Consider the following 57,671-nt stretch of genomic DNA (forward strand, 5'->3'; position numbering starts at 1 on the left):
GTGGACAAGGCGGCGGCCGAGGCGAACGTGGCGGAGGCGCTGGAGAAGGTGCGGCAGTCCCTCAAGGAGGACTGAGCGGACCCGCTGGGAAGAACGGCCGGTCCCCCCGGGGGAGTGACCGGCCGTGCCCCGTGCCCAGTGCCGGACACGGCCCTGGAGTGCCGGGCACGGGCCCTGAACTGCGAGACCCGCGGTTCAGGGCCGTTGTCAGACCCTCCTGCGAGACTCGCAGTCATGACCGACCGGTGGGCTCTCGCGCCGGCCGAGGACGGCGGCGCCGAGCTCGCCCCCCTCGGCCCCGACGGGCTGCCCGCAGGACCGGTCCTGAGAGAGCCGGATCTCGCCGAGTCCGTACGGTCCCGGCCGGACGTCACACGCTGGGTGTGGCGGTCGACGGCCGAGGTCTATCCGCGGCTGCGCGAAGCGGGCGTCCGCGTGGAGCGGTGTTACGACATGGAGGCCGCCGAGACCCTCCTCCTCGGCCACGAGGGACGGCTCGGCGAGCCCCGCTCGGCCGCCGCCGCCCTGGCTCGACTGCGCGGCGGTCCCGTGCCGCCCGATCCCCCGCAGCGCTCCGCCGAGCCCGGTTCGCAGTCCTCCCTCTTCGAGCCCCGTCCCGTCCACGTACCGCTGGAACAGCTCATCGAGGTGTACGGGGACCAGCAGCGAAGACACGACGCGGCCGAGCACCCCGGGCGGATGCGGCTGCTGACGGCCGCCGAGTCGGCGGGCATGCTCGTGGCGACCGAGATGAACGCGTCCGGGCTGCCCTGGAGCGCGGACGTGCACCGGGACGTACTGCACGAACTGCTGGGCGAGCGGTACACAGGAGGGGGCGAGCCGCGCCGCCTCGCCGAGCTCACGGACGAGGTGTCGGCCGCGTTCGGGAGACGGGTGCGGCCCGATCTGCCCGCGGACGTCATCAAGGCCTTCGCACAGGCCGGGATCAAGATCAGATCCACTCGGCGCTGGGAGATCGAGACGATCGACCACCCGGCCGTGAAGCCGCTCGTCGAGTACAAGAAGCTGTACCGCATCTGGGTCGCCCACGGCTGGTCGTGGCTCCAGGACTGGGTGCGGGACGGGCGGTTCAGACCGGAGTACCTGCCGGGCGGGACGGTCACCGGGCGCTGGGTGACCAACGGCGGGGGCGCGCTGCAGATCCCCAAGGTCATCCGTCGCGCCGCGGTCGCCGACCCCGGCTGGCGGCTCGTCGTCGCGGACGCCGACCAGATGGAGCCGCGGGTGCTGGCCGCGATCTCCCGCGACCCCGGCCTGATGGAGGTCGCCGGGCGGGAGACCGACCTCTACCAGTCCGTGTCCGACCGCGCCTTCTCCGGCGACCGCGCCCAGGCCAAGCTCGCCGTGCTCGGCGCGGTCTACGGCCAGACGTCCGGCGACGGCCTCAAGAACCTGGCACTGCTGCGCCGCCGCTTCCCCAAGGCGGTGGCGTACGTGGACGACGCGGCGCGGGAGGGCGAGGAAGGGCGGCTCGTGCGGACCTGGCTCGGGCGGACGTGCCCTCCGGCGGTGGGATCGGATTCCTCCGGGGAGGAGGCGGGAATTCCGGAGAGCGAGCAGGCCGGCGTCGTGCCGGGCGAGGGCGCCGAGCCCGGGGACGCCCAGGACTGGGTGCCGGGGTACGCCTCGACCAACTCCCGTGCCAGGGGCCGCTTCGCGCGCAACTTCGTCGTGCAGGGCAGCGCCGCCGACTGGACCCTCCTCGTGCTCGCCGCGCTCCGCCGCACCTGTCGGGACATGGCGGCCGAGCTGGTCTTCTTCCAGCACGACGAGGTGATGGTGCACTGTCCGGCGGCGGAGGCCGACACGGTGGTCGAGGCCATCCGGGAGGCCGCGGAGCTGGCGGGGCGGCTGACGTTCGGGGAGACGCCGGTGCGGTTTCCGTTCACGACGGCGGTGGTGGAGTGTTACGCGGACGCGAAGTGAAGTGAGCGGGGTCATGGACCGAGCGGGGTCATGAGTACGGGCCGGGTCGCGAGCCCGAGCGGGAACAGGGACGCGAGCGGGAACAGGGGACAAGTGGGAGCGCTCCCCGCCCGTTCGTGGTGAGCCCTCGCTCAACTTCCCCGCGCGGAAGGTCCGTTGAGCCGGATCAGCAGTAGCTCCCGGAGTTCGTCGGTCACCGTGCTGTCGGTGCCGTCCAGGTCGTCGAGGGCCAGTTCCCACTGCTCGTACGCCTCGTCGGGGCGGCCCGCCGACCGGTGCAGCAGACCCTGCTGGTGCCGGGCGAGACCGGCGGTGTAGCGGTCGGCGCGCTGTTCGGCGCGGGCCAGCAGCAGGGCGCACTCGCGGGCGGCCCGCTCGGTGCGGCCGAGGCCGCGCAGGGCACGGACGAGACCGAGGCGGGTCTGGGAGCCGCTCTGCCAGTCGACCCCGTCCGAGACGCTCAGCGCACGGTCGAAGTGCTCCAGCGCACGGGCCGGTTCGCCGAGCGTGAGGTGGGCGAACCCGATGTTGCAGTGCCCGGACTCACGGACCCGGGAGTCGCCCATGGTCTCGCCGAGCGCGAGGCTCCGCTCGTGCCACTCGATGGCGGCACGCGGGTCGGAGTGCTCGTAGAGATTGCCGAGGTTGCTGTAGGCGACGGCCTCGCCGTCCAGGTCGCCCAGCTCCCGTGCCAGCTCCAGGCTTTCCCGCAGGGCGAGTTCGCACTCGACGTACCGGCCCAGGCTTTCCAGCAGCAGCCCGCGGTTGTTCAGGCAGCGCTGGATGCGCGGGACGACGCCGAGGCCGCGCCAGCGTATGAGGGCCTGGTCGGTCAGGACGAGTGCCTTGCCCGCATGTCCCTGCATGAAGTGGAGGCCCGCCAGGTCGGACAGCGCGATCGCCTCGGCGGCGTCGTCCCCGAGCCGCCGCGCCACCGTCAGCGCCCGCCGCCCGAGCACCGCCAGCTCGCGCAGCCGGCCGCGGCGCTGCAGATACGGGAAGAGGGCGCGTACGAGGACGGGGACCAGCGGGGACGCGGCGGCGCGGCCCTCGACCAGCGCGACGACGTTCGCCACCTCGCGGTCCCCCCAGGCGACGGCCTCGGCGGCCGACGCGAACGGCACGGCCTCACCGCCTCCGGCGCCCGCACCCTCCGACTCGGCCGTCGTCGCACCGAGCCGGTTGTCGCGGTCGACACCGGCGGGGATCAGGGCCGGTACGCACCGGCGGGCGGAGGCGATGTACCAGTGGAGGGCGATGTCGGTGGGGTCCGGGCCCGTGAACCCGGAGTTCGTGGGGCCGGAGTTCGTGGGGCCTGAGTTCGTGGGGCCTGCGTCCGTGAAACCGGAGCCCGTGGGGCCTGCGTCCGTGGGGCCGGGGGTCTCCCTCTCCATCACCTCCCGGGCGACCTCGCGGGCGAAGTCGCGTACGAGGTCGTGCGGGGTGTAGCGGCCGTACGCCGTCTCGTCGAGGAGGGCGACGTCGACGAGGCGGTCGAGGGCGGCCTCGGTGCGGCGTTCGCCGGTGCCCAGGAGCCGGGCGAGGAGCGGGACCCCGTACGTCGGCAGGTCGAGCGCGCCGATCCGGCGCAGGGCGAGGGCGGCGTCCCGGTCGGCCTCGCGGTCCGAGGCCCGCAGCGCGTCGAGGGCCACCGCGAGCGAGCGACGCACGCTGAGGTCGTCGTATTCGAGATGGTGCAACCGTCCGTCGCTGGCGGCCAGTTGACCGGCGAGCGCGTCCGGTGTGAGGACCTGGCGGGCGGCGAGCCGGGCCGCGACGATCCGCAGCGCGAGCGGCAGCCGTCCGGTGAGGCCGACGAGAGGGTGCGTACCGTCGAGTCCGTCCCGTCCGGAGACGGCCCGCAGCAGTTCGGCGCTCTCCTCGTCGGAGAGCGGGGCGAGCGGGAAGCGGGTCACGCCGTCCAGCGCGGTGAGGGGCGAGCGGCTGGTGACGATCACCGCGCAGCCGGGTCCCGCGGGCAGCAAGGGGCGGACCTGGGCGGCGTTCACCGCGTCGTCGAGTACGAGCAGGGTGCGGGTGGGCGCAAGGAGTGAGCGGAGCAACGCGCTTGCCGCGTCCGGGTGTTCGGGGACGCTCCGCGGTTCCACGCCCAGGTCGCGGAGCAGCGCGGCGAGGGCCTGCCCGACGGTGAGCGGCAGCACCCCTGGCGTGGCCCCGTGCAGCCGTACGTACAACTGGCCGTCCGGGAACTCGGCCCGCAGCCCGTGCGCCACCTGCACGCCCAGCGCGCTCTTCCCGACGCCCGCCATGCCACTGACCACGGCCACGCGGGGGTGCCCGCCCCCGGCCGGGACGAGCGTGGCACGCAGCCTGCCGATCGTCTCGGCGCGACCCGTGAAACAGACCGGGGCGGGAGGGAGTTGGGCGGGGCGGGGGACGGGGACGAGGGCGGGCACCTTCGGAGTGGTTGGAGCGCCTGGAGTGGTTGGAGCGCCTGCAGTCGCCGGAGTCGCCGGAGCGAGTGGGGCCGCCAGGTCTGCCGAGGCGGCCGGGGCGGCCTGGGCGGCTTCCGCAGAGGGCAGGTCGTCGGCCCCGCGCCGATCCGTACGGCTGGAGGCCGGCGCGGCGGACAGCGGGGCGGAGACGCCGTCGCCTCCGGCGCGCTGCCGCCCGGCGGAAGCCACTGCCTCGGCGGAATCCGCTGTCCCGGCTGCACCGATCCCATCACCGGCTGACACATCCGCGCCCGGGCCTGCGCCCGATCCCGGCCTTGTCGCTACCGCCCGCCCCGAACCCTCGTCCCGCAGGATCTCCAGGTGGGCCTCCCGGACCGTGAGCCCCGGTTCCACGCCGAGTTCACGGACGAGGGTGCGGCGCAGGTCGCGGTGGACGGCGAGGGCCTCGGCGCGGCGGCCCGTCCGGTGGAGGACCATCATCAGCTGGCGGTGAAAGGCCTCGCGGAGGGGGAACTCCGCGACCAGCGCGGCCAGTTCGGGCGCGAGCGCCGCGAGACCGGAGAGCCGTACGTCCCCTTCGGACATCCCGCGGCCCAGCTCCAGCTCCGCCTCGTACCGGCACTCCAAGGCGAACAGCCGTGCCTCCTCCAGCCGTTGGACGAGGGAGAGTCCGCCGAGGCCGGGAGGCATGCCGGTCAGCGGGGTGCCGCGCCACAGCCCTAGTGCCGCCACGGCCTCGGTCACGGCCCGTTCCCAGTCCCGCCGCGCGTGCGCCGCTCGGGCGGCGCCGATCCGGGTCTCGAAGAGGCGTACGTCCAACTCACCCTCGGAGACGCGCAGTTGATAGCCGGGCGGTACCGAACGCAGTCGGTCCGGGTCGTCCAGGAGGCGGCGCAGACGGGTCACGTGGTTCTGCAGCGACGCGTGCGCGGAGGCGGGCGGAGTCCCGCCCCACAGCGCGTCCTTGAGCACGTCGACGGAGACGACCCGGCCCGGTTCCAGCAGCAGAGCGGTGAGCAGTACCCGCCCCTTCGCGCTGCTCACCGGCCGTGGCACACCGTCGGCGTCGTACACGACGGTCGGTCCGAGAAGCCCGAAACGCAACCCGGGAGGCAACTCGGACCGCAGACCGGATCGCACTCCTGAACCCGGCTCGGGCGAGGACGCGGGCGGCGCTTCCGGCGGCGGGTCGGGTATCGCCCCGGGCGACGGCCCGCCCGGGCGGCCTGGCGATCGACCGCGGCGCAGCCCGGCGCCCCGCTCCGACCGCTGTCCGCCGCCCACCTGTCCGCCTCTTCCCATCGGCGGCCGTCAACGGCCTGAATCCGCCGCTCCCGCCACCTCCCAGGCGAAACTCTGTGCCTCGCCACACCGTTCGCCCCATGTTAGCGATCGGTTGGCGTGGCCTGATTTGATCACCGTTCGGATCCGGTCGTTCCGGTACGCGGTTGGCGTCGTAGGTCGCCGCGGCTCGGGGGAGTGTCGCCGTAGCGACCGGGTCCGGAAGCACACGTGGACACGTGGGTGAGGGCCCGGCTCAGACGACCGGTGGCCGCCCCAGGCGCGTGAGGCGCCACACGGTCCCCCAGCGCATCGGCCGCCGTTCCCCCGCCGACACCCTGAGCCCCTCCACGAAGCCGCCGAACCATGCCCGCAGCCCGCCAACGGAGCGTGTCCGCAGGAGAGTCAGCGCGATCCAGACCGCCAGGTGGACGGGGATGAGCGGGAGCGGCAGTCGGCGCCGGACCAGCCAGACGCGGTTGCGGGCGGTGACGCGGTAGTAGATGGCGTGCCGTGCGGGTGAGGTCTTGGGGTGCTGGAGCAGCAGCTCGGGCTCGTACCGGATGGTCCAGCCGGCGTCGGCGGCCCGCCATGCCAGGTCGGTCTCCTCGTGCGCGAAGAAGAACTCCGCAGGCCAGTCCCCGGTCTGCGCGAGCATCTCCATGGAGAGGGCGTGTCCGCCGCCGAGGAAGCCGGTGACCTCCCCGCCCCGCATCGGGTCCTTGGCACCGAGCCGGGGTACGTGCCGCCGCTGGGTCTCGCCGTGCTCGTCGGCGATGCGGAATCCGACGATGCCGAGGCGGGGATCGGCCGCGTACAGGTCCCGTACCCGCCGCAGGACGTCCGGGTCGACGAGCAGCCCGTCGTCGTCGAGGTCGACGACGACGTCCACGTCCCCGAACTCCCGCAGCCGGCGCAGCGCGACGTTCCGGCCGCCCGGGCAGCCGAGGTTCTCGTCGACCTCGATGGCGGTGACCTCGCCGGGCAGCCCCAGCCGGTCGGCGAACTCGGGGAGCGGACAGCCGTTCCCGACGATCACGATCCGCGTGGGCGCGACGTCCTGCTTGGCCACCGACGCGAGCAGCGCGTCGACCTCCTGGGGCCGTGTGCCCATCGTCACCACGGCCACCGCGATCCGCGGCTCCATCGGCACGGCGCCCACCCCCACCACTCGACCTCGTTCGACAACAAGGGGCGATGCTAGCCGTTCACGGTAAGGACTCTTTAAATACGCCGATTCTCCCTGCGGCGTACGAACTTCAGCCCCGACCAGTCGTCCCCGAGCGCGGCGACCTTCACATCCACGACACCGAGGGGCAGGAACAGCTCCCGCAGTCCGTTCTCGGTGATGTCGCTGACGTGGCCGGCGGCCTTCCGCGGCCAGGCGATCCAGAGCATCGCGGAGTCGGCGAGCGCCTCGACGAGCCCGGGTCCCTCGGCGGCCAGGACGGCCGCCTCCCGGTAGAAGGCCACGGTGACGTCCGCCTCCTTCGGCCCTCCTTCGGCGACCTCGCAGCCCTCGGGCAGCCCGGGGATCGCCCACCCCTCCCCCGGCGCGTGCAGCAACCGCACCCGCTGCCCGGCCTTGATCCCGATCTTCTTGGCCAGTGGCGTACCGGAGTACCCGCCGCCCGCCCCGCGCCCGGCACCCGTGCTCCCGCCACTCGCCCCGCTCACCCCGCTCGCCCCGCTCACCGCGCCACCACCGTCCACGCACCCATGCGTCCATGGTTACTCGCGGTTCGCCGTCGTGCCGCTCATTGCCGTCATGGCCCCGGTGGCAGGTAGCGTGTCCACCGCCGCTTCCCGAAGGAGCCCGCGACATGACCGTCCGCCCCGCACGGCTCACCGCCGTCCCCGCGACCACGGGCGGCACGTTCACCACGGCACGGCCGGCGGACGAGAGGTACCCCGCGACATGACCGTATCGATCTCCCTCCTCCTGATGGCGGTCGTCGCCCTGGCGGCCGCGGTCGCGGCGCCCCGTGTCCTGACCCGCGCACTCTGGCCCGACCGGGAGCCCGTGCTCGCGCTGTGGGTGTGGCAGTGCCTGGTCGCCACCGTGCTGCTGTGCTGTCTGACCTCGCTCGTGCTGAGTGCCTCGGCGGTCTTCCACACCGTCCGTGTCCATGTCTTCGCCCCCGCGCCGCCCAGGGTCACCGCGGCGTACGACCTGGCCGCCGCCCCGCCCTGGACCACCGCGCTGACGCTGCTGCTGGCCGGCGGTGCCGCCTGGACCACGGCCATGCTGGCGCGGGAGGTGACGGAGGCCCGCAGGAGGGGCCGGCTGCGCCGCGAGCACCTGCGCGAGCGCGCCCCCGAGCTGCCGGCCGGGCTCAGCGACTCCCGCGGCCCGCTCCTCGTGCTGGAGGACGAGTACCCGGACGCCTGGTGGATGCCGGGCAGCCCGCCCCAGCTCGTCGTCACCACGGGCGCGCTGCAGCGCCTCACCGACCACCAGCTGGACGCCATCCAGGCCCATGAACTGGGTCACGCCAGGGCCCGTCACGACTGGCTCCTGCACCTCTCCCAGGCGCTGGCCTCCGGCTTTCCGGGCATCCCGCTGTTCACCCACTTCCGCGACCAGACCCACCGTCTGGTCGAGCTCTCCGCCGACGACACGGCCTCCCGCCGCTGCGGGCACCTCACCACGGCCCTCGCGCTGATCGAGCTGAACCAGCACCGGGGCGTCCTGTCCTGCGCCACTCCCCGCCCCCTGCTCCACCAGCGGGTGGAGCGCCTCCTGGACCCGCCGCCCCGCCTGCCCCGGACCCACCGCCGCGGTACGACGACGGCCGCCGCCCTGGCCCCGCTGATCCCGCTGCTCATCGCCTTCGGCCCGGCCCTGGCGACGCTCGGCTCCTAGGGCCCGCCCGGCCGTTCCCACCCCCAACCCGCCGACGGCCCCGCACTGGACACCCCGGACCAACTCCCTTTCCCCAGGCTCCACTTGAGGCCCCCGCATGCCTCGGCCCGACGTCCACTCCGAGCAACCCTGTGGCCTCGATTCTCATCTTCTTCTCAGGGACGAGAGAGATGCCCGGGTCACCTGGGGCAACCGAGGTGCCCGGACGCAGGAGCCAACAGGAGGAGAAGGACGTTGATCCATGCCCGGCGCACATTGGTCGCCGCTGCGGCGTTGTTGGCGGTGGTGGTGGGGTCGCAAGGAGTGGCAGAGGCCCGGCCGGCCGCCGATCCCGCACCGCCCGCGGCCTCGGCCGACCCCGACGGCAGACTGCCTGAGGGCTGGCAGATCACCGGAACGAGATCCGGTCAGCAGCTGACCTGGCGTTCGGCCACACCGGTGCCCATGGGGGACGCCGCCGTCGAGTTCTACTCCGGCGACCGGCTCCTGGGCCGGCCCCTCGCCGCGAAGGACGGGCACACGTTCGGCCTCGACCTCCAGGGCGTGGCGCTCGGACCGGCGAAGGACCTGCAAGTGCGGGCCGCCGGCCGCCGCCTCGACGAGGCCGGCATCGAGGCTGACTCACGGCGGCGTTCCTCCAAGGCGCCGGTGAAGCCGTCGGCCCTGCCACCGGCCAACCCCGTGGATCCCGGCATCCCCGGCCCGTACCGCACGATCAGCGGCGAGTACGAGCTGAAGTCCGTGAAGCTGCCCGACTTCCCCGAACCGGTGGAGATGCGCGCGGCCGTGGTCGCACCGGCCGGGGCCCAGGGCAAGCGCCCGCTGGCCCTCTTCCTGCACGGCCGCCACCCCACCTGCTACACTGGGGGTCCCGAGGGCGAGTTCGTCGGCGACTGGCCCTGCCCCACCGGCTCGAAGGCGATACCGAGCCACCGCGGCTATCTGCACGACCAGAAACTGCTGGCGTCCCAGGGCTATGTGACGGTGTCCATCTCCGCCAACGGCGTCAACGGGCAGGACTTCGCGGCGGAGGACGGCGGGGCACAGGCCCGCTCGTCCCTCGTACGGCAGCACCTCGCCCGCTGGGCCAACTGGTCGGGCGCCGGACGGACCTCGGCACCGGAGATCGTACGGAAGGCCGCGCGGGCCGACCTGTCGCGCGTACTCCTGGTCGGTCACTCGCGGGGCGGCGAGGGCGTGAACCGGGCGGCGATGGACAGCCTCTCCAAGCCTCCCGCCGACCGGGACGGCTACCGGGGCCCGGTGCGCTGGAAGATCAGGGGGACCGTCCTCATCGGCCCCACCATCTTCGGGCAGAACCCGGCTCCCGAGGTGCCGTCGATGACGATCCTGCCCGGCTGCGACGGCGATGTGTCCGATCTGCAGGGCGAGATCTACGTGGACGGGACACGCGGTGTCAGCCGTGGTGCCGCCCTGCACAGCGCCGTCTACATGGTCGGCGCCAACCACAACTACTTCAACACCGAGTGGACGCCGGGCCAGGCCGAGGCGCCCGCCAACGACGACTTCTGGGAAGACGAGGGGTCGCCGGACGCGGTGTGCACGCCGGGCGCCGCGACACGCCTGACCGCCAAGCAGCAACAGGCCGCCGGCTCCACCTACACAGCCGCCGCGGCCCGGCTGTTCGTCGCGGGCGACGACCGGGTCAGGCCGCTGCTGGACAGCTCCGGCGTACGCGCGAAGTCCGCGGGCCCCGCCCGCGTCCTCACCCACGCCGTCGGTGCCCGTCGCGCCGGCGCGTTCCTTCCCGATCCCTCGGTGAAGGTGGACGGCGGCCGGCTGTGCGAGCAGGTCGACCCCGACCCGGCCACGGCCTGCCTCAACCCCGACGAGCCCGGCGCGTCACCGCACTTCGCCGGCTGGGAGACCGACCGGGAACCGGGCCGCAACGCCGTGGCGCTCGACTGGTCGACGCCGGGTTCCGCGGTACGGGTACAGCCGGAGCGAACGGTCTCCGTTACCGGAGCCAAGTCGCTGGCCCTGCGGGTCGTCGTGCCCCCGAACACCACCGGCACCCGCATGGACGTGTCCCTCACGGACACCGCGGGCCGACGGGCGACACTCGGCGGCATCCGCCTCGACGGACTGCCGGGCACCGAGCGGACGACGTCGTACTGGGGCCAGGAGGTACGCGTACCGCTGACCGCCGCGACCGCGGCCGGGCTGGACCTGAAGCAGGTGAAGTCCCTTGAACTGACCCCCCGCAGCGGGTCGGGGAAGGCGTGGCTGATCGACGCCTGGGGCTGGCGCCCCGGCATGGCCGAGGTACGGCCCGTCTCACTGCCCCGCGTCGACATCGGCCGGCTGACCGCCGACGAGGGCGACTCCGGAGTCAGGACCTACCAGGTGCCGGTACGGCTCTCCGGGCAGGGCAGTGGTCGGATCCGGCTCTTCGTCTCGGCCCCTGAGACGCGTGAGACCACGTCCCGGTTGGTGACCGTGCGCCCCGGCACCGAGAGCATCGACGTGCCGGTCGACGTCCCCGGCAACACCCGCTACAGCTACGGCACGGCGTACAACGTGTTCGCGAAGGCCGTCCACGACACGGTGGTCGGCAACCACCTCGGCGGCGTGACCGTGAAGGACGACGACCCGATGCCCACGTTCAGCGTGACGCCGGTCCCGAGCCGGGTCACCGAGGGCCAGAGCCTGACCTGGCGGATCACCCAGTCCGCGGTCGCCGACACGGAGATCTGGATCGACTCCGCGTTCGCGCCGGTCGACGGCGCCGAACTGTCCACCACCGACGTCGACCCGGCCTGGCTCGATGAGACCACCGGCGAGTCACCGGCCCCCGCCCGGCCGCTGTCCGAGCTGGAAGGGCTCTATCTGCCCCTCGCCGTCCCCCAGGGCGAGCTGAGCACTGACGTGACCATTCCCATCGTCGCGGACGGGGTGAGCGAGCCGGAGGAGTCTCTGCGGATCCAGCTGTTCCTCTGGACGGCGGACGGCGAGCAGGTGGAGGGGCCGGTGCTCGACGGCACGGTGGTGGACGCGCCGTAGCAGCTCTGTGCCGTAGCAGCTCTGTACGAACCTGACGCGGGGGCCCGGGAGTTCCGGGCCCCCGTTTCGCGTTCCCGGTACTCCCCGGGCTCCCGGGCCTCCCGGGCTCAGTCCGTGGGCCCGTGCGCCATGATGCGACGCAGTTCCTCACTGAAGTCGGCCGCCGTCGGCTCAAGCAGCAGCGCCGCCAGGGGGATGTCCGCCCGCAGCCGTTCCCTGAGGGTCTCGACGACGCGCAGCACCTTGAAGGAATCGCCGCCCAGATCGAAGAAGTCGTCGTCCCGGCCGACGGCGGAGACCTGGAGGACCTCGCACCACACCTCGGACACGACGCTCTCCACATCCGGTTCCGCGTCCATGTCGGCTCCCGCGTCGACAGACGCGTCGGCGGAGGTGTCGGCGGGGGTGTCGGCGGGCGCCCGGTGTACGGGCCGCGCGGGCGCGGATTCGGCCGACCGCCGTGCCGCCCGGGCCTCCAGGAGACGGCGGTCCAGCTTGCCGTTCGGCGTCAGCGGCAGTTCGTCCGTCACCTCGATGGCCGACGGGACCATGTACGGCGGGAGCCAGGTCCGCAGCGCCTCGCGCACGGACGACGGCAGGCTGCCCGGCGCCACGCCCTTCTCGGGCACCACGAACGCGGCGAGCCGCTTCTCGGCACCCGAGCCGTGCGCGACGACCGCCGCCTGCCTGACCCCCGTACAGCGCTTGGCGGTCTCCTCGATCTCGCCGGGCTCGATGCGGATGCCCCGGATCTTCACCTGCCGGTCGGCCCGGCCCAGGAACTCCAGCGCACCGCCGGGCCGCGCCCTGACCAGGTCGCCGGAACGGTAGAGGCGGCTGTCCGGGCTCACCGCGGGGGCGTTGGGGAAACGCTCGGCGTCGAGGAAACGCTCGGCGGTGAGTTCGGGCCGGTTCAGATAGCCGAGGGCGACGCCGGCGCCGCCGATGTAGAGCTCGCCGGTTTCCCCTTCGGCGACCGGAGTGCCGTTGTCGTCGAGGATCCACAGTTCGGTGTCCTGGATGGCGGGGCCGATGAGCACGGTGTCCAGGCCGGGATCGCGCGGCAGCACCCAGGCCGTGCAGTAGATCGTGCACTCGCTGGGCCCGTAGATGTTGGTGAGCGACGCGGTGGAGCGCGAGTGGAAGCGCCTGACCAGGTCGGGACCGAGCGGTTCGCCGCCGGTGAGCACCTGCCGCAGCCCGTCGTACCGCTCGGTGGGATCGCGGGTCAGCAGGAAGAGTTCGAGCTGGGACACACCGAAGTAGACCGTCGTGATCCCCTGGTCGCGTATGAGGTCCGCGAGATGGTCCGCGTCGCGATGGCGGCCCGGGGCCGCGACGACGACGGTGGCGCCGGCGAGCAACGGCCAGTACAGCTCGCCGAGATGCATGTCGAACGTGCACACCGTGTGGTGGATCATCCGGTCGCGCTCGTCCATGCGGTGCGTGGTCTGCAGGGCCGTGATCCGTGAGACGAGAGCGCGGTGACTGATCAGCGAGGCCTTGGGGCGGCCCGTGGATCCCGAGGTGTGGATGACGGCGACGGGGTCGTCCGCCGACGCGTTCCCCCGTACCGGTTCGGGCGTCGGCGCGTACGTGGCGCACTCCTCGTCCGTCAGGACGACCAGGTCCGACAGGCCCGGTACGTCCGAAAAGCGGTCGTGCAGCGCGGAGTCGGTGAGCACGGCCCGGGGCGCGCAGTCCTGGACGGCCCGCAGGATCCGCCGCGGCGGGTCGTCCACGCCGAGTGCCGCATGGGCGGCGCCCGCGAACATGGCGCCCAGCACGGCCACCACGAACTCGACGGAGCGCTCGTGGTGGATCACGACGCGGTCCCCGGCCCGTACGCCGTGCGCGCGAAGGGCGGCGGCCGTCCGCAGGACCCGTTCCCTCAACTCGCCCACGGTGAGGACGGTGTCGCCGGAGACGATCGCGGGGAGTGCGGGATCGCGCTCCCACCGTTCGAGCAGGAGTGCGTCGAGCCGGTGGCCCGCATCGGTCGACGGGCGGTCGGCGGAGGCCTGGACGGTCGTCATGGAGGTCAACCTCGGTCGGTCCGGGTGCGGGATCGGTCGGTCCGGTGCGGGAGTCAGGACTGTTCTGCCGCGAACTGGTCGAGATTGCCGACGAGGGCGTCCACCACCAGGGCAGGACTGTCCGTCAGCAGCATGTGTCCGCCCGGCAGCCAGACAGCGCGGGTGTTCTCGCTGAACAGGGCCCAGTCGGCGGTCCGTTCCTCGGGGCACAGCGGATCCTCGTCCCCGAACACGGTGAGGAGCGGACACCGGAGAAGGGGGTCGGGGCCCGAGGAGTAGTCCTCGACGGCACGGATGTCCGCCACGATCGTCGGCAGCACCAGCTTGAGCATCTGCTCGTTGGCGGCGAGCCGTTCCGGGACTCCGCCGGACCCGTCGAGGATCGCCAGTACGCCGTCGGTGTCGTCCGTGTCGCGCAGCAACCGGCGCTCGGGATCGGGCTTCTCGGTCACCGCCCACTGCGAGACGGCCACCATGCCTGCGACGCGGACGCCGTCGTCCCGCTGCAGTGCGCGCACGGCCTCCAGGCCGACGATCGCCCCGAAGCACACCCCGACGACGAGCAGGGGGGCGGTGCCGGGCAGCGCGCGGGCCGTGGCCACGACGTCGTCGACCAGACCGGGCAGCTCCGGAACGCTCTCCCGGATACGCGTCTCCCTGCCGGGCAGCCGGGCCGTGGCCACCAGCCAGTCGGCCGGAGCGTGCTCCGCGAAGCCCTGGCCGCTCGCCGCCCCGGCGCCGGCGTGCGGAACGATCAGCACGCGCAACGAGGCGTCCTGCGGGTCGGCGCCCTTGAGGGCGAAGGTCTTTGCCGACAACGTTCTGTCACTCTCCATGGTTGGTCTTCGATACCTGATGCGGGTGTTGTGCGGGTCCCGCTCTCAGCTCGTCGTGACGAACTCGGCGAGCGCCTGCGCCAGATGGCCGGGGTCCCTGGCCCCGACGAGTTCACGTGCGGAGTGCATGGACAGGCCGGGCACGCCCACGTCGACGGTCGTCACGCCCAGGCGGGCCGCGGTGATCGGCCCGATCGAAGTCCCGCAGGGCATGGCGTTGTTGGACACGAACCGCTGCAACGGCACCCCGGCCCGCTCGCACGCGGCGGCGAACGCGGCGAGGCCGGTGCCGTCGGTGGCGTACCGCTGGTTGACGTTGACCTTCACCACGGGGCCGCCGTTGGGCAGCGGGTGGTTGTCCGGGTCGTGCCGCTCGCTGTAGTTGGGGTGGACCGCGTGGGACATGTCGGCCGAGACGCAGAGCGCACCCGCGAGGGCCCGCGACCAGTCCTCGCCGCTGCCGCCGCGGGCGGCCACCGAGCGGTTCAGGACGCGCTCCAGGAGCGGGCTCTGGGCGCCGGTCTCGGAGCCGCTGCCGACCTCCTCGTGGTCGAAGGCGGCGAGCACCGGAACCCGGAACGACTCGGCGCCGGCGTCCTTCGACCAGGCTTCGGTCGCCGCCGTCAGCGCGGTGACCCCCGCGTGCACGGACACCAGGTTGTCCAGGCGCGACGACACCAGGAACTCGCGGTCCGCGCCCAGGTGTCCGGGTGCCTGGATGTCGTGCAGCATCAGGTCCCAGCCGAGGATCTCGGTGGGCTCCAGATCCGCCTCGTACGCGATCCGGCGCAGCAGCGCGCCCTGTTCCGGTCTGCCGAGGGACCAGATCGGCTGTGTCTGGCGCTGGCGGTCCAGGGCCATGGACTCGTTGACCGAGCGGTCGAGATGGATGGCCAACTGCGGTACGCGGAACAGGGGTTCGTCGACCTTGACGAGGGTGGAGCTGCCGTCGCGCAGTGTGAGGCGCCCCGAGATGCCCAGGTCCCGGTCGAGCCAGGTGTTGAGCGGGACGCCTCCGTAGATCTCCACGGCGACCTGCCGCCACCCCGCGGAACCGGTGTCGGGCCTCGGCTTGACCCGCAGGTTGGGCGAGTCGGTGTGCGCGCCGACGATCCGGAAGGGGGTGTGGGCGGGCGCGCCCTCGGGGACGTACCAGGCGATGAGCGCACCGCCGCGGGCGACGAAACAGCCGCCGCTGCGCCCCGTCCACTCCTCGGTCTCGCTCAGCTCCGTGAAGCCCGCCTTCTCCAGGCGACGCGCGGCCTGGGACACGGCGTGGTAGGGCGAGGAGCCGCCCTGGAGGAAGGCGAGCAGGTCCTCGGTGTGGCTGGGGTCGGTGGCCAGGGTCATTCGGCGTCCGCCTTCCGGGGCGTTGTGTGCGTGTCGAGCAGTGCGGCGACCGGACGGTCGGGCTGCGCGCACAAGTCTCCGATCATCGAGACGTACTCGGCGAGCAGGTCTTCGGCCGATTCCCGATCCCACAGATCGGCCGAATACTCGAGGAAGGTCCGGTAGCCGAGGCCCGGATCACGACGCGGCGCGAGACCGAAGACGAGTTCGGCGCGGGCGACCGGCGGGGCCACGTCCTCCACTTCGACGTCGAGGCCGGGGATCTCGATGTCGGAGTCGGCGTAGTTCTGGAAGGCGAGGCCGTTCGGCACCCGGTCGGGGACCTCGGTCGCCCCCGCGTCGCGCATCGCCTGCAGGATGCGGGCGGTGGGCAGCACGTTCGCCATGATGCCGAGAGCGCCCGCGCCGGTGCGGGTGACCAGCTCGGCGACGGTCTCGGCCGGGTCGATCCGCACCCGGACCAGGACGGCCGTGGAGACCACCGACACGAGCGACTCGCAGTCCAGGTCCTCGCGGTTGGCGTACGGGACGCTGAGCAGGACGTCCCGCTCCCCGGAGAGCCGGGCGAGGTGGATACCGAGCGCGGCCGCCGCCACCGCGAACGGCGTCACGTGCCGGTCGGCCGCCAACTTCTCCATGGCCGCGCGGAGTTCACCGGAGGCGGTACCGCGTGTCGTGCCGCCGTCGCCGCTCAGCCGCTCGGGCCGGGGGCGGTCGGTCGGGGTGTCGAGCCGGCACGGGACCCCCTCCAGATAGGCGGCGCAGTGTGCGGCCCGCCGGTCCTCGGCCGACGGGTCCTTCGTCTCCAGCTGACGGCGGGCGTAGTGCGTGGCCTGGACCGGGGGCGCGTCGAGCACGTGCGCGGTACCGGCCGCCGCGGCCGTGTAGAGCTCGGCCAGCTCCGCCAGGAGCACGGAGTGGGCCCAGCCGTCGGCGCAGATGTGGTGCATGACGAACATCAGCACCCACTCGTCCCGCTCGACCCGCAGCAGCCTCAGCCGGGGCAGCGTCGGACGGGTGAGGTCGACGGGCGCCGCGGCCATCGCCCGGCACACCCTGTCGACGCGGTCGGCACGCTTCCCGGGTTCGAGCCGGGTGAGGTCGTCGATCTGCAACCGCAGCGGCGGCGCGGCGACCACCTCCTGCCACCAGACTCCTTCGCCTCCCCCGCTCCCGTCTCGGTCCCCGACTCCGCCTCCGTCCCGGCTCCCGTCTCCGCCCCGGCTCCCGTCTCCGTCCCGCACGAAGCGGGTCCGCAACGAGTGGTGGCGCTCGATCAGTTCGGCGAGGGCCGAGCGCAGGGCGTCCGGGTCCAGGGCGCCCCGGAAGCGGATCCTGGTCGGCACGTTCCAGACCTGCGCCTGGGGGACGGCGTAGTGACCCGCGATCATCCGGTTCTGCTGGTCGCTGACGGGGGCTCGGTCGATGACCTGGGCGTCGTCGGAAAGGGCGGGCGGAGCCACTTCGGCCACGGCTTCAGGTTCGGCTTCGGTCGCGGAGGCGTTGGCGGGCTCCTGGGGGCCCTCGACGCCGAGTTGACGTGCCATCGCGCCCAGGGTCGCGTCCGCGAAGAAGTCCGCGAGGCCGATGTCCACGTGCAGCGCGTCGCGTACGCGGTTGACGAGCCGGATCGCCGCGATCGAATTGCCGCTGAGATCGAAGAAGTTGGAGTCGTCGGCCACGTCGTCGACGTCGAGGACCGACTTCCAGACGGTACGGAGCGTCTCCAGGACGGAAGGGGCCGATGGGTCGAAGGGCGCGCAGGGGGCCGAGACCGGAGCGGGCACGGGCGAGTCGGGCCGCGTCACGTCCGCGGTCCTCGGCCGCACGGCGGTGTCCCGCACCAGTACCGCACCGCCCGACACCATGGCGCCCAGGATCCGGTCGAGGTCGCCCAGACAGTCCCGTACCGTCGCCGCGTCGAAGAGATCGGCGTCGTAGCGGATGCGCAGCCGCAGCCCGGACCCCGTACGGACGGCCATCAACCCCATTTCCAGCGGCGCCGATTCGGAGCCGCCGTCGATCTCCTCGGCGTACAGCCCCGGCAGCCGGATCCCGGCCAGCGGAGCGGTGTCCAGGTCCGCAGAGACGGTGATCAGCGGGCGCGGGTTGCCGGGGTCGGGGTTGACGGCGGCGAGGAGCGCGTCCAGGTCGACGTGTTGATGGGCGTCCGCCGCGAACAGCGCGTCCCTGGTGGCCCGTACGGCATCGGCCAGCGGTGTCGACTCCGTCAGCGAGGCCCGCAGCGGAAGGAGCGCGACATGGAATCCCACCGTGCCGGCGGTCTCCGGGGTGCGCCGCCCGAAGGTCGAGCCCACGACGAACTCGTCCTGGCCCGAGCGCTCGCGCAGCACCAGCTGCCAGGCGGTGAGGAGCGTGGCGAAGAGCGTGACGCCCTGCCGGCCGCTCCACTCCTGCAGCGCCGCCGTGCGGACGCCGTCGAGGCGGATCCCGGCGGCGGCCCCGCCGCCCGCCACGCTACGGCCGCGAGGACGCCGGGTGGGCAGCGCGGGCACCGGTGGCAGCGGGTCGAGGTAGCGCCCCCACCACTCCAGGTCGGCCGGGTCCCGGTCGGGTTCAGCGGCGCCGACCGTGCTGCCCGCGGGCGCCGCGAACCGCGCGGGACGGCCCTCGACCGCGGCCTTGTAGAGCTCCTCCAGGTCGGCCGCGAGGATTCCGGCCGAGTGGGCGTCGGTGATGATGTGGTGCAGCCCGAGTACGAGCACATGGTGGTCGTCGGCGAGCGTCAGCAACCGTGGGGTGAACAGCGGGCCCTCGGCGAGGTCGTACGGCCGCGAGCTCTCTTCCCGCAGCACGGCTGCGACGAACTCGTCAGCCGCGTCGACCTCCGGCTCCTGGGCGTCGGTCAACTGCTCCCGGGCGTCGGTCACCCGCAGCGGAACGCGCATCGCCTGCCGTACGACCTGCAGTACGGTCTCGTCGCCGCCGCCCGGGCGGAACACGGTCCGCAGGCCCGCGTGCCGCTCGACCAGCCCGTCGACCGCGGCGGCCAGCGCCTCCCCGTCCAGCGGGCCGCGCAGCCGTACCGCCTGGATCTCGTTGTACGCGGCCGGGTCGCCGATCAGCTGGGAGGCGAGCCAGATCCGGCGCTGGGCGTCGGTGGCGGGCGCGGAGACGTCGTTGCCAGGAGGGGTGGCCGCGGACCTCGCGTCCTGGTGGCGCTCGCGCAGCGCGTCGAGGTGTTCGAGCCCGGAGCGCATCAGGTCGGCTGGCATGCCGAAGTCGACGAGGGCGGCGATCTCGTCGACGCCCGCCTCGTACAGCGCGTCCACCACGGGCGCGCAGGTCTCCGGCGTACCGATCAGGGCCCGCTCGTCGCAGTACCCGTCGTACGCCCGGCGGAAGAGGTACTCCAGGTCCTCCTCGCTCGCCGTGGCCAGGTCCTGCGGATCGACGCCCGGCGTGCCCAGCGTGCTCGCCGCGGAGCGCATCTGCAGCGAGGAGCGCAGATAGCGGGTCATCGGCTCCAGCGCCTGGGCACGCGCCGTCGCGTGGTCGTCGCCGAGGTAGGTGTGCAGGAGCACGGTCACCCGGCCGGTGTCGGGGTCGAAGCCGTGCTGCTCGCGGGCCTTGCGGTAGTGGCCGATGTTCTCGGCGAGTTCGGCGACCGTCTGGTTCATCAGGTTGGTGACGATGCCGAGACCGCGCCGCGCCGCCTCCTCGTACGACTCACGCCGTCCCGACGTGGCGAGGAACATGGGCGGCATGTCCTGCACCGGGCGCGGGTGGATACGTACCGCGGTCTCCCCGCCGTCCCCGGTCCGCCGCGACAGCGTGCCGCCGCTCCACAGCGTCCGTACGTCGTCGAGGTGGGCGAAGCCGATCTCCTTGCGGCGGGCGAAGCGGTCCGGGTGGAGGGCGAAGTCCTGCGCGTGCCAGCCGGTGGCGCAGCCGATGCCGACCCGGCCGCCGGAGAGGTTGTCGACGACCGACCACTCCTCGGCGATCCGAACGGGGTCGTGCAGCGGCAGTACGACGGAACCCGCGTTGAGCCGGATCCGGCCGGTCTCCCGGGCCAACGCGGCCGCGAGCACGGAAGGGTTGGGGAAGAGCCCGCCGAAGGAATGGAAGTGCCGCTCCGGCATCCAGAGGGAACTGAAGCCCCGCTCGTCGGCGAAGCGGGCCGTCTCCATGATCTGGTCGTAGGCGTCGGAGGGGTGGGGTGTGCTCGGTCGGCCGTCCACCTCTCCGCCCTCGTCCGGGTAGTCGCCGAAGAAGTACAGGCCGAAATCGGCGGCCGGGCGGGGGCGCGTCGCCTTCGGCCGCGGCTGCGACTGCTGACGCAGGCTCGCACCGGGGCTCGTGCGGGTCATGGGGAAGAAGCCGCCCTCGCGCAGGGCTCGCAGGGAGTCCTTCACGGCGTCCGAGACGCGCTCGACGTCCGCGTCGGTGTGGGCGGTGGACAGATAGAAGCTGCGCCACTCCCACACGTAGATGCCGCGCAACAGCAGGTGCTGGTAGAGCAGTTCCATGTCGGCCCGGTGTGTGAACCGGAACATGGACCCGAAGTGGCTGAGTTCCAGGGGGAATTCCTCGACCCTGAAGAACTCGTTCAGGTCCTCGGCCAGCAAGTCGGTGCGGGCGTTGAGCCGTTCCTGGAGGGCTGGGCCCTCGGCGGTGAGATGGGTGAGGACCGCCTTGGCCGCCGCCATGGACAGCGGGTGCTGCATGTACGTACCGCCGAAGAAGGTGGTCTCGGTCTCCGGGCGGCTGTCGTCGCCGTACCGCCAGAAGCCGCCGTCGACCCCGTCCAGGATGTCGGCACGGCCCGCGATCGCGCCGACCGGGAAGCCGCTGCCCAGCGCCTTGCCGTAGGTGGCGAGGTCCGGGACGACGCCGAAGTGGTGCTGTGCGCCGCGCGGATGGGGGCGCAGGCCTGTGAGCATCTCGTCGAAGAGCAGCACGATGCCTCGGCGCCGCGTGAGGTCACGCAGTTCCCGCAGGAACGCGACCGGGCGCAGGGCGGGGTTGCGGCACTGGACCGGCTCGACGAGGACCGCCGCGATCGTGTCGCCGAGTGCGTCGACGGTGTCGAGGGCCTCCTGGCTGCCGTATTCGAGGACGATCAGCTCGGAGACGGCGCTGTGCGGGATGCCGTGCGAGACGGGTACGGCGTGGGTGCCGTCCGGTCCCGGGCGGCCGAGCACGGAGTCGATGTGGCCGTGGTACGAGCCGCGGAACATGACGACGCGGTCGCGTCCGGTGGCGGCGCGGGCCAGCCTGATGGCGGCGGAGTTGGCCTCGGTGCCGGAACCCGCGAACGCCACGCGTTCCATGCCCGTCAGGTCGGCCAGCAGCTGGGCGACTTCACCGGCCTCGACCGGCCGGGGGCCGAAGCGCAGGCCCTGCGCGAGGTGCTCCCGTACGGCCTCGGTGACGATCTCCGGCTCATGGCCGAGCAGCAGTGCGCCGAAGCCCATGGTGATGTCGGTGTACTCGTTGCCGTCCACGTCGGTCAGGCGCGCGCCCCGGGCCGAGCGGGCCGCGAGGGGGTACAGCGTCTCCTTCGTGGAACGACGGAACCCGACGACGGCCCGGCTGTCGGCGAGCACGGCACGCTGCCGCTGGGCCAACTCCTTGGACGTACGGGTGCGTTCGGCCAGCCTGCGCCCGAGCTCGACGGCATGCGCCCGCTGACCGGCATCAGCACCGGCACCTTCGCCGACCATGCCCGAGCCTTCGGGGAGGGTTACGTGTGGGCCGTGGAGGGTGGGTTGCGGTGCGGGGGTGGAGAGGGGGGCTGATGCGGAGAGAGGGGCTGATGCGGAGAAGGTGGCTGGTGTGGAGGTGGGTGCGACGGAGGTCGGGGCTGCGGGTGCGGTTGCTGCCGGGACCGGCGCCGCGGCTGCGGCCGGTGTCTGGGCCTGGGCTTGGGCCTGGGCCGCGGCCGGTGCCGGTGCCTGTGCCTGGGCCTGGGCCTGAAGGGGCATCGAGGTTGCTCCGGGCGGACCTGCCGCCGAATGCCGCTTCGCCGCCGCGAGTTGCGCCGTGAGCTTCCGGGAGAGTTCCACGGCCCGGTCCGCCGCCGTCGTACTCATCGGGCACGCTCGGCGCCAAGCAGGGCTATCGCCTCGGAGAGCTGGGTCAGCATGGCCGCCTGCGTCTCGGCGAGCAGATCGATCTGCCGGCGCAGCTCGGCGACCTCGGAGCGGAGCGCGTACTCCGGGTCCACGGGGACCGGGCCCACCGGCGCCGGTTCGGTCGCCGCCGCGGGCGCGGGCGCTGGTGCGGGCCCTGCGGCAAGGGGTGGCCCTGAGGCAAGCCCAGAAGCAGAGGCAGGGGCAGAGGCAGGAACGAGAGCAGGGGCAGAGGCAGCCGCAGGAGCGGCAGCAGACACGGGAGCAGGCGCATGCGCATGCCCCGTGCCAACGTCGACCGGCCGCCCACCCTCCGGCCCCGAAGCCGGCCGCCCCGCCCTCGCGGCGATCAGACGGGCCGTGAGTTCAGGAGTGCCCGCCTCCTCAAGGATCTCCCGGACGGATGTTCGCACGCCGAACTCGCTCTCCAACTGCCGCAGCAACCCGATGAGTTGCAGCGAGTCCGCACCGAGGCCGACGAACGTCTGCCCGGCGCCGAACTCGTCGGCGCGGTAGCCGAGATGCCGGGCCGTGAGTTCCCGTACCCGTTCGAGTACTGCCTGTTCGGTCATGCCGTCCTCCACTGAACCTTCCTTTACAGGTAATCGGTCCACTGCCGGACCGGGATGCGGTGGCGGGCCGGTCCAGTACGACCGGTGCTGGAACGGGTAGAGGGGCAGCGGGATCCGGCGCCCCCCGGAGCCGTCGAGGAGCGCCGCCCAGTCGAGGTCCACCCCGGCACAGTGCAGACGGGCCGCCGCCGTCCACGGCCCGTCGGCGTCGGCGCCGCGGCCCTGCGTCGGCACGCACAGGGTCTCCGGCACAGCACGGCGGGCCATACCGGTCAGCGGCGCACCGGGCCCCAGTTCGACCAGGACGGCCCTGGGCGCGAGCGTGCGCAGCACGGCGTGGAAGTCCACGGTGTGCCGCGCCTGACGTACGAGGTGGTCGGCGTCGGGCAGCCAGCCCACGGGATGCGCCGTACCGTGCAGGCCACTGACGAACTCCACCTGTACGGGCCGCAGTTCGGCCTTGCCGACGGCGGCGCGCAGTTCGTCGAGCATCGGGTCGAGCAGCGCCGTGTGGAAGGCACGGTCGACGGGGAGCGGCTCGCCCGCCACGTCGTGCTCGGCCAGCCAGGCCCGGGCCGCCTCGACCGCGGCCGGCGGACCGGCGACGACGTGGTGCGCGGGACCGTTGGACACCGCCAGTTCGAGGCACCCGTACCGCGTCGCGTCGATGTCCGCGAGCAGCCGCCGTACGTGCTCCGGCGGGGCGAACACGGCCAGCATCGCGCCCGGTTCGGTGTCCTGCATGAGCCGGCCCCTGCGGCAGACGAGCCGCATACCGTCCTCCGACGACAGGGCTCCCGCGACGCACAGGGCCGCGTACTCACCGACGCTGTGCCCGGCGACGGCCGACGGCCGCACACCGAACCCCTGCCAGAGCCGGGCCTGTGCCACCTGCAGGGCGAACAGCGCCGGCTGGGCGAAGTCGGTGTCCCACCGCTCCGGGCCCCGGCCACCGACGATCCGGTCGAGGAAGTCCGACTCCCCGGTCTCCTCCTGATGGATACGGGCACACCGCTCCAGGACGTCGGCCACCACGGGGAAGCGGGCGGCGAGCGCCGCGGCCATTCCGGGCCGGCCGCCGCCCTGCCCGCTGAAGACGTACGCGGGTGTGACCGGGGTGTCCACGGTTCCGGTGTGGTACGCGGCCGTGGGCGGCGCGGGACGTCCCGGATCCGTCAGAAAGGCGTCGAGGCCGCGGACAAGCCCTCCGACAAGGTTGTCGACAAGGTTGTCGGGCGGGCCATCGACGGGTGGGGTGAGGCCGGTGGGGGCGAGGGCGGTGGGAACGAGGGCGGTCGGGGTGACGGCGGTCGGGGTGAGGACGGTCGGGGTTGTCGGGGTGACGGCGGTCGGGGTGACGGCCGGGGCGGTGACGACAAGCCGGTGGCGCAGGTGCCGGCGCCCGAGGGCCGTCGTCGTGAGGAGATCGGCCGGTGCCATGTCCGGGCGCCGCACCAGGGCGTCGCGGAAGGAACGGGCGTACTCCTCCAGTGCCTTGGGACTGTGCGCCGAGAGCGGCAGGAGTACGGGCACTGCGGTGTCCACGGTCCGGCCCGGGGCGGCCGGGGCCTTTTCCGGGATCACCGGGATCACCGGGGCCTCTTCGAGGATCACATGGGCGTTGGTGCCTCCCATCCCGATGGAGTGCACACCCGCCCGCCGGGGCCCGTCACCCGGCAACGGCCACGGCATGGCAGACCGCGGGAGTGTGAACGGGCTTTCCTCAAGCCTGAGTTGCGGGTTGGGCCGGGTCAGGTTCACCAGTGGCGGGACGACGCCGAGCCGCAGCACCAGGATCGCCTTGACCAGCCCCGCGAGACCCGCCGCGCTGTCCAGGTGCCCGATGGCGGGCTTGGTGGACCCGAGCGCGCAGAAGCCCTTGCGGTCCGTGTGCCGCCGGAACGCCTCACTGAGCGCGGCGAATTCGATCGGATCACCCTTGTAGGTGCCGGTGCCGTGCGCCTCCAGATAGCCGATCGTCTCGGCCCCGACACCCGCGCGGTCCAACGCGCCGAGCACGGCGTCGCGCTGGCCCGCGACACCCGGAGCGGCGAAACCCGCCTTGCCCGCACCGTCGTTGGTGACCGCGGAGCCCAGGATGACGGCGTGCACGGTGTCGCCGTCGGCGAGAGCGTTCGCCAGCGGCTTGAGCAGTACGGCGGCCACCCCGTTGCCGCCGACCGTGCCGTCCGCCGCGGCGTCGAAGGCCCGTACCGCACCGGACTTGGAGATCGTCGAGCCCTTCACATGGCGGTGCCCGGTGACCTGCGGCAGATGCAGGGCGGCCGATCCCACCACCATGAGGTCCGCGTCGCCCGCGAGCAGTGCCTGACAGGCCAGATGGACGGAGACGAGCCCGCTGGAACAGGCGGTCGCGACGTTCACCGCCGGACCGTCGAGCCCGAGCCGGAACGCGGCCCGGTTGGCGGTGAAGTCCGGGTAGTTGCCGACCTGGATCTGCTTCACCGTGGTCCAGTCGTCGGCGCGGCTCGACTCGCCGATGTTGGAGGCGAGATAGCTGTGCAGCGAGTAAAGCCGATAACCGACGCTGGCGTAGACCCCGATCCGTACGCTCCCGGACCGGCTGCTTCCACCCCTCTCGCTGCCGGCGTAGCCACCGTCCTCCAGCGCGTGGTGAGCGCACTCCAGGAACAGCCGCTGCTGGGGATCGGTGAGGGTGGCCTCCCGGCCACTCATCCCGAAGAACGCGGCATCGAAGCCGTCGATGCCGTGCAGCAGCGCGCTCGCCCCGGTGAAGTCCGGGTCCCGGTAGAGCTCCGCGGGTAGGCCCGCGGCGGCGAACTCGGAGTCCGTGAAGGGCCGTACGTGGGACACGCCGGACCGGATGTCGTGCCAGTACTGCTCGGGTGTGTCAGCCCCCGGAAACCTCAGCGCCATCCCGATGACCGCCACGCGCGGATCCCGCACCGCTCTCCCCCTTCCCTTCCGGCTCCTCACTCCCCGGCACGGCTCCCTGCGCTGGGCGCCCCCGCAGCACCCGGGCCACGTACACCAGGGCGAGGACGATGGCGGCGCCGTGCGCGACGCCGACGACCGACAGCGGCGTGAAGACGTCGAGGGCCGCGGCGACCACGATCATGCCGACGCCGAACCCGAGGTTCTCCACCGTGGCGGAGAGCCCGAAGGCGTGGGTACGCAAGGGGCTCGGCAGGGTCTGCAGATGCGAGGTGTACGACACCTCGGTCAGGCCGTCGGCGGCGCCGGCCAGCAGCGCGACCAGCACCGTCGCGGCCCAGGGGAGCCCGGCGAAGGCCAGGATGAAGGTGCCCGACATGGCGATGGTCCCGAGCCCGAAGCCCAGGGCACCGACCGAGCGTCCCGTCCGCTTGGTGTATCTCTGCAGTACCTGCTGGACAAGGACATTGCCGAGCGCCCAGACGCACCAGAAGACGCTGACGAACACGGCCGGGTTGTCGGCGTCGAGTTCGGTGGAGTACACGGGCAGCGCCGCGTTGTGCGAGGAGGACCCCAGCGCGTCGATACCGCGCAACGCCACCATCAGCCCGAGCACGGGCACCGCACCGAGCGCCACGAGAGCGGCGGGCACCCGCCGCCGACCCGGCCCATCGGCGCTCTCTTCTTGCCTGTCCCGACCGCCCTGGTTGTCCTTTCCATCCTTGCCGTCGTCGCTGCGGGCCGGGCTCATGGGCATCGGGAGGAGCAGGACGGTCAGGGCGCAGACCAGGAAGGTGGCCATGTCCACGAGGAAGGCCGCGGTGTAGCCGAGCAAGGACACCACCACGCCCGACGACGCGAACCCGGCCACCATCGCCATCGAACGCCCGCTGACCATCAGCGAGTTGGCCCAGGTGTGCCGCCCCTCGCCGACCATGTCCGGGATGGAGCTGCGCAACGTGACCATGAACAGGGTTCCCGAGGCCCCGACCACCGCGGAGACGGCGAACAGCGTGCCCGTACGGAATCCGTCGGGCGCCAGCACCAGCAGGAGCAGCGCCGCCGCCTGGGCCACGTTGGCCCAGAACATGACGCCCTTCGCGGACCAGCGGGCCAGGACGGCCGCGGCGGCGAGCCCCGCGACGAACCCCGCGGCGAGTCGTACGGCCATGAACACACCGACGGCCAGCGCCCGGTCCGTGACCGCGTAGACGTACAGGCTGAGCGCCACGACGTTGAGGAAGGTGCCGTACGAGGAGATCGCGTAGCCGGTGACCAGGATCCGGTACCGGCGTTCCTGAAGCGCTGCCGTACCGGACGTCACGAACGAACCTGCGCCAGGACGTCCTCATGTCGTGCAGAGTCGGGCATGGCGGCATCCTTTGCGAACACATGGGCGAAGGGGCTCCGCGCACCATAGGCAACCGGGCCCGCCGTTCGCAGGCAGAAGCCCGAACTCATGATTGTTATGCGGCAGTTGCGAAGCATGACGACTTCCGCGCCGCACGACAACAGTGTTCTGCAGCACGACAACAGTGTCCTCAGGACAACGCCGACCGCCTGCCCGGCGCCGCACGCCCCACCCACCAAAAGCAAAAGCCCCAGGTCACGGCGAGTGAGTCCTGAGGCTTCCACAGAGCCGCCTTCGGGATTCGAACCCGAGACCTACGCATTACGAGTGCGTTGCTCTGGCCATCTGAGCTAAGGCGGCGTGCTGCCAGAACTATGGTGCGAGCGGCAACGTGCGTAAGTCTACACAGTTTCGGGGGGTGCTCCGCACGGGCCTTGGGAGCACCCCCGGGGGACCGCGTGATCACGCCCCTGAGCAGCGCTTTCCGTTCTTCGGAGGGGTCCCTTCGAGGAGGTACTCGTTGATCGCGGAGTCGATGCAGGCACTGCCCCGCCCGTAGGCCGTGTGGCCGTCGCCGTCGTAGGTGAGGAGGGTGCCGGAGGCGAGCTGGGCGGCGAGGGACTGGGCCCAGCGGTAGGGGGTCGCGGGGTCACGGACAGTGCCGACGACGACGATGGGGGCGGCGCCCCGCGCCTCGATGCTGTGGGCTTCGCCGGTCGCCTTCACCGGCCAGTACGCACAGTTCAACGAGGCCCAGGCGAGGCTCTCGCCGAAGACCGGGGACGCCTGCTCGAAGGAGGGGAGCGCGTCCTTCACCTCCTCGGGGGAGGAGAAGGCGGCCGGCAGGTCCAGGCAGTTGACCGCCGCGTTGGCGAACATCAGGTTCTCGTACTTGCCGTCCGAGTCGCGCTCGTAATAGCTGTCGGAGAGGGCGAGCAGGCCCGCGCCGTCCTTGTCCTTCATGGCCATGTCGAGGGCGTCGCGCAGTTGGGGCCAGGACCCTTCGTCGTACATCGCGGCGATGACGCCGGTCGTGGCCAGCGCCTCGCCCAGCTTGCGGCCGTCCGCGTCGCCCGCCTCGATGGGGGCGCCGTCCAGCTGCCGGAAGAAGGCCTTGAGGTTCTTCCCGACCTGCTCCGTCGTCGTGCCCGCGCCCCCCAGCGGGCAGTCCGACTCGTGCACGCAGTCCTTGGCGAAGGACTGGAACGCCGTCTCGAAGCCCGCCGTCTGGTCCTGGTTCGTCTTCCGCGCGGGCAGCGACGGGTCCAGCGCGCCGTCCAGGACGAGCCGGCCGACCCGCTCCGGATACAGGCCCGCGTACGTCGCCCCGAGAAACGTGCCGTACGAAGCACCCACGTACGTCAGCTTCTCGTCGCCCAGAGCCGCGCGCACGAGGTCCATGTCACGGGCCGTCTCGACCGTCGACACATGGCGCAGCAGGTTCCCGGCGCGCCGCCCGCAGCCCTCCGCGAACTCCTTGAAGGCATCGACCAGTTCACCGGTCTCACGCGCGTTGTCGGGGGTCGTGTCCGTCTGCGTGTACGTGTCCATCTCGCGCCCGGTGAGACATTCGACGGGCTCGCTGCGGGCGACGCCGCGCGGGTCGACCGCGACCATGTCGTAACGGGCGCGGACCTTCGCCGGGTAGCCGATTCCGGCGTACGCCTGGAGGTAGCCGACCGCCGAACCGCCCGGACCGCCCGGGTTGACCAGCAGCGAGCCGAGCCGCTTGCCCGGGCCCGTGGCCTTCTTGCGGGAGACGGCCAGCTCGACGTCGCCCTTGGCCGGCTCGGCGTAGTCGAGCGGGGCCTTCAGCGTGGTGCACTCGAAGCCGGAGACACCGCAGGAACGCCAGGCCGGCCGCTGACCGTAGTACGAGGCCAGCGCCGAGGGGGTGGCCTCGGGCAGCGCGCGCAGCGCGGCCGCCGCTCCTGCCGGGCTCGCGGAGCTCGTCGAACTCCCCGCGGAGCAGGCGGAGACGAGCAGTCCGGCGACGGCGAGCAACGTGCCGCACGCGCGAAGGGATCGGTTGGCCCGAGGTGACCTGGGCCGGCGCCTGGTGTACATCGGGCGAGCGTAACCCTGCACAACCAATCGGTCACCCGGAGTCGTCAACCCGACCTCGTACGAGTGACGCCGTCAACTCCGGCCGAGACGCGCGGCGGGCGGCGGGCGCGCCGCGTCACCCCGCCCGCAGCGCCATCGTCATCGCCTCCACCGCCAGCAGCGGTGCCACATTCCGGTCGAGGGCCTCGCGGCAGGCGGCGATCGCCTCTATCCGGCGCAGGGTGGTCTCGGGGGACGAGCCGCGCGCCAACCGGTCCAGGGTGTCCCGCATCTCCGTGTTGGCGAGGGCGAGATCGGTGCCGAACTGGAGGGCCAGTACGTCACGGTAGAAGGCCGTGAGGTCGATCAGGGCCAAGTCCAGGCTGTCGCGCTGCGTACGCGTCTTGCGGCGCTTCTGCTTGTCCTCCAGCTCCTTCATCACACCCGCGGTGCCGCGCGGCATCCGGCCGCCCTGGGACGCGCCGAGCGCCGCCTTCATGTCCTCGGTCTCCTTGACGTCGGTCTCCTCGGCGACCTGCTTGGCGTCCTCGGAGGCCGCGTCGATCAGCTCCTGGGCCGCCTTGAGGCAGGCGCCCACGTCGTCGACACGGAGGGGCAGTTTGAGGACGGCGGCGCGCCGCGCGCGGGCGCGCTCGTCCGTGGCGAGGCGGCGGGCGCGCCCGATGTGCCCCTGGGTGGCGCGGGCCACGGCGGCCGCCACGTCCGGCTCGATACCGTCGCGGCGTACGAGGACATCGGCGACCGCGTCGACAGGAGGCGTCCGGAGCGTGAGGTGACGGCAGCGGGAGCGGATGGTGGGCAGCACGTCCTCGATGGAGGGTGCGCACAGGAGCCAGACCGTACGGGGCGCGGGCTCCTCGATGGCCTTCAGAAGGACGTTGCCCGCGCCCTCCGTGAGGCGGTCGGCGTCTTCCACGATGATGACCTGCCAGCGGCGGCCCGCCGGGGACAGCTGTGCCCGGCGTACGAGATCGCGGGTCTCCTTCACGCCGATGGAGAGGAGGTCGGTGCGGATGATCTGCACGTCGGCGTGGGTGCCGATCAGGCTCGTGTGACAGGCGTCGCAGAACCCGCAGCCGGGGGATCCGCCGAGAGCCCGGTCGGGGCTCACGCACTGGAGGGCCGCGGCGAAGGCCCGCGCGGCGGTGGAACGGCCCGAGCCAGGCGGCCCCGTGAAGAGCCAGGCGTGCGTCATCTTCGACGCCTCGGCCACCGGGGTGTGGTCCGCCACCGCCGTGACCTGGGCGTCGGCGTCCCGGGCGGCGGCGTCTAGCTGCACGCTCACCTTCTCCTGGCCCACCAGGTCGTCCCACACGGTCATGGGATGCCGCCCTTCCGTCTCACCGGTGCCTTGCGCATCCCATTGTGCGGGAGGGGACTGACAACGCGGTCCACACGACCCCCGCGCTCACCATCGGCGCCCGCCGCAGACACCCGCCGCACAGGTCCCGTCGGCACCCACCGCACAGGTCGCGTCACCACTGACGCCCGCCCCGGCCGCAGACCCTCAACCGCCGTCAGCGTCGGCGGCGCCCCCGCCCCTCGTCCGGCTCGTCCTCGTCACGGGGACCCAGCAGTTCGTCCGCCAGCGTCGGGAGGTCGTCCAGCGGGGTCTCCTCCGCCCAGTCCGAACGGGGACGTCGCCGAGGCGTGCCGTCCTCGTCGACCTGAGGCAGCTCGCGCGTGCGGGCGTCGGTGCCCTCGCTTCCCGGCCGCTCGTCACGGAAGTACCCCGGGGGCACCCGGTCCGCCGGACCGCTCCCCTGCTCGCCGCCGCCACGGTCGTCCCGTACGGGAGGAAGCACAGCCGTCTCGTCCGCGGCGGAGTCCCGCCCGACCGGAGGCAACACGGCCGTCTCATCGGCAGCGGAACCCGGCCGCACCGGAGGCAACACGGCCGTCTCGTTGGCAGCCGAACCCGGCCTCACCGGCGGCAGTACAGCGGTCTCGTCGGCCGCTCCCTGCGGCGCCGGAGGCTGCGGCAGCACGGTCGTCTCGGCGTCGTCGGGCCCGGTCGCGCGAGGCGGCACCGGAGGAAGCACCGCCGTCTCGTCGGCCGGCCCTCCGGACGCGTTCGTCGGCGTCACGACGGGCGTCGGCACCGTGCTCTCGTTGTCACGACCGGCCGCCCGACCACCGGAACCATCCCCTCCGGAAGCTCCGGAAGGGCCGGAACCTCCGGCAGCCCCAGAGGCCCCGGAATCCGCAGCACCAGTAGCCGCACTCGAAGCCTCCGCCGCAGCGGCTGCCTCGGCAGCCGCGCTGGAAGCCTCCGCCTCCCTCTGCGCCTCCGCCGCCCGCCGAGCCTGCTCGGCCCGGAGCAACGCCTCCTCGGCCTTCCGCTGCTTCTCCAGGCGCCGCTCCTCGGCCTCGGCCCGGAGCCGCGCCTCCTCCTCGGCCTGCTTGCGCCGCCGCGCCTCCTCGGCCGCGCGGGCCTGCTCCTCGGCGAGCTGCCGCGCCTGTTCCTGCTCGGCACGCACGCGTGCCGCCTCGGCGCGCTGCCGGGCCTCCTCGGCCTGCCGCTCGGCCTCGCGCCGCTGTGCCTCCTCCAGCTCGCGCTGCTTGCGCTCCTCTTCCTCCGCGCGCAGCCGGGCGAGCTGCTCCTGGCGCTCGCGCTCCAGCCGCTCCTCCTCGGCCTTGCGGGCGGCCTCTTCCTCGGCGCGCCGACGCGCCTCCTCCTCGGCGGCCTTGCGGGCCTCCTCCTTGGCCTTGATCTCGGCCTCGGAGAGCGGGAGCACCACGTCGAGCCGATGCCGGATCACGGTCGTGACGGCCTCGGGCTCCTGCCCGGCGTCGACGACCAGATAGCGCGCCGGGTCGGCGGCGGCGAGCGTCAGGAAACCGGACCGCACGCGCGCGTGGAACTCGGCGGGCTCCGACTCAAGCCGGTCCGGCGCCTCCGTGAACCGCTCACGGGCGGTCTCCGGCGCCACGTCGAGCAGCACGGTCAGATGAGGCACCAGCCCGTCGGTCGCCCACCGGTTGATACGGGCGATCTCGGTCGGGGACAGGTCACGCCCGGCCCCCTGGTACGCCACGGAGGAGTCGATGTAGCGGTCGGAGACGACCACCGCGCCCCGCTCCAGGGCGGGCCGCACGACGGTGTCGACGTGCTCGGCGCGGTCGGCGGCGTACAGCAGCGCCTCCGCGCGGTGCGAAAGGCCGGCCGACGACACGTCGAGCAGGATCGACCGCAGCCGCTTCCCGACGGGTGTGGCACCCGGCTCGCGCGTCACCACGACCTCGTGCCCCTTGGCCCGGATCCACTCCGCGAGCGCCTCGGCCTGGGTCGACTTCCCGGCCCCGTCGCCGCCCTCCAGGGCGATGAAGAAGCCCTTGGCGGCAGCCGCCTGCACGGGGTCGTCCCCGCCGCGCAACGCGTCCAGCAGGTCGTGCCGCAGCGGCACTCCGGAGCGGTCGTCGGCCTTGGCCAGCACCAGCGCGGCGACCGGCAGCAGCAGCGCGCCCACCAGCATCAGCGTGAAGGCCGCGCCGCCGTGCGCGAACACGAACTTGCCGTTCTCCACGCGGTGCGGGCCGATCGCGGCGGCCACCAGGGGGGCCACCAGCGCGCCCAGGGCGACAAAGACCCGTACGACCGCGTGCAGGTGTTCCGTCGTACGCGTCCGCCGGTACTCCTCGGCCTCCTGGTCGAGGAGGGCGTGTCCGGTGTTGGCGGCGACGCCCGCGCCGATGCCCGCCAGCCCGACGATCAGGATGACCGTGGTGACGTCCGGGACGAGGCCCGCGGCGAGCAGCGCGACCCCCGTGAAGGCGATCGCCAGCGCGAGCAGCCGACGCCGGGACAGGGAGGGCAGCAGCTTGGCGGCCGTACGGATGCCGATCACGACACCGCCGGTCAGCGCGAGCACCAGCAGCCCGTACGTCACCGGCCCGCCGCCGAGGTCCTTGGCGTGCAGCACGGAGACGGCGACGGCAGCGGCGATGGCCCCGGCGACGGCCCCGCAGGCGAGCACCAGGAGCGGGATGGCCCCGGTACGGCCCTTGTCGATGCCGGTGCCCGTCTTGGGGCGGCGCAGCCCTTCGAGCGGCGACCGCGCGCGCGGGGTGCGCGTGTTGGGCAGTTCGAGGAAGGTGAGCACCGAGAGGGACGCGGCGAACAGGCCCGCGGACACGTACGAGGCGAGCGCCGCCTGGTGCTGCGCGAACCAGTCGAGCCCGGTGCCCAGCAGGTTGTTGACGAGCGCGGCGACGAGGAGCGTGGCCGCCGCGAGGGGCACCGCCACGAATCCCGTACGCAGCGAAAGGCGCCGCAGCGCGTCCATGTGGTCCGGCAGCGGGCGTACCGTCGCGCCCTCCAGCGGCGGCGCGGGCAGCAGCGCGGGCGCCGCGCTCTCGCGGCACACCATCCAGAAGCGCTCGGCGACCCCGATCACGAAGGCCGTCACCAGGAGCACGGCCAGCGCGTTCTCCGGCGTCCAGTCGATCCACAGGGGGGCGATGATCAGCAGCGCGGCCCGCACACCGTCCGCGCCGACCATGGTCCAGCGGCGGTCGAGCGGCCCCTCCTGGGAGGTGAGGGACGTGAGCGGACCGAGCAGCACCGCCCCGAAGAGCAGGGTGGCGAGAATCCTCGCCCCGAAGACCGCCGACACGGCGAGGGCCACTCCGCGGTAGCCGCCTCCGAAGGAGCCGTCGGCGACCGCCGCCTGGAGGGCGAGCAGGACCAGCACCAGCAGCGCGAGGGCGTCGCCGATACCGCCCACCAGCTGGGCGCTCCAGAGGCGCCTCAGTTGCGGCACACGCAGCAGCGCCCGGACGGCGCGCTCCCGTGAATCTGCGACCAGGGCGTCGTCGGGGGCCGGGTTGTGGGCCGTTGGCTGCTCGGCTCGCGTCATCCTGCCAGCCTATCGGGAGGGAGTGACTCGCCGAATAGGCCCCCGAACATGCGAACGCCCCCGACACCAAGTGGTGCGGGGACGTTCGTTTTACGAACCAAAGGTGAAGGACTCGGTCCCGCCATCGGAGGCGGAACCCGGGAGCCTCGGACCCCGGCGGCCTCAGTCCTCGGAGGCCTCAGTCCTCGGCCGTAGCCCGGGAAGCCGTCGCCTTCTTTGCGGTCGTCTTCTTGGCAGTGGTCTTCTTTGCCGCCGTTTTCGTGGCCGCGGTCTTCTTGGCGGCGGTTTTCTTCGCCGGCGCCTTCTTGGCGGCCGTCTTCTTCGCCGTCTTCTTGGCGGGCGCCTTCGCGCGCTTCTCCGCGAGCAGTTCGAAGCCGCGCTCCGGAGTGATCTCCTCGACGCTGTCGCCGGACCGCAGGGTGGCGTTGGTCTCGCCGTCGGTGACGTACGGACCGAAGCGGCCGTCCTTGACGACGACGGGCTGCCCGCTGACCGGGTCCGCGCCGAGCTCCTTCAGCGGCGGCTTGGCGGCGGCGCGCCCGCGCTGCTTGGGCTGCGCGTAGATCGCCAGAGCCTCGTCGAGGGTGATCGTGAAGAGCTGGTCCTCGGCCTGGAGGGAGCGCGAGTCGGTGCCCTTCTTCAGGTACGGCCCGTAGCGCCCGTTCTGTGCGGTGATCTCCACGCCCTCGGCGTCCTTGCCGACGACGCGCGGCAGCGACATCAGCTTGAGGGCGTCGGCCAGCGTCACCGTGTCGAGGGACATCGACTTGAACAGCGAGGCCGTACGCGGCTTCACGGCGTTCTTGCCGGTCTTCGGGGTGCCCTCGGGGAGCACCTCGGTGACGTACGGGCCGTAGCGGCCGTCCCTGGCGATGATCTGGTGGCCCGACTCGGGGTCGGCGCCGAGCTCGAAGTCACCGCTCGGCTTGGCGAGCAGCTCCTCCGCGAGCTCGACGGTCAGCTCGTCGGGTGCCAGGTCCTCGGGCACGTCGGCGCGCTGGTGGTTCTCGGAGTCCTTCTCGCCGCGCTCGACGTAGGGGCCGTAGCGGCCGACGCGCAGCATGATGTCGCTGCTGTCCACACGGAACGACGACACCTCGCGGGCGTCGATGGCACCGAGGTCGGTGACGAGCTCCTTGAGACCGCCGAGGTGGTCCCCGTCGCCGTTGCCCGCCTCCGCGGCACCGGTCGCGTCGCCCTCGCCGAAGTAGAAGCGCCTGAGCCACGGAATGGCCTGGGCCTCGCCCCGCGCGATGCGGTCGAGGTCGTCCTCCATCTTGGCGGTGAAGTCGTAGTCGACGAGCCGCCCGAAGTGCTTCTCCAGGAGGTTGACCACGGCGAAGGACAGGAAGGACGGCACGAGTGCCGTGCCCTTCTTGAACACATAGCCGCGGTCGAGGATCGTGCCGATGATCGACGCGTACGTCGACGGGCGGCCGATCTCACGCTCTTCGAGCTCCTTGACCAGGCTGGCCTCGGTGTAGCGGGCCGGGGGCTTGGTCGCGTGGCCGTCGACCGAGATCTCCTCGGCGGACAGCGGGTCGCCCTCGTTGACCTGCGGAAGCCGGCGCTCGCGGTCGTCCAGCTCGGCGTTCGGGTCGTCCGCGCCCTCGACGTAGGCCTTGAGGAAGCCGTGGAAGGTGATGGTCTTGCCGGACGCGCTGAACTCGGCGTCGCGGCCGTCGGAGGCCGTGCCCGCGATCTTCACGGTGACGGAGTTCCCGACCGCGTCCTTCATCTGGGAGGCGACGGTCCGCTTCCAGATCAGCTCGTACAGCTTGAACTGGTCACCGGTCAGACCCGTCTCGGCCGGCGTGCGGAAACGGTCGCCCGAGGGGCGGATCGCCTCGTGTGCCTCCTGCGCGTTCTTGACCTTCCCGGCGTACGTACGCGGCTTGTCCGGCAGATAGCTCGCGCCGTAGAGCTGCGTGACCTGGGCGCGGGCCGCGGTGATCGCGGTGTCCGAGAGGGTCGTGGAGTCCGTACGCATGTAGGTGATGAAGCCGTTCTCGTACAGCTTCTGCGCCACCTGCATCGTGGCCTTCGCGCCGAAGCCGAGCTTGCGGCTGGCCTCCTGCTGGAGCGTCGTCGTACGGAAAGGCGCGTACGGCGAACGGCGGTACGGCTTCGACTCGACGGACCGTACGGAGAAGTTCGTGTTCTCCAGGGCTGAGGCCAGCGCGCGGGCGTTGGCCTCGTCGAGGTGGAGCGTGTTCGCGCCCTTGATCTGGCCGAGCGAGTCGAAGTCGCGGCCCTGGGCGACGCGCTTGCCGTCGACCGTGGTCAGACGGGCGACCAGGGAGGCCGGGTCGCTCGCGTCACCGGCGCGGCCGGTGCCGAAGGTGCCCGTGAGGTCCCAGTACTCGGCGGAACGGAAGGCGATGCGCTCGCGCTCCCGCTCGACGACCAGACGGGTCGCCACGGACTGGACACGGCCCGCCGACAGACGCGGCATGACCTTCTTCCAGAGGACCGGCGAGACCTCGTAGCCGTAGAGGCGGTCGAGGATGCGGCGGGTCTCCTGGGCGTCGACCAGCTTCTGGTTGAGCTCGCGCGGGTTGGCGACGGCGGCCTGGATCGCGGCCTTGGTGATCTCGTGGAAGACCATCCGCTTGACCGGGACCTTGGGCTTCAGCACCTCCTGGAGGTGCCAGGCGATGGCCTCGCCCTCGCGGTCCTCATCGGTGGCGAGGAAGAGTTCGTCGGAGTCCTTGAGCAGGTCCTTGAGCTTCTTGACCTGGGCCCGCTTGTCAGCGTTGACCACGTAGATCGGCTGGAAGTCGTTGTCGACGTCCACGCCGAGGCGGCGCACCTCGCCGGTGTACTTCTCGGGCACCTCCGCGGCGCCGTTGGGGAGGTCGCGGATGTGCCCGACGCTCGCTTCGACGACGTAGCCGGGGCCGAGATAGCCCTTGATCGTCTTCGCCTTGGCGGGCGACTCGACGATGACGAGTCGGCGGCCGCCGTGTGCGGTCTCGCTGGTCGGGGACAACTTCGCTCTTCTCTCCGGTCGACGCAGGGGGTCTCGCCCCAGGCCTGGAACCCGGGGGTCGGGTCATGCTGACGCTGCGGAGTGTGACGGTACATCCCGCCCCCGTGTCAAACGGGAAAAGCCCGCAACGGCCACTCGAACGGTAACCCGACTCCCGCCATTCCTGCCGCCCGGAGTGCCGACCTGCCGTTTCGGACCTATCCGGAGGGTGACCTCTCAGTTACTGGAGGTCTGTGTTCCGGAGGGTCCCGGGCCTTGTCCGCGACGGCCGCCGGCCGTCGATTCCCGGACACCGAAGGTGATTGCTCCCGGCCAGGGCAGCCGACTCGGCCGAGGGGCGCCGGGGGTGTCGCCGGAAGAAGCGACGCTCAGGTACGAGTGAAACACCACACGGCGAGGAGCAGCGCCGACGTCCCGGCGAAGGCAGCGACCGCCGCGGAGGCCATGGGATGCACCCCGTGGGCGACAGGGGCGCGCTGCCGCAGCCGGACGGCCGTCCAGAGCAGGAGCCCGCCTCCGAACAGGGCGAACACCGATCCCGTGAAGATCGCCGGTCCGCTCTCCATGGTTCGTCTCCTCCGGCCTTTGGTACCCAGCACCGGGACGCTGACACCTCCGGGCAGCCGACACGCCAACCCCGGGTGAACGCAGAGCGGACAGCTCCGTGCGCCCGGATGCGGAATCCGTCACACCGCCCCGTGATGGCCGGTTTCACGTCCCGGTGCGGGATCCCGGTCCGGTGTCCTCGGCCGGAGACCGGCGGAGTGTCGGGCACGCCGAGCCCTGTCCTGGCCCCTCGTGCATCAACCCGATCCTGGCCACCGTGCATCAACACCTCGTGCACGGTGGCCACATGCGGGCCGATTCCTCGTCGTACGCGAGTCAGTCCGGGAAACTCTCCCGCCGGGCCGGGGAAAGCTCACCGTGCGGGCTCGATGAACCCCTGCTCGACCAGCAGCCGGATCTGGGACGGGGTCCGGTCCCGCAGCAGGACCGGGTCCTCTCCGACGAGTTGGGCGATGGCGTCCAGGATCCGGCCGGCGCTCAGCGTGCCGTCGCAGACGCCCGCGAAGCCCGCACCGACCGTGTCCACCTTCGTGGCCCGCCGCATCCCGCGGTGCTGGCGCAGCACGACGTGCTCGGGGTCCTCGGCGCCTGGCAGCCCGACCTGCTCCTGCACGACCTCGCCCGCGAGTTTGAAGTGCCCGGCGAGCAGCGCCGCGTCGTCGTGCGCCCGCAGATAGTCCACGCGGTCGAAGTGCGCGCGCACGGTGTCGCCGAGGGGCTGTTCGACGGAGTGCGGCCACTCCTCCACGACGACCGAGGGCTGGGCGGCCGCCGACTTGCGCAGGCTGATCCAGCCGAAGCCCACGGACTTCACCTTCCGGGCCTCGAACTCGTCCAGCCACGCGTCGTACCGCGCCTGGTACTCCATCGGGTCGGAGCGGTGGTCGCCCGCGTCCCGCAGCCACAGCTCGGCGTACTGCGTGACGTCCTGGACCTCGCGCTGGACGATCCACGCGTCGCAGCCGCGCGGCACCCAGGACCGCAGCCGGTCCTGCCAGTCCTCGCCCTCCACGTGCTGCCAGTTGGCGAGGAACTGCGCGTACCCCCCGTCGTTCAGCCGGTCGCCCGCCTCCTGAACGAGCGTGCGGCACAGATCGTCCCCGCCCATCCCGCCGTCGCGGTAGGTGAGCCGGGCGCCGGGGGAGATCACGAAGGGCGGATTGGAGACGATCAGGTCGTACGTCTCGTCGTCCGCCACCGGCTCGAAGAGGGAGCCCTCGCGCAGGTCCGCCGCCGGGGCACCGGACAGGGCGAGCGTGAGCGCGGTGATGTGCAGCGCGCGGGGGTTGAGATCGGTCGCGGTCACCCGCGTGGCGTGCTGCGCGGCGTGCAGGGCCTGGATCCCGGAGCCGGTGCCGAGATCGAGGGCCGAGCCCACCGGCGTACGCACCGTGATGCCCGCGAGTGTCGTGGACGCACCGCCCACTCCGAGTACGACGCCTTCGTCAAGGGTGCCGATGCCGCCGGCCCCGCCGACCGCGCAGCCGAGGTCGGAGACGATGAACCAGTCCTCGCCGCCCGGGCCGCCGTACGGCCGTACGTCGACCGTCGCCGCGACCTCGTCCCCGCCGGTCCGGGTCAGCCAGCCGCTCTCCAGGCAGTCCGCCACCGGCAGGACGTCCGCCACGCGCGCGCGGGGCACGGGCTGCTGCAGCAGGAAGAGGCGGACGAGCGCCTCCAGCGGTGAGTCGCCCCGGGTGGCCCGGAGCGCGGGCACGGTCTCGCTGCGGGCCAGCGCCGCGTACGCGGGGGCGCCGAGCAGGTCGAGCAGCCCGTCGGCGCTGAAGGAGGCGCCCAGGAGGGCGTCCCGCAGGCGCGCGGTGACGTCGGTGCGGTCGGACGAGGGCAACGGTGCCAGGCTGCTGTTACTCACGCCTCCATACTCCCCCAGCAACGGGACCACTGGCTTCAGCCCGTAAGGCGAATCGCCCCCTTGACTTATGATAATTTCCATCTGTCCTGCAAAGGATCGGTTCGGGCTGGACCGCAACCTTCGGGTTGGAAGCCCCCCTCCTCCGGGTGGGGGATGCGGAGTCACTGTGTCCGCTCCCGCCGACAGCGCGGGCAACTCAGGGCATGCCGAGGGCCCGCTACCCGCGTGGATGCTATTCGTCCACGCGGGTAGCGGGCCCTCTTTCGATCGACCGAACGACCGGCCTTCCTAAGCTCAGGCCTTGCTCGCCGACGGCGACGTGGAAGCGGACTTGCAGCTCTCCTGCTTGGCCATCGCCTTGCCCACGTCGCCCTCCTCCAGCTTCTTGAGGGCGTCGTTGCCGCTCTGGCTGAGCTTGTCGAGCTGGGTGGCGATCCCCTTGAGACCGTCGGCGAACTTCGCCTGGTCCTTCGTGTCGAGGCCGTCGACCTGCTTCTTGAGGTCGGCGTACGAGGAGGAGATCGTGTTGAGCTCCGTGACGGCGTCCTTCTGCTTCTTCTCGCCGTCGTCGACGTCGGGCGCCCCGGCCTTGTCCACGGCTGTGCCGATCGCCTTGTAGGCGTCGGACATGTCCTGGAAGGCCTTGGAGTCGGTCTTCTGGACGTCCGCCGGGGTGCTGTTGTCCGAGGTCTGCTTCTGGATCGCGGTATTGGCGGCCTCGATCTTCACCGCCTGCGGCTGCACCGCGTCACACACCTGCTTGGCCCAGGAGTTCAGCTTGTCGCTGCTGTCGTCACTGCTGCATCCCGACAGCGCCAGTACCAGTACCGCACCGCCGGACAGTGCGGCCGCGAGCTTCTTGTTCACCGGATTGGTCCCTTCCATGGCTCTCGGCCCCGGAACATACACGCCAAGTGGGCGACACCAGCGTGACGAAGGTCCACTTCATCCGTTATTGAAGCCATTTGCACCAAGCGAGATAAGGCTCACGAACAGGGCGTGGACACACACGGGCGGGCGGACGGCACGTCAATACGCGCCGTCCGCCCGCCCGTTGAGCGGAGCCCGACCGGGCGATGACCCGGCCGGCTACCCGATGGCTACGAAACCACCGCCGGATCCACCGACTTGGCCACCCGCTCGGAGTTGCCTTCGTCACCCACGGCGATGCCTCGCCGCTTGGACACGTACACCGCGCCCACGATGACGGCGAGCGAGAGCACCGCGATGAGAACCCGCATGCCCACGCTCTTGTCCTCGCCGTAGCTGAATTTGACGACCGCGGGCGCGATGAGCAGCGCCACCAGGTTCATCACCTTCAGGAGAGGGTTGATCGCCGGCCCCGCGGTGTCCTTGAAGGGGTCGCCGATCGTGTCGCCGATCACCGTCGCGGCATGGGCCTCGCTGCCCTTGCCGCCGTGGTGGCCGTCCTCGACGAGTTTCTTCGCGTTGTCCCACGCGCCACCGGAGTTGGCGAGGAACACCGCCATCAGCGTGCCGGTGCCGATGGCTCCCGCGAGGAACGAGCCGAGCGCGCCGACCCCGAGCGTGAAGCCGATCGCGATCGGCGTCAGTACGGCGAGCAGACCCGGTGTGGCCAGCTCGCGCAGCGCGTCCTTGGTGCAGATGTCGACGACGCGCCCGTACTCGGGTTTCTCGGTGTAGTCCATGATCCCGGGGTGCTCGCGGAACTGCCGCCGCACCTCGTAGACCACGGCCCCGGCGGACCGCGAGACCGCGTTGATCGCCAGCCCCGAGAAGAGGAAGACGACCGCGGCGCCCGCGATGAGCCCGACCAGGTTGTTGGGCTGTGAGATGTCCATCATCAGGTTCATGGGCGCGCCTGGCCCCGAGACCTTCTCGCCCACTTCGTTCGCGGCCGTGAGGATCGCGTCGCGGTACGAGCCGAAGAGCGCCGCCGCCGCCAGTACCGCGGTGGCGATGGCGATGCCCTTGGTGATGGCCTTGGTGGTGTTGCCGACGGCGTCCAGGTCGGTGAGCACCTGCGCGCCCGCGCCCTCGACGTCGCCGGACATCTCGGCGATGCCCTGCGCGTTGTCGGAGACCGGACCGAAGGTGTCCATGGCGACGATGACGCCGACCGTGGTGAGCAGACCGGTACCGGCCAGGGCCACCGCGAAGAGCGCCAGCATGATGGACGTGCCGCCGAGCAGGAAGGCCCCGTACACGCCGAGGCCGATCAACAGGGCGGTGTAGACGGCCGATTCGAGACCGAGCGAGATACCGGCGAGGACGACGGTGGCCGGGCCGGTCAGCGAGGTCTTGCCGATGTCCCGTACGGGACGCCGGGTGGTCTCGGTGAAGTAGCCGGTCAGCTGCTGGATCAGCGCGGCCAGGACGATGCCGATGGCGACCGCGACGAGCGCGAGGAACCGCGGGTCGCCGGAGTGGCCGAGGATGGCCTCGTCCGTGACGCCGTCCAAATCGGCGTACGAGGACGGCAGATAGGCGAAGACCGCCGCCGCCACGAGCGCCAGCGAGATCACCGCGGAGATGAAGAACCCGCGGTTGATGGCGCTCATCCCGCTGCGGTCCGATCGGCGCGGAGCCACGGCGAAGATGCCGATCATGGCGGTGAGTACGCCGATCGCGGGCACGATCAGCGGGAAGGCGAGCCCGGCGTCGCCGAACGCCGCCTTGCCGAGGATCAGCGCGGCGACGAGCGTGACGGCGTACGACTCGAAGAGGTCGGCGGCCATGCCGGCGCAGTCCCCGACGTTGTCGCCCACGTTGTCCGCGATGGTCGCGGCATTGCGCGGGTCGTCCTCCGGAATGCCCTGCTCGACCTTGCCGACCAGGTCGGCGCCGACGTCGGCGGCCTTGGTGAAGATGCCACCGCCGACACGCATGAACATGGCGATCAGCGCGGCACCGAGACCGAAGCCCTCCAGGACCTTGGGCGCGTCGGCCGCGTAGACGAGAACCACACAGGACGCACCAAGGAGTCCGAGCCCCACGGTGAACATGCCGACGACGCCGCCCGTGCGGAAAGCGATCTTCATGGCTTTGTGCGAGACGGCGGTGAGATCCTTTTCGGGCTCACCCTCCGCCGGAGTCGCTTCCCGTGCCGCGGCGGCCACGCGGACATTGCTGCGCACGGCGAGCCACATGCCGATATAGCCGGTGGTCGCCGAGAACGCCGCGCCGATCAAGAAGAAGACCGATCGTCCGGCGCGCTGATTCCAGTCGTCCGCGGGCAGCAGCATGAGCAGGAAGAACACCACGACGGCGAAAACGCCGAGCGTGCGCATCTGCCGACCCAGGTAGGCATTCGCGCCCTCCTGGATCGCCACCGCGATCTTCTTCATGCTCTCGGTGCCCTCGCCCGCCGCGAGTACCTGGCGTACCAGGACCCCGGCGACGACAAGCGCCGCAAGGGCGACGGCCGCGATGACCATCACGATCAGACGGTTGTCGTCTGTCAGTACTGCGGCTGCGAGGGTAGTGGGCTGGTCAAACTGATGAGGGGTAGAAAGCCCCGCCATTCGTCCTCCTTGACGCTTGGACCGAGCTCAAGATGTGGACGGATTGTAGGTACCGGAACCTGATCAAAACAGTGTGCGGTAAGTGGAATCAGCCTTCACGTGCTCTTCAGCAAATGATCCACGGACCATCACGGAACCCGAAAGTGGTAATGCCTCAAAAGCATTGACCCGTGATCCATTGGCGACCGGCATGGCGTAAAGACGATCGTATTGTTGATCGTAATCCGGATAGTGAATTCATTCACGAAAAGGCGGAGCTTGATCCGGAGATGACCGCGCATGAGGTCCGGCCAGGGCGCCGAGCCGGTCCGGACATGCGAAAGGGCCCTGCTGAGCAGGGCCCTTTCGCACATGTTGAGGCAGTACCTAGGGGGTGGATCAGGGAACGAGCGCAGCCGGCGGCGTGGTGGGCCAGCTCATCCTGATCAGGCCGCCGTTCTCACCGGCGGTCACTTCGACGTCGTCGACGAGGCCGCTGATGACCGCGAGGCCCATCTCGTCCTCTTCGGTCTCAACGTCCACGCCGGTGGCTCCACCATGGGCGCCCGGCGTCTTGTCGCCGGGAACCGTGTGCGGGGCCTCGTCGCCGACCTCGATGGAGAACTGCTTCTCCTCCTCGATCAGCGACACCCGCACCGGCGCCGAGATTCCGCCACTCTGGTGCAGGCCGACGGCCCGGGTGCAGGCCTCGCCGACGGCGAGCCTGACCTCATCGAGAACGGCCTCGTCCACTCCGGCCCTGCGCGCCACCGCTGCCGCCACCAGTCGGGCGGTCCTGACGTGCTCGGGCAGCGCGCTGAAGCGGAGTTCAACGGTGGCCATGCATCCCCCTCGGAACTACGGGCGTGCGGTCGGGGGGCCGGGTCGCCGAGACCCGGCCCCCCTCCATTGACTTCTGCCTTCCGGGCCTGGCCCGGGATCCGGCTGTCGGCCGCTGACCGGCCAGTCAGGGACGGGCCGGTCCACGGCCGGTCAGTCGGTGGCCGCCACCGCTTCCTCGACCGAGGTGTGGATCGGGAACACCTTGGTGAGGCCGGTGATGCGGAAGATCTTCAGAATGCGCTCCTGATTGCAGACGAGCCGGAGCGAACCCTCATGGGCACGCACCCGCTTCAGGCCGCCGACCAGAACGCCGAGCCCGGTGGAGTCGAGGAAGTCCACGCCCTCCATGTCTACGACGAGGTGAAAACTGCCGTCGTTCACCAGCTCGACCAACTGCTCGCGCAGCTTGGGCGCGGTATATACATCGATTTCGCCACCGACCTCGACGACCGTACGATCGCCGACGGTACGGGTCGACAGGGACAGGTCCACGGATCCTCCAGCACCTTGCTAATCGAGCGGTCATCCCAAGGGACACCTCGGCAGAGCCCCCGGGACGGTTCGCCAGCCGCGATGGCATTCAATCACTTACCGGCAGGCGTGCACGACGCCTTGGGTCCATTGTCCGTCACGCCAGTGACACACTCGATGCCGATGGCCAAGAATCACCGATCCGATCGAACCTCGACGGACACCGCATCCCGCCCCTCGCCGGGCGAGATCCTGGACCGGCTCGCCTCGGGGCCGAGCCGGGCTTCGCGCATCACTCATACGGAGCACTTGCCCCCACGTGAGGGTCGTCATGCCGTGTGGCCCGACCGGATCCGCGCGGAGGTCATCGCCGCGGTGCAGTCCGCGGGAATCGAACACCCATGGGCCCACCAGGCACTCGCCGCCGAGCACGCCCTCGACGGCGACTCGGTGGTCGTCTCCACGGGCACGGCCTCCGGGAAGTCCCTGGCGTATCTCGTCCCGGTCCTGTCGACGCTCCTCGACGGCTCCGAGGCGCCGAACGGCCGTGGCGCGACCGCGCTGTACCTCGCCCCGACAAAGGCGCTGGCAGCGGACCAGCGCAGATCCGTGAAGGAACTTTCACAACCGCTGGGCAATGCCGTACGTTCGGCGGTCTACGACGGGGACACGCCCGTCGAAGAGCGCGAATGGGTACGCCAGTACGCCAACTACGTCCTCACCAACCCCGACATGCTGCACCGCGGGATACTTCCCTCGCACCCCCGCTGGTCCTCCTTCCTGCGCGCCCTGCGCTATGTCGTCATCGACGAATGTCACACCTACCGGGGCGTCTTCGGGTCCCACGTCGCCCAAGTGCTGCGCCGCCTGCGCCGCCTGTGCGCCCGCTACGGCTCCTCCCCCGTCTTCCTCATGGCCTCGGCCACCGCCGCCGAGCCCTCGGTCGCCGCCTCCCGCCTCACCGGCCTGCCGGTGCTGGAGGTGGCCGACGACGCCTCACCCCGCGGTGAACTGGTGTTCGCCCTCTGGGAACCGCCCCTCACCGAACTCCACGGCGAGAAGGGCGCCCCCGTCCGCCGAACCGCCACCGCCGAGACCGCCGACCTCCTCACGGACCTGACCGTGCAGGGTGTCCGCTCGGTCGCCTTCGTACGGTCCCGCCGCGGCGCCGAGCTGATCTCGGTGATCGCCCAGGAACGCCTCGCCGCAGTGGCATCAGCGGCCGGCGCCGCGGGCGACCGCTCCCTGGCCCGCCGCGTGGCCGCCTACCGCGGCGGCTACCTCCCCGAGGAACGCCGCGCCCTGGAACAGGCCCTCCACTCCGGCGAACTCCTTGGCCTCGCCGCCACCACCGCCCTCGAACTCGGCATCGACGTCTCCGGACTGGACGCCGTCGTCATCGCCGGCTACCCGGGCACCCGGGCCTCCCTGTGGCAGCAGGCGGGCCGCGCCGGCCGTTCCGGCCAGGGGGCGCTGGCGATCCTGGTCGCCCGTGACGACCCGCTGGACACGTTCCTCGTCCACCATCCCGAGGCCCTGTTCGACCAGCCGGTGGAATCCACCGTCCTCGACCCCGACAACCCGTACGTCCTCGCACCCCACTTGTGCGCCGCGGCCGCCGAACTACCGCTGACCGAGGACGACTTGCCCCTCTTCGGCCCCGCCACCGCCGAGCTGCTGCCGCAGTTGGAGGCCGCGAAGCTGCTGCGCCGCCGCACGAAGGCATGGCACTGGACACGCCGGGAACGGGCCGCCGATCTGGCCGACATCCGCGGCGGGGGCGGCAGTCCGGTACAGATCGTGGAGACCGGTTCCGGGCGCCTGCTGGGCACGGTCGACGCGGCGGCCGCGCACGCCACCGTCCACGAGGGCGCCGTCCACCTCCACCAGGGCCGTACGTACCTGGTGAAGGAGCTGCACCTGGACGACTCCGTCGCCCTGGTCGAGGAGGCCAACCCCCCGTATTCGACGGTCGCCCGCGACACCACCGCCATCTCCGTCCTGGAGACGGACGTCGAAGTCCCCTGGGGCGACGGCCGGTTGTGCTACGGCTCCGTCGAAGTCACCAACCAGGTCGTCTCCTTCCTTCGTCGTCGTGTCATCACCGGCGAGGTGCTCGGTGAGACCAAGCTCGACCTCCCGCCCCGCACCCTGCGCACCCGAGCCGTGTGGTGGACGGTCACCGAGGACCAGCTCGACGCCGCCCGCGTGAATCCCGAGATCCTCGGCGGCGCCCTGCACGCCGCCGAACACGCATCGATCGGCATGCTGCCGCTCTTCGCGACCTGCGACCGCTGGGACATCGGCGGCGTCTCCGTCCCGCTGCACCCGGACACCCTGCTACCCACCGTCTTCGTGTACGACGGCCACCCCGGCGGCGCGGGCTTCGCGGAACGCGCCTTCCACACGGCCCGCGAGTGGCTCACCGCCACCCACCAGGCCATCGCCTCCTGCGAGTGCGACGCCGGCTGCCCGTCCTGCATCCAGTCCCCCAAGTGCGGCAACGGCAACGAGCCCTTGCACAAACGGGGAGCCGTGCGGTTGCTGACGGTGCTGCTGAAGGGGGCACCGGAGAAGCCGGCCGAGGAGAAGTGAGGCTGAGGGTTACGGCCCCACGTCCTCGAAGGCTCGGTCGGCGGCTCTGGTCGGCGCCGGAGGTGTGCCAGGACCAGCTGACCCCGCCGCTCCCGCCGATCCCGGAGGACCGGCCGGAGCCACAGGCCCTACCGGCCCCGCCCTGGCCCGTACCTCCGCCGTCAACGGTCCCCGTCCCGCCGCGACCGTGACGTCCGAGATCTCGCCCTGGACGGCGCACCGTACGACCCGGGTGCCCTGTGCGCGCGCCACACGCTCCGACAGTGCGCAGGCTGCCGTCCCGCCGTCCATCCAACTGTCGGCCGCCGCGAGCGCCGCCAAGTCGGCCGCTCCGCCCGCGCGGTGACGGATCACCACAGCCTGGCCCATGGCCAGGACGGCACCGAACACGACGCACAGCAGGGCAATCGCACCCACGGTCCAGACGGTCGCCGATCCTCGGTCCGACGCGAAGACCTTCGCGGGCGCCCTCGCGAAGGCCCTTGTAGGCGTCCGTCCGCGCAGTCTCGTACCCACTCGCGCACTCGCTCTCGTAGCGGCCCTCGTACGCGACCGGAGTCCTGCCCGCCTCATCCGCCCGCCCCCACCGTCTCCTCGGCCAGGGCCACGGCCTCGTGTGTCAGGTCGAGGGCCAGCGCGTCGGGACCCGGCGCCTTCGCCTCGACCCGTACGTGCACGAGGTCGCCCTCTCTCCGGACGGTGACCCGCGCGCCGCTCGGCGCCGTGTCACGGGCCGCTGCCAGCATCGTGCCCGGCGGGTCCTGCCGGGCCGCGGCGCGGGCTCCCGCCCGGGCCGCGTCCACGCACTGGATCAACGCGGCCGCCGCCATCAACGCCCAGACCAGCGCCATCGTGAACGCGACCAGCACCGGCAGCACCACGGCCGCCTCCGCCGTGACGAACCCCCGGTCCCGGGACATCGCCAGAGACACGTCCGCACCGGACGCCCCAGCCTCAGAACTGCCCATTGAGCGCCCGCCCCACGATGTCCTGCAGAGCGCCACGCACCTGCCCGCTGGTCAACACCTCGTAGAGCACCACGGCGAACCCCACCGCCGTGATCAACCCCATCGCGTACTCGGAGGTGACCATCCCGGCATCCCTCCGCGCCTTCCAGTCCCGGCCCGCCAGGACCCACGTCCACACCGGCCCCAGCACTCGTACTCGTACTCGTACTCGCCGCATTGCCTTGCTCATCCGAACCCCCGTACAGATCTGTTCCGTTGACCTTTGAATTTGGTTCTTGGGCCTTGGCCCCTCGGCCCTTTGGCCGTTGGCCGGCCCTGACCACTCGTCGTTCACCCCGTTCCGTACGTCACCCACCACCCCCACCCAGCACCCCGCCCGCGAGCCCGATCACCACAGGCAGCACGCCGATGGCGATGAACGCGGGCAGGAAGCACAGCCCCACCGGCGCTGTGACCAGGACACCCGCCCGCCGGGCACGGGCCGTGGCGGTGCGCCCCCACTCCGCTCGGGCCTCCGCGGCAAGGCGTGCGACGGGACCAGCCGCCGGTACGCCGGACTCGCCCGCCCGCTCCAGCAACCGGGCCAGCGCCCGAGCCCCGGGCAAGGCGGCCAACCCCCGCCACGCCTCGGCCGGTTCACCCCCGAGCCGCACCTCGGCCGCACCCCGCGCCAGCCGCTGCCCCACGGGCCCGTCCAGCGCCTCCCCCACCGCCTGTGCGGCCACCGCCGGACTGGCCCCCGCCGCGATACAGGCGGCCAGCAGATCGGCGGCGAGGGGCAGTTGCCGCGTGGCCAGCCCCGCGTCGAACTCCTCCACCGGCGCCGGTCTCCGCTGCCACCGCCACAACCCGAAGCCGGCCACGAGCCCGACCACGACACCGGCCGCACCTCCGACGACGGCCCAACAGACGCTCAGCGCACCGAACACCGGCAGCCACCGCCTCAACTCACCGCGCATCACCAGGCGCCACCCGCCGGACGCCGACTCCACGGCCGACCCCGTGCCCTTGGCCGACCCCGTGCCCAGAGCACCCACGGGAGGCCCCGTGCCCACGGCCGCCACAGCCTTCAACCGCCTTCGCGTCCTCCGCTCCCGCCGCACCGCACCCAGGGCCCGGGCGAGCGCCCACACCGCCACCACGACGCACAGCGCCACCCCCAGCCTGTGGACAACTTCCGCGCTCATCCCGCCTCCGCTCCTCGTACGATCCGCAGCACCCACCAAAGCCCGACGCCCTCCAGGACCCCGCCGACGACCAGACAGCCCAGCCCCGCGCCGGTGTGCAGCACGACATGCAGCGGATCCGCGCCGAGCGCGGTGCCGAGGAGCAGTCCGAGCACCGGCAGCCCCGCCAGCAGCACCGCCGTCGACCGTGCCCCGGCCAACTGGGCCCGCAGGTCGGCCCGTTGGTCCCGCTCCGCTCGCAACGCGCCCTCCAGCCGGTCGAGCCCGGCCGCGAGTCCGGCGCCCCTGTCCACGGCGACCCGCCAGCAGGCGGCGAGGCCCAGCAGTCCTTCGGCTCCCGGTCGTCGTGCCGCGTCGGTGAGCGCGCCGGGCACGTCCCCGCCGAACCGGGCCGCCGCCAGCACCACCGCTTGGGCGCGGCCGAGGCCGCCCGAGTCACGGGATGCGCCGAGCAGGGCCTCACCCGGCTGGCGCCCGGCGCGCACCTCCCCCGCGAGCGCCCCGCACAACGCGATCACCGCGTCGGCCCGCCGCTCCCGCGCCCGCCGTGCCGCCCCGGCACTCCGGGCCCGGCGGACCAGTGGCACCCCAAGTGCCCCCGCGACGAGCGGCACCACGGACGCCCCGAGCAGACCGACCACCGCCCCGGCGACCAGGACCCACCACTCGCCCCGCAGCCGCTGCCACCGCCGCAGCCGCTCTCCGACCCGCACGGCCCGCTCCCACGCCGGCGGCCCGGCTCCCACCGCCCCACCGCCCGCACACACCAACCGCACCCGCCGCGCCCCCGGTCCGTGCCCGCCCATCAGCCAGGCCGCCGCCCCGGCACACGCCATCGCCGCACTCACGGACACCGACACCTCACCGACCCCCGTCACAGCCCCTCACCCCTCTCGCCGACTCCACCGACTTGACCGACTTGACCGATGCCAGACCACCGTCCCCAAGTCCCGGAGGGCCCGGTGCGCCCGGAGCCCGCGGAGTCCGCGGCGCCCCCGGAGTCCCAGACGTCCCCGATGCCGCCGAGCAGCCCCCGCAGTCGCTCCCACCCCCGCTCGTACGTGAAGGCCTCCGCGCCCCACCGCAGCGCAGGCACCGTCACCACCAGCCCCGCCGGATCCCGCTCCAGCACATGCACCTCGGCGATCCGTCGCCGCCCGGCCCGGTCGCGTACGAGATGGAGCACCACCGAGAGCGCGGCCGCCACCTGACTGTGGAGGGCGGCCCGGTCGAGACCCGCTGCCGTGCCCAGCGCCTCCAGCCGGGCCGGCACTCCGGAGGCGGCGTTGGCGTGGACGGTCCCGCAGCCGCCTTCGTGGCCCGTATTCAAAGCCGCCAGCAGGGCGACTACTTCGGGCCCGCGGACCTCGCCGACGACCAACCGGTCGGGCCGCATCCGCAGGGCCTGGCGCACCAGGTCCTGGAGCGTGACGAGTCCGGCGCCCTCCTGGTTGGCGGGTCTGGATTCCAGCCGTACGACGTGGGGATGGTCGGGGCGCAGCTCCGCCGAGTCCTCGGCGAGCACGATCCGCTCACCCGGCCCGACGAGGCCCAGCAGTGCGCTCAGAAGCGTCGTCTTGCCACTGCCCGTGCCCCCGCTGATCAGGAAGGACAGCCTCGCGTCGAGCAGCGCCCGCAGGAGCAGGTCCCCGCCCGGCGGTACGGTCCCCGCCGCCACCAGCTCCGGGAGCGTGAAGGCCCGTGGCCGTACGACCCGCAGCGACAGGCACGTCGAGCCGACGGCGACCGGTGGCAGTACCGCGTGCAGACGGGTGCCGTCCGGGAGCCGGGCGTCCACCCAGGGGTGCGCGTCGTCGAGCCGTCGCCCGGCCACCGCCGCCAGGCGCTGCGCGAGGCGTCGTACGGCCGCCGCGTCCGGAAAGGAGACGGCCGTCAGCTCCAGGCCGCCTCCCCGGTCCACCCACACCCGGTCGGGTGCCGAGACCAGCACGTCGGTGACCGAGGGATCACCTAGCAGCGGCTCCAGCGGCCCGCTGCCGACCAGCTCCGACCTCAACCGCTCGGCCGCCCCGAGAACTTCGGCGTCCCCGAGTACCCGCCCCTGTTCCCGCAGGGCCTGCGCCACGCGCGCGGGAGTCGGCTCGGCCCCGCTCTCGGCAAGCCACTGCCGGACCCCGTCCAACAGCCCCGTGTCCGAAGCCGCATTCCCGCCCGCGCGCCGCCCCGCCGAGCTCGCATCCGCGGACCCACTCACGCCCGTACGACGGCCCGCGGGCCCACTCACGCCCGTAAGAGGACCCCCGGGGACACTCACGCCCGTACGCCGCCCCGCCGACCCCATACCCTCAGCCAGACCCCCGCTCGCACGGCGACCGGCAGGCCCCACCTCCGAAGGCGGACCCGCACCCGAACGCCGACCCGCCGACCTCACCTCCGAAGCCGCGCCTGTACGCCCGTCCGAGAACCCCGCCTGCCCCGGCGCGACGCCACGCACGCGCGTGCCCCCGCTCATACGGCCCCTCCCGCGACAGCGGTCCGCTCCCAGAACGCCGAGCAAAAGCGGGCCAGCGGCCCCCGGCCGTCCGCGCCGGGCGGAGCGCCTCGCTCCTGGGCCGCCAACAGCCCTGTCTCCACCGGCACTTCGCCGGCCAGGGGCAGCCCGAGGAGTCGGGCGACCTCCCTGTCGTCCAGACCGGGCGCGTACGGTCCGCGCACCACGACGCGCAGGTCCTTCAGGACCATGCCGACCGCGGACGCCACCCGCCCGGCCGCCGCGACGGCGCGCAGTTCGGCGGGGACCACGAGCAGGCCGAGGTCCACCTGGGCGAGGGCTTCCGCGACTCCTTCGTCGATCCGGCGCGGCAGGTCCACGACCACCGCCCCGCCTCGCCGCCGGGCGGCGGCCAGCACGGCCCGGACCGCCTCGGGTGCGATGGTGACGCAGTCGCCGCGGTCCCAGCTGAGGATGCGGAGGGCGTGCAGTGAGGGCAGGGACTCCTCCAGGGCGCCACCGCCGACCCGGCCGTGCGACGCGGCGAAGTCGGGCCAGCGCAGCCCTTCGGCGGCCTCTCCGCCGAGGAGTACATCGAGTCCGCCGCCCAGCGGATCGGCGTCGACAAGGAGCGTGCGCCTTCCCTGGCGCGCCGAGATGACCGCGAGCGCGCAGGCGAGCGTGGAGGATCCGGCGCCGCCGCGACCGCCGATCACGCCGACGGTGAGGGCGGCCGGGCCGACTCCCTCGGCCACGTCGGCGATCCGGTCGACCAACCATTGTTCGCCATCCGGCAGCAGCAGAACATGGTCGGCGCCGATCTCCACAGCCCTCCGCCAGACCCCGGAATCGTCCTGATCCCGCCCCACCAGGACCACTCCGCGTCTGCGCGCGGCTCCACGCACCCGCCGCGCGGCATCGTCGCCGACGAGCACCAGGGGCGCTGTCTCCCAGCCGCCGCCGCGCTCCGGCACCCCGTGGTGGACCTCGGGCCGGGCGCCGGCCGCGGCGCACAGCCGCAGCAGGTCGTCCAGCAGATCCGCGTCCTCCGTGACGATCAACGGTCCGCCCTGCCGCCCCTCGGCGGCCGACAGCCGGTCGTGTGTGATGGCTCCCGCCACGATCTCCAGCCCCCTTCGCTTCTTCCTCGCGGCGCCCCTGCGGCCCCGCGATTCCCGCCCGCGCGAAGAACCGGCAACCGGCCCTCCATATGAACCGCCGATACGAACCGGCCATAGCCCCCGGACAATCGGAACCGGCCATGAACTTCCGCGAGCGGTGCGCGTTGGAATCACGGTGCAGCGATCCAGGAAATCGTGTGGATCTTGGTCAATAACTGTGGACAACCCAGCGGTTGTGAATATCGCCTTCACCCAAACCGGTGACCGATGAGTGACTGTTGTACGACTTCCTCAGAGCAGCGCAGTGACTACCCACGGTGACGAATCCTGCGCAGACATAAAGGAACGCCGCAGCCCGCACAACAGGGCCCGGCGCTCGAAGAAGAGAAGTTGAAAACCCACCCGGACATGCGACGACCCCCGCCGGGGGGGAGAGCGGGGGTCGTCCCCACGGTCTGACTCGGGGGGGGAGGAGCCGGACCGGGTTAGCACGGTCGCGAACGATCCGTGACTTCCATGGTGTACCCGAGAGCCCTCTCAGGCAAACCCACGCGCCCCACACTAGCCCGAATGGCGGGCGCATATGCTCGACCCCGTGGAAAACCACTCCTTGCCCCGCACAGCGGCCTTCTTTGACCTGGACAAGACGGTCATTGCGAAGTCGAGCACGCTCACCTTCAGCAAGTCGTTCTACCAAGGCGGCCTGATCAACCGCCGGGCCGTGCTGCGTACCGCGTACGCCCAGTTCGTCTTCCTCGCGGGCGGCGCCGACCACGACCAGATGGAGCGGATGCGCGAGTACCTGTCAGCGCTGTGTCGCGGCTGGAACGTCCAACAAGTGAAGGAAATCGTCGCCGAGACCCTTCACGACCTGATCGATCCGATCATCTACGACGAGGCCGCCTCCCTCATCGAGGAGCACCACATCGCCGGGCGGGACGTCGTGATCGTCTCCACTTCGGGGGCCGAGGTCGTCGAACCCATCGGCGAACTGCTCGGCGCGGACCGGGTGGTGGCGACCCGGATGATCGTGGGCGACGACGGCTGCTTCACGGGCGAGGTGGAGTACTACGCGTACGGCCCGACGAAGGCCGAGGCCGTCAAGGAGCTGGCCGCGTCCGAGGGGTACGACCTCTCGCGCTGCTACGCCTACAGCGACTCGGCGACCGACATCCCGATGCTCGCAGCGGTCGGTCATCCGCACGCCGTGAACCCCGATCGCGCACTGCGCCGCGAGGCCACCGCGCGCGCGTGGCCCATCCTCGACTTCCACCACCCGGTCCGGCTGAAGCAGCGGCTGTCGGTGCCGCCGCGGCCGGCCCTCGTCGCCGCCGCGGCGATAGGAGCGGCGGCCGCCACGGCGGGTCTGGTCTGGTACGCGAGCCGTCGACGCGCGGCGGCCGTGTGATCCACGGGCCGCGGGTGCGCCCGATTCGCTACCTTTGCTCACAAAAGTAAAGAAGTACAGCGAGGGGTTCCGCTTCCTCCGGACCTGGAGTACAAAGGGGTTAACGGCCCGCGAGACCAAGGACATCCGAGAGGATCACCTTCAAACGCAACCGAGGCCCCACGGACCGCGCATGAACACCGGGCACCCACGCGACGTCGACCCGTCGATTACGGGCCAGCCGCACCAGGCGACGGGCAACAGTTCCCGACCTGATGGGCAATATCTCGAGGACGCTTGGTAACCGGGTGGACATGCCAGCGGCGGTACGGACCCCGTACCGCCGCAACCCTGTTCAGGGGTATTTCAGAGTCGGCATTAAAGGCCCCGCAGCCCTACGCGGCCCCTCGCTGAAGCGCCTCGCACACCGCCGTCGACTCCCTGGCGCCGAGTTCGATCGCCCTGCCGCAGTGGGCGATCCAGGACGCCACACCCTCCGGAGTGCCGGAGACATAGCCTTCGAGGGCCGAGGCATAGGCCGCGCGGCCCAGTTCCCCGTGACCGACCTCCGCCGGACAGACGGACTTGGGGTCGAGGCCGCTGCCCACCAGGACGATGCGTTCGGCCGCGCGCGCGACCAGGCCGTTGTGGGATCCGAAGGGGCGCAGCGCGAGGAGTTCGCCGTGCACGATCGCGGCGGTCACCAGGGCGGGTGCGGAACCCCCCTCGACGACCAGCCGCGCCAGTCCGTCGAGACGGCCCTCGACCTCGGCCGCGTCCGGCAACGGAAGCCTGATCAACGGCGGCCCCACGGCTGCCGCGGCTGTCTCCGTGACGGATTCACCGTCCCGTCGTGGACGCCCGACCGCGTCCTCCTTGTCCGCGGCTGCCACCAGGTGCAGCCGTGCCAGTACCCGAAGGGGCGACTGCCGCCAGATGGACAGGAGTTGGCCCGCCTCGGCGGTCAGCCTGAGTGCGGAGCCCACCACGCGGGCCTCGTCGTCGCCACTGAAGTCGGCCCGCCGGCGCACTTCTTCGAGCGCCCAGTCGGCACCGGACAGCGCCGCGGAACCGCGCGCGCCGCGCAGCGCCGCCTCCGAGGTGATCGCGTTGCTGCGGCGCCGCATTATGCGGTGCCCGTAGACCCGGTCCACGGCCTTGCGCACGGACTCCACGGATTCGGCCACGCCGGGCAGCGACCCCAGCGCCGCGAGCGGGTCGGCGTTCCCACCTGTCGTACTCATGAGTACGACCCTACGCACCCCCGGCCCGCACCCCACTAATGAGTGGTCTTCTTCACGTGTGGCGGCCCCCGGGCACCGTTCCGCCGGTACCTTAATGAACATGAAAATTGCTTTCGTTGGGAAGGGCGGCAGCGGCAAGACCACCCTGTCCTCGCTCTTCGTGCGCCACCTCGCGTCCACCGGATCGCCCGTCGTCGCGGTGGACGCCGACATCAACCAGCACCTCGGGCCCGCGCTCGGCCTGGACGACGCGGAGGCCGGGCGGCTGCCCGCCATGGGCGACCGGCTCGCGCTCATCAAGGACTACCTGCGTGGTTCCAACCCGCGCATCACGTCCACCGAGACGATGATCAAGACGACCCCGCCCGGCGAGGGTTCCCGTCTGCTGCGGGTGTGCGAGGACAACCCGGTGTACGAGGCCTGCGCGCGGCCGGTGGAACTCGACGGCGGCGCCGTCCGTTTGATGGTCACCGGCCCGTTCACCGAGGCCGACCTGGGAGTGTCCTGCTACCACTCCAAGACCGGTGCAGTGGAGCTCTGCCTGAACCATCTCGTCGACGGCCAGAGCGAGTACGTCGTCGTCGACATGACGGCGGGCTCGGACTCCTTCGCGTCCGGCATGTTCACCCGCTTCGACATCACGTTCCTCGTCGCCGAGCCGACCCGGAAGGGAGTCTCCGTCTACCGCCAGTACAAGGAGTACGCGCGCGACTTCGGCGTCACCCTGAAGGTCGTCGGCAACAAGGTGCAGGGGCAGGACGACATCGACTTCCTGAGGGGCGAGGTCGGCGACGACCTGCTGCTGACGGTCGGTCACTCGGACTGGGTGCGCGCCATGGAGAAGGGCCGCCCGCCCCGGTTCGAGCAGTTGGAGGACGGCAACCGCCGTGCGCTGCGTGCCCTCCAGGCCGCCGCCGACGCCACGTACGAGCAGCGCGACTGGGAGCGCTACACGCGCCAGATGGTCCACTTCCACCTGAAGAACGCCCAGTCCTGGGGCAACGAACGAACGGGCGCCGACCTGGCCGCCCAGGTCGACCCCGAGTTCGTCTTGCGCGAGCAGGCGCCGCTGCCCCAGCACGCCTGAGGCCGGCCACCCCGCCCGGGGGCTACCGCCTGACCGCCGGTGCCCCCGGGACGCCCTTCGGGGCCGGGGCAGGCGGCTCGGAGAGGTCGGATACGTCGGATACGTCGGATACGTCGGAGAGGAACGACGTCCAGCCGCCCTTCGGCTCCTGGCCCACCTTGAGGGTGCGGAGCTTGTCCAGGGTCTTCGGGTCCTGGACGTCGAGCCAGTCGGCGAGTTGACGGAACGAGACGCAGCGAACCTCTGGCTCGGTGCAGACCCGCTCGATGGTCTCCTGGACGGCGCGCATGTACGTGCCGCCGTTCCAGGACTCGAAGTGATTGCCGATGATCAGGGGCGCGCGGTTGCCCTTGTAGGCGCGGGAGAAGCCCTTGAGCAGGCCGTCCCGCATCTGGTCGCCCCAGTACCTGTGCTTGGCCGGGTTGCCCCGGGTGGTGGCGCCCGACTGGTTGACCAGGAAGTTGTAGTCCATGGTCAACGTCTCGAAGGCGCGCCCCGGGACGGGGACGAGCTGCATCGACAGGTCCCACAGGCCCTTCTCCTTCTTGGGCCAGACCTGGTTGTTGACGCCACTGGTGTCGTAGCGGAAGCCCAGCTCCCGGGCCGCGCGCATGAAGTTCTTCCGCCCCTCCAGACAGGGCGTACGGGCGCCGACGAGTTCCTTGTCGTAGTCGAAGGGCAGCGGGGACGCCTTCGTCGTACCCGTGGTGCTCTTCCAGGACTTGACGAAGAACCTGGCCTGGGCGATCTCGTCCTTCCACTCCTCGACCGACCACTGGCCCACGCCGCCTCCGCCGCCGCAGAAGTGGCCGTTGAAGTGGGTGCCGATCTCGTTGCCCTCGAGCCAGGCGCCGCGCAGTTGCCGCACGGTGTCCTTGATGCCCTGCTCGTCATTGAAGCCGATGTCGGAGCGGCCCGGTGAGTGCCGCGGCGGCCGGTACAGCTCACGCTTCGCCTCCGGAAGCATGTACACACCGCTCAGGAAGTACGTCATCGTCGCGTTGTTGGCCTTGGCCACCTTGCGGAAGTGCGAGAACAGCCGCTGGCTGTCCTCGCCGGCCCCGTCCCAGGAGAAGACCACGAACTGGGGCGGTTTCTGACCGGGCCTCAGCCGCTCGGGCCGCGGCAGGTGCGGCTGCGCGCCGGTGAAGGCGGTGGAGCCGTCGCCGATCAGACGGACCGCGTTCTTGGGCGCCGGGGCGCCCGCGGCCTTCGTCGCGCCGCGAGCGCCGTCACCGTGCGCGTCCTTCTCGACGTCGGTGTCACCGATACCGCAGCCGGCGAGCGCGGCGGCGCAGGCCGCGGCGGCCGTGACGCCCGCGGCGATCCTCTGAGTGGCGGCCATGTTTCGCCCACCTTCTTCCTTCAGTCGGGCCAAAGCGGAGGGATTCCGTGCGGTGGAATCCCGGAGAACCCCGAGAAAACGGACAGAAACCGACAACTCCCCCAAGATCTCAGGAGCCAGGGAAGGAATTAGTGCGACAAGCCGATCAAAATGATTAATCACTCCCTGGAGTGAATTACTGACCCATTTGCGCTACTTTTTCGCACACATCCTTTACTCTCCATTACGATTCATTTACCGAGCGTTGAGAAATCCCGCCGCTGTACGCCGTGACCCACGGCCGCGCCCCAAGCGACCGCGTAGCCCCGGAGGAAGACGGGAACCATGCCTGCCTGCGTCCCCACCCGCACCGACGACTCTTCGCACATGCCCGACGAGGGGCGGCCGCACAGCCCGCCCCGGCCGCGTCGCCGAGTTCCACGGATCCCCCGTGT

Annotated in this window: 36 protein-coding genes and 1 tRNA gene (2 of these 37 cut by a window edge); 8 read left to right on the forward strand and 29 right to left on the reverse strand. The window is 71.9% G+C overall.

The features are described 5' to 3' along the window. Window positions 1-75, forward strand: the final stretch of a protein-coding gene (locus ACZ5VQ_RS35440; RefSeq protein WP_469108518.1) for a Clp protease N-terminal domain-containing protein. The gene continues 657 nt to the left of window position 1, outside the view; 75 of the gene's 732 nt are visible here — the last part of the coding sequence; the start codon falls outside the window, past its left edge; its stop codon occupies window positions 73-75. 159 nt (window positions 76-234) lie between these two features. Then, window positions 235-1,947, forward strand: coding sequence for a bifunctional 3'-5' exonuclease/DNA polymerase (locus tag ACZ5VQ_RS35445; RefSeq protein ID WP_469108519.1), 1,713 nt, complete (start codon window positions 235-237; stop codon window positions 1,945-1,947). Between the two features lie 131 nt (window positions 1,948-2,078). Here ACZ5VQ_RS35445 and ACZ5VQ_RS35450 read toward each other — a convergent pair whose 3' ends face one another. The 3 genes from ACZ5VQ_RS35450 to ACZ5VQ_RS35460 form a co-directional block, all read right to left on the reverse strand. Further along, window positions 2,079-5,468: a BTAD domain-containing putative transcriptional regulator gene (locus tag ACZ5VQ_RS35450; protein ID WP_469108520.1), complete on the reverse strand. Its 3,390-nt coding sequence runs from the start codon at window positions 5,466-5,468 to the stop codon at window positions 2,079-2,081. A gap of 433 nt (window positions 5,469-5,901) precedes the next feature. Then, entirely contained in the window at window positions 5,902-6,792 is an 891-nt protein-coding gene (locus ACZ5VQ_RS35455; protein WP_269652552.1) for a glycosyltransferase family 2 protein, read from the reverse strand. 77 nt (window positions 6,793-6,869) lie between these two features. Further along, window positions 6,870-7,358, reverse strand: coding sequence for a DUF3052 domain-containing protein (locus tag ACZ5VQ_RS35460; RefSeq protein WP_469108521.1), 489 nt, complete (start codon window positions 7,356-7,358; stop codon window positions 6,870-6,872). A gap of 205 nt (window positions 7,359-7,563) precedes the next feature. On the opposite strand from ACZ5VQ_RS35460, the gene ACZ5VQ_RS35465 reads away from it, so the two are divergent. Beyond that, a complete protein-coding gene (locus tag ACZ5VQ_RS35465; RefSeq protein ID WP_362079838.1) occupies window positions 7,564-8,511 on the forward strand; it encodes a M56 family metallopeptidase in 948 nt (315 codons plus the stop codon). Between the two features lie 234 nt (window positions 8,512-8,745). Next, the gene (locus ACZ5VQ_RS35470) at window positions 8,746-11,535 is read left to right on the forward strand and encodes an alpha/beta hydrolase (protein ID WP_469108522.1); all 2,790 of its coding nucleotides are present in this window, start codon (window positions 8,746-8,748) and stop codon (window positions 11,533-11,535) included. A 107-nt stretch (window positions 11,536-11,642) separates the two neighbouring features. On the opposite strand, the gene ACZ5VQ_RS35475 is transcribed toward ACZ5VQ_RS35470, so the two are convergent. The 17 genes from ACZ5VQ_RS35475 to bldG all read right to left on the reverse strand — a co-directional run bounded on the left by ACZ5VQ_RS35475 (window position 11,643) and on the right by bldG (window position 43,872). Continuing rightward, on the reverse strand, window positions 11,643-13,571 hold the full coding sequence (locus tag ACZ5VQ_RS35475) for an amino acid adenylation domain-containing protein (protein ID WP_469108523.1): 1,929 nt from the start codon (window positions 13,569-13,571) through the stop codon (window positions 11,643-11,645). Between the two features lie 53 nt (window positions 13,572-13,624). Next, a complete protein-coding gene (locus ACZ5VQ_RS35480) occupies window positions 13,625-14,407 on the reverse strand; it encodes a thioesterase II family protein (protein WP_469108524.1) in 783 nt (260 codons plus the stop codon). A gap of 45 nt (window positions 14,408-14,452) precedes the next feature. Further along, entirely contained in the window at window positions 14,453-15,757 is a 1,305-nt protein-coding gene (locus tag ACZ5VQ_RS35485; protein ID WP_469108525.1) for a M18 family aminopeptidase, read from the reverse strand. After that, window positions 15,754-21,447: a MupA/Atu3671 family FMN-dependent luciferase-like monooxygenase gene (locus ACZ5VQ_RS35490; protein WP_469108526.1), complete on the reverse strand. Its 5,694-nt coding sequence runs from the start codon at window positions 21,445-21,447 to the stop codon at window positions 15,754-15,756. Before ACZ5VQ_RS35490 ends, ACZ5VQ_RS35485 begins: the two co-directional genes overlap by 4 nt. Window positions 21,448-21,812: 365 nt before the next feature. Further along, window positions 21,813-25,355, reverse strand: a complete 3,543-nt coding sequence (locus ACZ5VQ_RS35495) for a type I polyketide synthase (protein WP_469108527.1) — start codon at window positions 25,353-25,355, stop codon at window positions 21,813-21,815. After that, complete coding sequence (locus ACZ5VQ_RS35500) at window positions 25,300-26,667, reverse strand: MFS transporter (protein WP_469108528.1); 1,368 nt, start codon at window positions 26,665-26,667, stop codon at window positions 25,300-25,302. Before ACZ5VQ_RS35500 ends, ACZ5VQ_RS35495 begins: the two co-directional genes overlap by 56 nt. A gap of 313 nt (window positions 26,668-26,980) precedes the next feature. After that, a tRNA-Thr gene (locus ACZ5VQ_RS35505) sits at window positions 26,981-27,054 on the reverse strand. A gap of 102 nt (window positions 27,055-27,156) precedes the next feature. Beyond that, window positions 27,157-28,761 carry an alpha/beta hydrolase gene (locus ACZ5VQ_RS35510; protein WP_469108529.1) on the reverse strand — a complete coding sequence of 535 codons (1,605 nt, stop codon included), beginning with the start codon at window positions 28,759-28,761 and terminating at the stop codon, window positions 27,157-27,159. Between the two features lie 115 nt (window positions 28,762-28,876). Next, on the reverse strand, window positions 28,877-30,082 hold the full coding sequence (locus ACZ5VQ_RS35515) for a DNA polymerase III subunit delta' (RefSeq protein WP_469108530.1): 1,206 nt from the start codon (window positions 30,080-30,082) through the stop codon (window positions 28,877-28,879). 196 nt (window positions 30,083-30,278) lie between these two features. After that, complete coding sequence (gene tmk / locus ACZ5VQ_RS35520) at window positions 30,279-33,620, reverse strand: dTMP kinase (RefSeq protein WP_469108531.1); 3,342 nt, start codon at window positions 33,618-33,620, stop codon at window positions 30,279-30,281. A 178-nt stretch (window positions 33,621-33,798) separates the two neighbouring features. Further along, entirely contained in the window at window positions 33,799-36,612 is a 2,814-nt protein-coding gene (gene topA / locus ACZ5VQ_RS35525; protein ID WP_469108532.1) for a type I DNA topoisomerase, read from the reverse strand. Between the two features lie 368 nt (window positions 36,613-36,980). Then, window positions 36,981-37,178 (reverse strand): hypothetical protein, encoded by a 198-nt coding sequence (locus tag ACZ5VQ_RS35530; RefSeq protein WP_200397419.1) that lies wholly within the window; start codon window positions 37,176-37,178, stop codon window positions 36,981-36,983. A gap of 353 nt (window positions 37,179-37,531) precedes the next feature. Next, complete coding sequence (locus tag ACZ5VQ_RS35535; protein WP_469108533.1) at window positions 37,532-39,052, reverse strand: DUF7059 domain-containing protein; 1,521 nt, start codon at window positions 39,050-39,052, stop codon at window positions 37,532-37,534. Window positions 39,053-39,346: 294 nt separating this feature from the next. Next, window positions 39,347-39,937, reverse strand: coding sequence for a small secreted protein (locus ACZ5VQ_RS35540; RefSeq protein WP_469108534.1), 591 nt, complete (start codon window positions 39,935-39,937; stop codon window positions 39,347-39,349). A 215-nt stretch (window positions 39,938-40,152) separates the two neighbouring features. Further along, window positions 40,153-42,558, reverse strand: a complete 2,406-nt coding sequence (locus ACZ5VQ_RS35545; RefSeq protein ID WP_469108535.1) for a sodium-translocating pyrophosphatase — start codon at window positions 42,556-42,558, stop codon at window positions 40,153-40,155. A 378-nt stretch (window positions 42,559-42,936) separates the two neighbouring features. Beyond that, window positions 42,937-43,380 carry an ATP-binding protein gene (locus ACZ5VQ_RS35550; protein WP_362083571.1) on the reverse strand — a complete coding sequence of 148 codons (444 nt, stop codon included), beginning with the start codon at window positions 43,378-43,380 and terminating at the stop codon, window positions 42,937-42,939. Between the two features lie 150 nt (window positions 43,381-43,530). Then, the gene (gene bldG, locus ACZ5VQ_RS35555; protein ID WP_003975386.1) at window positions 43,531-43,872 is read right to left on the reverse strand and encodes an anti-sigma factor antagonist BldG; all 342 of its coding nucleotides are present in this window, start codon (window positions 43,870-43,872) and stop codon (window positions 43,531-43,533) included. An 81-nt stretch (window positions 43,873-43,953) separates the two neighbouring features. Between bldG and ACZ5VQ_RS35560 the strand changes: the two genes are divergently transcribed. After that, window positions 43,954-46,446 (forward strand): DEAD/DEAH box helicase, encoded by a 2,493-nt coding sequence (locus tag ACZ5VQ_RS35560; RefSeq protein ID WP_469108536.1) that lies wholly within the window; start codon window positions 43,954-43,956, stop codon window positions 46,444-46,446. A gap of 9 nt (window positions 46,447-46,455) precedes the next feature. Here ACZ5VQ_RS35560 and ACZ5VQ_RS35565 read toward each other — a convergent pair whose 3' ends face one another. The 7 genes from ACZ5VQ_RS35565 to ssd all read right to left on the reverse strand — a co-directional run bounded on the left by ACZ5VQ_RS35565 (window position 46,456) and on the right by ssd (window position 52,174). After that, complete coding sequence (locus ACZ5VQ_RS35565; protein ID WP_469108624.1) at window positions 46,456-46,950, reverse strand: Rv3654c family TadE-like protein; 495 nt, start codon at window positions 46,948-46,950, stop codon at window positions 46,456-46,458. 65 nt (window positions 46,951-47,015) lie between these two features. Further along, the gene (locus ACZ5VQ_RS35570) at window positions 47,016-47,414 is read right to left on the reverse strand and encodes a TadE family type IV pilus minor pilin (protein WP_469108537.1); all 399 of its coding nucleotides are present in this window, start codon (window positions 47,412-47,414) and stop codon (window positions 47,016-47,018) included. Then, window positions 47,401-47,631, reverse strand: coding sequence for a DUF4244 domain-containing protein (locus tag ACZ5VQ_RS35575; protein ID WP_469108538.1), 231 nt, complete (start codon window positions 47,629-47,631; stop codon window positions 47,401-47,403). Before ACZ5VQ_RS35575 ends, ACZ5VQ_RS35570 begins: the two co-directional genes overlap by 14 nt. Window positions 47,632-47,761: 130 nt before the next feature. Beyond that, window positions 47,762-48,601, reverse strand: coding sequence for a type II secretion system F family protein (locus tag ACZ5VQ_RS35580; protein WP_469108539.1), 840 nt, complete (start codon window positions 48,599-48,601; stop codon window positions 47,762-47,764). Beyond that, on the reverse strand, window positions 48,598-49,437 hold the full coding sequence (locus ACZ5VQ_RS35585; protein WP_469108625.1) for a type II secretion system F family protein: 840 nt from the start codon (window positions 49,435-49,437) through the stop codon (window positions 48,598-48,600). Before ACZ5VQ_RS35585 ends, ACZ5VQ_RS35580 begins: the two co-directional genes overlap by 4 nt. Window positions 49,438-49,475: 38 nt before the next feature. Further along, on the reverse strand, window positions 49,476-50,903 hold the full coding sequence (locus tag ACZ5VQ_RS35590) for a TadA family conjugal transfer-associated ATPase (protein ID WP_469108540.1): 1,428 nt from the start codon (window positions 50,901-50,903) through the stop codon (window positions 49,476-49,478). A gap of 167 nt (window positions 50,904-51,070) precedes the next feature. Then, on the reverse strand, window positions 51,071-52,174 hold the full coding sequence (gene ssd, locus ACZ5VQ_RS35595) for a septum site-determining protein Ssd (RefSeq protein ID WP_469108541.1): 1,104 nt from the start codon (window positions 52,172-52,174) through the stop codon (window positions 51,071-51,073). A 583-nt stretch (window positions 52,175-52,757) separates the two neighbouring features. Here ssd and ACZ5VQ_RS35600 point away from each other — a divergent pair. Further along, window positions 52,758-53,582: an HAD family hydrolase gene (locus ACZ5VQ_RS35600; protein ID WP_398892195.1), complete on the forward strand. Its 825-nt coding sequence runs from the start codon at window positions 52,758-52,760 to the stop codon at window positions 53,580-53,582. Window positions 53,583-53,956: 374 nt separating this feature from the next. Here the strand turns inward: ACZ5VQ_RS35600 and ACZ5VQ_RS35605 are convergent, their stop codons facing one another. Then, window positions 53,957-54,805, reverse strand: a complete 849-nt coding sequence (locus tag ACZ5VQ_RS35605) for a Fic family protein (RefSeq protein WP_469108542.1) — start codon at window positions 54,803-54,805, stop codon at window positions 53,957-53,959. Window positions 54,806-54,899: 94 nt separating this feature from the next. Here ACZ5VQ_RS35605 and ACZ5VQ_RS35610 point away from each other — a divergent pair, with 94 nt between their 5' ends. Continuing rightward, window positions 54,900-55,892, forward strand: a complete 993-nt coding sequence (locus tag ACZ5VQ_RS35610) for an ATP-binding protein (protein WP_469108543.1) — start codon at window positions 54,900-54,902, stop codon at window positions 55,890-55,892. A 22-nt stretch (window positions 55,893-55,914) separates the two neighbouring features. Here ACZ5VQ_RS35610 and ACZ5VQ_RS35615 read toward each other — a convergent pair whose 3' ends face one another. Further along, window positions 55,915-57,237 carry a polysaccharide deacetylase family protein gene (locus tag ACZ5VQ_RS35615; RefSeq protein ID WP_469108544.1) on the reverse strand — a complete coding sequence of 441 codons (1,323 nt, stop codon included), beginning with the start codon at window positions 57,235-57,237 and terminating at the stop codon, window positions 55,915-55,917. Window positions 57,238-57,561: 324 nt separating this feature from the next. Between ACZ5VQ_RS35615 and ACZ5VQ_RS35620 the strand changes: the two genes are divergently transcribed. Continuing rightward, window positions 57,562-57,671, forward strand: the start of a protein-coding gene (locus ACZ5VQ_RS35620) for a bifunctional SulP family inorganic anion transporter/carbonic anhydrase (RefSeq protein WP_469108545.1). It continues 2,266 nt past the right edge of the window; the window shows 110 of its 2,376 coding nt (coding positions 1-110); it begins with the start codon at window positions 57,562-57,564; the stop codon falls past the right edge of the window.

The sequence above is a fragment of the Streptomyces sp. NPDC033178 genome (genome assembly GCF_055577685.1).

Bases quoted from the DNA above. Each gene is read 5' to 3' on its own strand.
- ACZ5VQ_RS35445 (WP_469108519.1), top strand. From the start codon at position 235: ATGACCGACCGGTGGGCTCTCGCGCCGGCCGAGGACGGCGGCGCCGAG.
- ACZ5VQ_RS35550 (WP_362083571.1), bottom strand. From the start codon at position 43,380: ATGGCCACCGTTGAACTCCGCTTCAGCGCGCTGCCCGAGCACGTCAGG.
- ACZ5VQ_RS35540 (WP_469108534.1), bottom strand. From the start codon at position 39,937: ATGGAAGGGACCAATCCGGTGAACAAGAAGCTCGCGGCCGCACTGTCC.
- ACZ5VQ_RS35585 (WP_469108625.1), bottom strand. From the start codon at position 49,437: ATGGCGTGTGCCGGGGCGGCGGCCTGGCTGATGGGCGGGCACGGACCG.
- ACZ5VQ_RS35570 (WP_469108537.1), bottom strand. From the start codon at position 47,414: ATGGGCAGTTCTGAGGCTGGGGCGTCCGGTGCGGACGTGTCTCTGGCG.
- ACZ5VQ_RS35580 (WP_469108539.1), bottom strand. From the start codon at position 48,601: ATGAGCGCGGAAGTTGTCCACAGGCTGGGGGTGGCGCTGTGCGTCGTG.
- ACZ5VQ_RS35615 (WP_469108544.1), bottom strand. From the start codon at position 57,237: ATGGCCGCCACTCAGAGGATCGCCGCGGGCGTCACGGCCGCCGCGGCC.
- tmk (WP_469108531.1), bottom strand. From the start codon at position 33,620: ATGACGCGAGCCGAGCAGCCAACGGCCCACAACCCGGCCCCCGACGAC.
- ACZ5VQ_RS35515 (WP_469108530.1), bottom strand. From the start codon at position 30,082: ATGACCGTGTGGGACGACCTGGTGGGCCAGGAGAAGGTGAGCGTGCAG.
- ACZ5VQ_RS35560 (WP_469108536.1), top strand. From the start codon at position 43,954: ATGGCATTCAATCACTTACCGGCAGGCGTGCACGACGCCTTGGGTCCA.
- ACZ5VQ_RS35610 (WP_469108543.1), top strand. From the start codon at position 54,900: ATGAACATGAAAATTGCTTTCGTTGGGAAGGGCGGCAGCGGCAAGACC.
- ACZ5VQ_RS35455 (WP_269652552.1), bottom strand. From the start codon at position 6,792: ATGGAGCCGCGGATCGCGGTGGCCGTGGTGACGATGGGCACACGGCCC.
- ACZ5VQ_RS35605 (WP_469108542.1), bottom strand. From the start codon at position 54,805: ATGAGTACGACAGGTGGGAACGCCGACCCGCTCGCGGCGCTGGGGTCG.
- ACZ5VQ_RS35600 (WP_398892195.1), top strand. From the start codon at position 52,758: ATGCTCGACCCCGTGGAAAACCACTCCTTGCCCCGCACAGCGGCCTTC.
- ACZ5VQ_RS35590 (WP_469108540.1), bottom strand. From the start codon at position 50,903: ATGGGGTCGGCGGGGCGGCGTACGGGCGTGAGTGTCCCCGGGGGTCCT.
- ACZ5VQ_RS35480 (WP_469108524.1), bottom strand. From the start codon at position 14,407: ATGGAGAGTGACAGAACGTTGTCGGCAAAGACCTTCGCCCTCAAGGGC.
- ACZ5VQ_RS35545 (WP_469108535.1), bottom strand. From the start codon at position 42,558: ATGGCGGGGCTTTCTACCCCTCATCAGTTTGACCAGCCCACTACCCTC.
- ACZ5VQ_RS35490 (WP_469108526.1), bottom strand. From the start codon at position 21,447: ATGGTCGGCGAAGGTGCCGGTGCTGATGCCGGTCAGCGGGCGCATGCC.
- ACZ5VQ_RS35510 (WP_469108529.1), bottom strand. From the start codon at position 28,761: ATGTACACCAGGCGCCGGCCCAGGTCACCTCGGGCCAACCGATCCCTT.
- ACZ5VQ_RS35475 (WP_469108523.1), bottom strand. From the start codon at position 13,571: ATGACGACCGTCCAGGCCTCCGCCGACCGCCCGTCGACCGATGCGGGC.
- ACZ5VQ_RS35465 (WP_362079838.1), top strand. From the start codon at position 7,564: ATGACCGTATCGATCTCCCTCCTCCTGATGGCGGTCGTCGCCCTGGCG.
- ACZ5VQ_RS35530 (WP_200397419.1), bottom strand. From the start codon at position 37,178: ATGGAGAGCGGACCGGCGATCTTCACGGGATCGGTGTTCGCCCTGTTC.
- ACZ5VQ_RS35575 (WP_469108538.1), bottom strand. From the start codon at position 47,631: ATGCGGCGAGTACGAGTACGAGTACGAGTGCTGGGGCCGGTGTGGACG.
- ACZ5VQ_RS35485 (WP_469108525.1), bottom strand. From the start codon at position 15,757: ATGACCCTGGCCACCGACCCCAGCCACACCGAGGACCTGCTCGCCTTC.